The sequence below is a fragment of the Actinomadura montaniterrae genome (assembly GCF_008923365.1).
Taxonomy (GTDB): Bacteria; Actinomycetota; Actinomycetes; order Streptosporangiales; family Streptosporangiaceae; genus Spirillospora; species Spirillospora montaniterrae.
This window is the reverse complement of the sequence record NZ_WBMR01000027.1, coordinates 1-57448: the sequence shown is the minus strand read 5'-3', so window position 1 is coordinate 57448 and position 57448 is coordinate 1. Positions and strand designations below refer to the sequence as shown.

Below are 57448 nucleotides of genomic sequence, written 5' to 3'. Positions count from 1 at the left end.
CGAACTGACTAAAGCTCAAACCATCCAGCGTGGCCTCGATCTGGGAGTGGACTACTCCTGGACCCATAGTTGCTATGACCCAGTCGATGGTCGAGCCTGTGAGACCTGTGACTCGTGCCTACTCCGGGGGCGCGGCTTTGCTGAACTTGGTCTGGTGGATCCTTCCTTCTCCTCAGCAGACGCCTAACCGCGGAGATGTACAGAGTTAAGGAGATCTTTTACACCCTGCAAGGTGAAGGAAGTCATGCAGGGCGACCCTCTGTGTTCTGTCGGTTTACCAGTTGCAACTTGTGGACGGGACGAGAAAAGGACCGGCATCGCGCCATCTGTCAGTTCTGTGATACCGACTTCGTTGGGACGGACGGGCCGGGTGGCGGGCGGTTCAGGACTGCCGTCGACCTGGCGGCTGCGGTGGCCAAGACTTGGCAGGGACAGTCACATCCTCGTAGCCGGCCTTACGTAGTGTGCACGGGCGGAGAGCCATTGCTTCAACTGGATGCCGAGGCGCTCGACGCCCTGCATGCCGAGGGTTTCGAGGTCGCCATCGAGACCAACGGCACCCGTCCGGCTCCTGACGGCATCGACTGGATCTGCGTGAGTCCGAAGGCCGGCACGGAGTTGGTCCTGATATCTGGGAACGATCTAAAACTGGTCTACCCCCAGGTTGGAGCGGAACCAGAACGCTTTGAAGACCTTGACTTCACTCGGTTCATGCTGCAGCCGATGGACGGTCCTGACCTGGTGGCCAACACCCAGGCGGCGGTCGAGTACTGCCTAGAGCACCCCCAATGGCACTTGAGCGTCCAGACACACAAGACCCTGGGGATTCGGTGATGGAAATCTTCCGTGAGTTCACGTTCGAAGCCGCTCATCGGCTTCCGAATGTAGCGACCGGGCACAAGTGCGCGAGGCTCCATGGGCACAGTTACCGCGTAGAGGTCCACGTTAGTGGCGATGTCGATCCGGCCACCGGATGGCTCATGGACTTCGCCGAGATCAAGGTCGCATTCAAGCCGATCCAGGACCAGCTTGATCACTACTACCTCAATGAGGTCCCGGGGCTTGAGAACCCGACCAGCGAAGTTCTCGCCAGGTGGATCTGGGATCGCTTGACCCATCAGTTGCCGCTCTCCGCGATCGTGGTCCGTGAGACTTGCACCTCGGGATGCATCTACAGGGGGGACGCATGAGGCTCGAGGATGTGCAAGCGGCCCCAGACTCTCGCGGGATCCCGCTTGATGAGGTAGGTGTGGAAGGCCTTCGCTATCCGGTTCTTGTAGCCGATGGACAGGGGGCAAAGCGAGAAACTGTCGCCACGGTCGCGATGTCGGTGAGTCTCGGACCCGAGGTAAGGGGCGCGCACCTGAGCCGCTTCATCGAAGTGCTCCACGGCGCCCGGGACCAGTTGAGCCCCCAAAACGTAACCAGTATCGCGGACGATCTTCGTCAGCACATGGGCACTGCCTCCGCCTATGTTCAGATGTCGTTCCCGTACTTCCTGGAGCGCGAAGCCCCGGTCACCCGTGCTCGAGCATTCATCGAGTACACCTGCGCGGTGGCCGCCTCTAGCGGTCCTGAAGGTGCCTCGATGGTCCTGAGCGCTGATGTGCCGGTCACTAGCGTCTGCCCATGCAGCAAGGCGATCAGCGATCGTGGGGCCCATAACCAGCGTGGCCACATCACCATCGACGTCAAGCCTGCAGAACACCCGACGGATCTCTGGTTTGACGAGCTCATCGGGATCGCTGAAGCAGCGGCATCCTCGCCTGTCTACGCGTTGCTGAAGAGACCTGATGAACGCCACGTGACCATGGCGGGCTACGACAATCCTGTCTTCGTAGAGGACATGGTCCGCAACGTCGCCCAGGTACTGGCCGCCTCGGGGCGTATCCGCCTGTACCGCGTTCGCGCGGTCAACGACGAGAGCATCCACAACCATCAGGCCTACGCGGCGGTGTCCTGGACGGCCCCGACTGGGAGGGCCTAAGCATGGCGGACGGCACAGGCCGAGTTAAGCCGGACGTGCATGTAGTGGTCACCTGCGCGAACCGGAAGCGTCAAGCGGTTGCTGAACGGCTCCAGTTCCGCAACCTCGATGCCGCCGATTTCGAGGGGCGCTACACCGAATGGGTGAAGCGATTGTCGTTCGATTCCCCCCGTGTGCCAGCCAGCCAGATGTACGCGGGTGAGCATTGGCAAGTGGCTAAGACGTTGGCTGAGACTGCTGGCCCAGGTGCGTCCCTATGGGTCTGCTCAGCCGGCTACGGCCTGATTTCCGCCGAAGCCCCGATCGACGCGTACGCGGCGACGTTCGCCGTTGGTCAGGAAGATTCGGTCGCCGAGAACACCGAAGGAACCCGTCGATGGTGGTCCGGGCTGACGTCTTGGACGGGCCCTCAGCCTGGGCAGCCCCGCTCAATCACCGAACTCGCCGCACGTAATCCGAACTCGGTCATCGTCGCTGTCTTGTCCGAGGCCTACCTTCGTGCGTGCTCCGATGACCTTAGCCAGGCGGCTTCCCAGTTGAAAGACAGTGACAACCTCTCGATCATCGGGCCGAGCGGTCGTTGTCGGGAGATCGAGCGTCTCGTCGTCCCGGTCACTGCGGCCCTCAGGCCCGCCATCGGCGGAAGCCTCCTGTCCCTCAACGTCCGTGCGGCGACCCACGTGCTGGCTGCCTCCCGAGACAACGGAGTTCCCTTCCGCCGATCCCATCTGACCCGTCTTATGGCTGAAGCCACAGCCGCTGCCCCCAAGGAAGTTGGGCAACGACCACCGGGGACTAGACTCACCGACGACGAAGTACGCAGCTTCATCCGTAGTTCCCTCGACCTGGGCCCGACCTCAGCTACCCGCTTGCTGCGCCAGTTGCGTGCCTCCGGTCAATCATGCGAGCAGGCGCGCTTCAAAACGCTGTTCAACGACGTCGCTTCTTCCTTCGGGATCGTGGCCTGATGGCGGCCAGGAATAAGCCTCCGGAAACCGAGGTTCGTGCCCTCCGGATCGTTCAGGCGGAGGAGTACCCCCTTTATGTGTTCATGCTCCGCGCCCATGATGTCCTGCGGTTTGCCGATATCTCCCGTGTGAGCCGCGATGAGGCCGGAAAGCTGATCGGCTATCAGCGGCCGCAGGTGCGCAAGCACGTGCAGGAGATCGTGGACTACTTGGATAGCGATGCGCCAATCCTGCCCAACCCCATCATCATGGCGCTGTCCGAGCAGGTGCGTTTCAGGAGCACCCGTGGTGGCAATCGGCATGCCGACGATGGTGTCTGCGACACGGGAAGGCTCATCATCCCGCTGCCTCAGGAGGGTAAAATCAAGCCCGCCTGGATCGTCGATGGGCAGCAACGCGCCATCGCGCTCGCCAAGGCTCGGAGGCAGGACTTCCCGGTGGCGGTGATGGCGTTCGTCGCCGAGACGGTCCGGTTGCAGCGCGACCAGTTCGTCCGGATCAACAACACCAGGCCGCTTCCTCGCGGACTGGTTACTGAACTGCTTCCCGAGGTCGACAGCCCGCTTCCGCCTCGCTTGCAGATACAGAAGGCCCCATCCAGCCTGTGTGACGTCCTGAACGCCGATGAGAACTCGCCGTTCTTCGAGATGATCAAGCGGCCTTCAACGGTAGGGCGCAAGCAGCCGAAGGCGGTCATCACCGACACGGGCGTCGTGGACATGATCAAAGAAAGTTTGATGTCGTCCGCCGGATGCTTGTTCCCGTATCGGGATCTAGGCCGTAACGAGACCGATTTCGACGGGATCATCCAGGCCCTGTTCATCTACTGGTCGGCTGTGCGGGACACCTTTCCCGACGCGTGGGGCAAGCCGCCGGAGAAGAGCCGGCTCATGCATGGTGCCGGGATCAAAGCCATGGGGCGACTCATGGACCGGATCCTAGGGACAGTCGACCCATTGCGGCCGGACGCGCCCGAGCAGGTCCGGCGGCACCTTGCTCTGGTCGCCCCCCACTGCCGGTGGACAGCTGGCTCGTGGGAGGATCTGGGGCACCGCTGGAACGAGATCGAGAACACGCGCAGGCAAGTGACAGAGCTCTCCAATCACCTCATCCGCGTCTACCAGAACGCCCGCAGGGAGCTCTCGTGAGGTTCTACTTCCCCGACAGCCAAGACCAGGTCAGCCCGACCTACGATTTCCTCAACGAGGAGTACTCCCCCTACCGGGTTCGGCAGAGAGACGATAGGTACGCGCACGAGGTTCTAAACCCTCAGCCTTATGACGGAGTCCTCGTAAGTAAGGCGATCGTCGACGGTTCGGTCAAGGGTTCCGGGAAGTACTCGATGCCGCAGCGAGAACGGCTCTATCGGTTCGGCGTTTCCAAATTTTTTCGGCTGCCGGACAATGTTTCCACCCTGGGGGATTGTGGCGCATTTAACTATGCGGATGAGGAGGTCCCCCCCTACAGCGTTGATGAAGTTCTCGACTTCTACGAGGGTTGTGGATTCGACTCCGGGATTAGCATTGACCATGTCATCTTCGGCTACGACCCCGACGTTTCGGACGCGGAAGTAAACCCCGCCTGGGTGAAGCGTCGGCAGATCTCACTCCGATACGCGGAAGATTTTCTGGCTGGCGTGCAAGCGAGGGGATGCAAGATCGAAGCGGTCGGGGCCGCCCAGGGGTGGAGTCCGGCGAGTTACGCCGACAGTGTCATGCGCCTTCAGGAAATCGGATACCAGAGGATTGCTCTAGGTGGCATGGTCCCGCTGAAGACCGATGACATTCTCGCTTGCCTCAAGGAGATCGACACGGTGCGGCGGCCGGAGACCCAGTTGCATCTTCTCGGTATTACACGAGTCGGCTCGATCGAGGAGTTCGCGCAGTCTGGAGTGACCAGTTTTGACAGCACAGCGCCGTTCCGGCAGTCGTTCATGGACGATCGCAACAACTATCACACCCCCACCGAGACATTCACGGCCATCCGGGTGCCGCAGGTGGATGGCAATCCCGCCCTCAAACGACGGATCCTGTCAGGGGTGGTGTCTCAGTCCCTGGTGAAGGCCGCAGAGCGCGAATGTCTCAAACGGCTTCGCGGCTACGACCGGGATCCCGGACTCCTGGACAAGGTCATTGATATCCTCGGCGAGTACGAGCAACTCGTCGTCCCGGAGAAAAAAAGCCGCCTTGCCGCTTACCAACGGACCTTGGAAGCAGCGCCATGGAAGACTTGTAAATGCACCCTCTGTCGCAAGTGCGGAATTGAGATTATCATCTTCCGGGGAACTGAGCGAAACAAGAGTCGAGGGTTCCATAATCTGGCCATCTTTAATCGCAAGGTCCGGAATATTGTCCAGTCATCTGCACCGGAGAACTAACTAATGGCCGATAGCTACACTCTTCGACTCCCTGCGCTGGAGATCAAGCAAGGTTCGCGGAGCATTTACTGTTTCGCGGTGGATGGTAAGCGGCTGCACGAATTCGCGGCGGTCTCCCGTATCAGCCGCGATGACCAGGAGCAGTTGCACGGCTATCAGCGGCCAGAGGTCGCTAGCCACATTCGTACGATCCGCCGGTATCTGGAGTCGGGGGACGCTATGCTGCCGAACTCTATCGTCCTCGCATTCGACGGCCGGGTCAGGTTCGAACCCAGCACGGCCGAGCGACCGGGGCAGGATGCCAGTCCGGCCTACTCCACTCCTGGTGATCTGATCGTGCCGGTGGATGAGACGCTGACCGACGAAGAGAAGCCGGCGTGGATCGTGGATGGCCAGCAACGCAGCGCCGCTATTAGAGAGGCTGATATCGGGGAGTTTCCGGTCGCCGCCGTGGCCTTCATTGCCGAGGACGAGACCGAACAGCGCGCTCAGTTCATCCTCGTCAACAACACCAAGCCGCTGCCCAAAGGCCTCATTCACGAACTATTGCCCGACACCAAGGGACATCTGCCGCCCTCCTACGCCCGTCGGCAACTTCCCGCGGTATTGATGACGCGCCTTAACGGCACGTTTAACGGTCCTTTCTACCGCGCCATCGCGACGCCCACCTCGGCTGGCGGTTATATCAAGGACAACAGCATCCTGAAGATGATCGAGCATAGCCTTTATGAAGGCGCTCTCTACCAGTACCGGGACCCTCGCGATGGCTCGGGCGACGTAGAGCAGATGCTGCTGCATCTCAACTCCTACTGGGCGATCGTTCGGGAGATGTTCCCAGAGGCATGGGAACTGCCTCCCAAGGAATCGCGACTGACCCACGGGGCCGGGATCCAGGCCATGGGGTTTGTCATGGACCACCTTACGGAACAACTGCCTGCCTACAACGTCGGCACACACGTGGTCCGCAACGCGCTGGCGCGCATCAAGCGGGCCGCTGCCTGGACCTCGGGCAGTTGGGACTTCGGGGACGGTGAAGAGCGCAAGTGGAACAGCCTCCAGAACACTCCCAGCGACGTCCGCTATCTCACCAACGGCCTGATCCGCGTCGTCGACCAGCAGATCCTCTTCTGATACCGAGGGTCCCTCGTCGGAGGACGGTTTCATGCATGTGGTGGCTACACCCGCTGCTTTAGCGCCTTGAGGCCGTTCGTCGCTGCGCGTAGAAGCGATGCCGATCCGCTTCCGTCCGCGTAGGTGATTTCGGCAGCCTTGGCGTGTGTGGTGATGAATCCCGTTGCGGCGTGAGTGGCGCATCTTGTGGCGAGAGCAATGACATTGGCGCGCCGTGCCTTCTCCCTGAGTGATGGATTGCCCACTTTGTCGAAGGAAAGGGCGATCTTGAGGTCTGGGGCCTGCTCTTGCAATGCTCTTGAGACACGATCCAGAACCGCCTCGTCGAGGGAGTACAGCAGCAGGGAGCACCCGGCCAGGTCGCCGAGACTGTCGTCTTCCTCGGCAGGTTCCTCCTGTGGCCAGTCGAGAGGGAGGTCCAGTTCATCGGAAAGTTGCCGGGCGAAGGGCAGGATGGCGCTGTCTAGGCGGCCACGATAGCGGTGTAGCGGGGTGAGTAATTCGACTGCGAGACCCAGTCGAGCGTTGTTATCGGGGCAGGCGGCAAGTACCAGCCGGTCGGCCAGATCCAGGGCCGGGTCGGCTTTCTCCGGAGAGACCCATTGAGGGCAACTGTCTCGCAACTCCTCGAGCAGCGAACGGTAGGCGTTTGCGGCCGGACGGGCGCGCAGGAAGATCTCGGTGAGTGCCTGGAGCGTGACCAGGTCGGCGGCCGAGAACTTGTTGAAAGTAAGCGCGTAGGTGATGAACTCGCGGACCGTGCAGGGGGCAGTGTCGGCGCTGCCGATCACTTCGATGATTGCCCCGACGGCAGCCCATGCCCGGTTCCAGGCGGTGTCGTCGAAGGCCGCGAGTACTTGCGGGAGTTCTTCGTCGGAATCCGGGAGAGGAGGCCAGTCCCTCCATACCTCGTCACGGAGGGCGTCGAGTGCGGCCCGATGTGAGGGGCCGGGAACGGCGAGACGCTCGAAGAGTTCGCCCCAGGACTCCACCTGGGAGGGCTCGCCAAAATCTGGGGTCGATTCCGGAGCGGTAATCGGCGGCGTTGCGCCGGGCTCTGCCTCCTGGGGAAGGGGCGGGTGAGGGCTCTGGGGTTGCACCAGGGCGGTGGCCTTTTGCCACACAATGTCGGGCACCGAGTCCTGGCGGTCGTCCTGGCGCAACGCCGTGACCAGGCGGGCAAGCTGTGTGAGATCACCTCGTCCCACTGCCGTCGTGAGCATGACGGTGACGGCTTCGTCGCTGTAGAAGCCGACATCGGCCTTGATGGGCAGAGGGAGGTTGATTTCGCGAAGCCGGTCGCAAGCACCGGGGACGTCGCCCTGGCTCAACGGCCCGCTCAACGCCGTGCTGTGCACGGCGTTGAGGACCGCTTCGGTGACGGGTCGCGGCGGATCTTGGCGCATGACTTCGGCAAGGCCGTTCAATGCCAGCAGGTCCCGCCCCAGGCCCAGCCGGTCGAACCGCTTGATACGTAGATGCGCAAGGTTGGTGGCACTGATCCCGCCGCGGGCGATGACCTGTTCTAGGGCTGAATTCGAGGACGCCACGCCGCCGGCGGCCAGCGACGCATCGAACTCGGCGAGCAGTCGGCCGAGCGGTCTGATCACTGTCCAGGATCTGGCCGGCCGGCTGGCGGCTGTGCTCTGCATCAACTGCAGCGCCACGCGCAACTTCGGCCGGTAATGCTGGTGCGAGCTGGTCCGGATGACCAATGTGCTTTGCGGGCCGGCGAAGTCGATCACTGCGGCGTCGATAGGGTCCTCGGGGTCGAGAGCCGCCGGAATCGTGTCGCCGCCGGTGCTGTAGGTGGGGCCCACGAATGCCCTGACCAACTCTCGTGCCTGGACGAGTTCGGTGGGAGACCGGGTGATGACGTACATTGCGAAATCGCGGGTGTCCGCGTGGAAGCGGGGCAACACGATCGGGGCGTCCGCTGAACTGCGCAGCGTGTCGACGAACGGCCCGATTAACTTGCCCCATTGAGCGGCGTCATTGCCGGCCCCGAAGAAGCGTTCGAGCAGGACCTCAACGCGGGCGCTCTCGTTGTCCGGCGTGGTCGGAAGAGGGTTCTGGCCGGTCACACCTGGTCCTTCCATCGTGCGGCGAAATCCAGCCGTGCCTGGGCGACGGCCGGATCACCGACGCGGTAGGTCACTGATTCCTCGTTGTCGCCGAGCCCGCTTATGGTGAAGTTCATGGATCCGCTGAGCATCCAATCGCGACCGCACAGAGTTTTCTCGTGGACCTTGGGATCGAGCGTCAGCCGCAGCCGCTGGCTGCGGACGGTGGCGCGGAGCCGGTCGATGAACGTCTGGTTATGCGGGGTGGGCCTGGTCACGACGTGAACGTCTGCCCCCGCCGAGCCGATCAAGCCCAGTATCTGCGACAGTCTGCACGTGGTGGGCGGGTCGTCACCCAACAGTGCGTCAAACGCGCCATGCCCGTTGTCGAGCACATCGACATCGGTGATCCAGCTTGACACCAGCCAGAGCACCGGCCCGGGGTGAACGAGTTCCGACAGCAGGGCCGTGCCGAGAATGGAATCTGCCCGCAGCCCCATCCGGCTGCCGGTACGCAGGGTGCGTTCCCGATCCGTCACAGCTCTGCCTCCCGCAGGACCACTCGTGCGATGTACTGGTTCCCGGCTCGGGTGACATGCTCGAGTTCACCGTGGACCCGAAGCACGTCACGGTCCACCCGGATCGCCGGGACCTTGGCCAGAGCATCACTCAGGGCGCGGCGGTCACCCGCAGGGCACAACAGGTCGGCGGCCCCGGATTCGGCCATGACCTTCTTGTACTGCTGTTCCCAGCCGGGCTCGGTCACCTCGATTTGTGGTAGCCGTTCGTCATGGGCGGCCTCCACCAGCAGCCGGTCGAGGAATGCTCTGGTGCCGGAGTACGGCTGGTAGTGCTGCAGATGGTGGCTGCGTGCCTGCGCACCGCGCGGCCACATCATGCTGAACGCCTGGTCGGCCTTCAGAGAGCCGGCACTCACCTGAAGGCGCCCGGAGCCGACCGCGTAGGCGATCACGCGGGCATCGATCTCGATGCCGAGCCGACTTTCCAGCGCGGCCCAGGAGTCCAGGATCCGCAGGGCACTCTCGTCGGTTTCCTTGTTGCTTCCAGGGCGCAACAGTCGGGTCGAGACGGTGGCGACCGCGCCGTGACGCGGCGTTCCGTCGAGTTCAGCCCAGGCGGCCCGCAGGTCACCCAGGGCGTGGTCGGCTTCGGCGGCCGAGGGCGAGTTGCGTATCCGCTCGACGGCTGCGGCCGCGATACCGGCGGGTTCGTCGGTCACGATGTGCCGCAAGAGCCGGGTGACGGTCGCGTCGATGTACTCGTAATCGTTTGGCCGCAGGGCACCGGCGACCAGTGACCAGAAACGTGTTGGGGCCGCGGCGTAGGAACGGACTAGGTGTTCGATCACCCCGAGCCCGCCGATCGAGGTCTCCGACAGCCAGATCGTGTCGGCCGAACCGGGGCCGGTCCCCGGGACGATGTCGACGATCAGGTCCCTTTCCTGCGCGTCGGGGCAGACCCGTAGCGCGGCGGCGAGCGCAGCGGCTGCGAAGGTTTCGCGGTAGGCGCGGCGGGCCTGCTCTTGGGTGCGATCGGCCACGTCCGGGGCGGTGAGGAGTTGCCCTGCCCGGTCGAGTGCGCTGATCACCCGGTCGTCGTGGCTGAGTTCGGTCAGGTCGGCGACAAGGCGGGCGGTGGCCTGACTTTCGGTGGCCTCGTCCTCCCGGTAAAGCACGCCAAGGATCGTCGCGAGATCGTCGCGCCAGGAACCACCAGACAGCGCTATTCGGATCTGCTCAGGGACGGTGGAGCCGTCCAGTCCGGCGAGGGCGAAGGCGGTGAGATAGACCAGGGCAAGCCAGTCGCGCTTGAAGATGTTGGCCGCCTCGGCGAGAGTCTCGTCCTCGGCCACCGCATGGAAGAACGCCTGGGACCGCCATTGGGGGGAGGCCAAATATTCCCTAATACGGGGAGTGGTCACGTCGAGTGGGCCCAGCCCGATACGGACCGCGTCGACCCGCAGGCTGAATCCCAGGGCGGCGGGCCGACCCTCGAGGGTGTAGCGGACGCGCCTGCGGTCCCTAGAACGCCCGCGTACCACCTCGCAGTCGGCCCCGTGGGTCATCCGGCGGATCTCGATCGGGTTGCCGGTGGCGTGCGTGGCGAAGCCGATGCGCAGGTTCCGCTGCCACGGGGCGACGCCGGTGACCTCTTGATCATCTGGTGTGGCCTCGTCGGGCACGACGATCTGTGTACCCCATCGGGGGGTGCCTTGAGAGTGGCTCGCCACCTCCCTGGGGGGTTGCTGAAGCCGCACCCGGAAGGGGCGCAGGACCAGCAGGCCCGCGGGATCGGCGCCGAGCGGGTGCCAGGTCCCCTCTTCCTGGGATAGGGGAATGAGTGCCTGGTCGAGTTCGAGTTGGTCGCCGCCCTCGGGAGCGGGCATCCAGGTGCGGTGCTCGTCGCGCCGGTAGCCGTAGCGTTTACTCACCCGGCCCGGGACGGCTTCATTGAGCGCTCTGGCGACGGGCAGCCGTTCGTCGTCGTTTCCGGTCTCGAACGGCAGGTCGAACTCGACCTCAGGAAGGTTGAGCGCCGCGAACAGCGAACGCGTCACGAACTCGGGGAGCAGTTCCCCGGCTACGGCTCCCGGATCGTCGCGCAGCGGCTTCCATTCGCTGCGCAGCCTGCGCAGCGCGGTGGGAACCACGGCGAGTAGCAGCGAACGAGGCTGGTCCCACAGCAGAGCCTGGGCCTCGTCCGAACTGACCTGCAGTGCCGCCTGAAGATGGCGGGCCAGCGTGTCCTGTAGGGCGCTGTCGGACAGGAGCCGCTCCAGCCGGTTAGCGAGCCAGTGACCGGCCTGCACTTGCACGGCCGTCAGTTGACCCCTGGGGGCGGTGAGCAGCACGCGGGGATCCTGTCGGGGATGCACGCGCCGTAGGTCACGGCCGAGCCAGTCCATCAGCGACTGGGTCGCCTGAATTTTCAGGACGTACCTGTTGTGAATCGGGAGGCTTCGCGCGGTGAGTTCGGGCGCGAAGAGCGTCTCGTAGCCCTGGTAGCTCAGGCGGTCGCGGCCGAAGTCCGACAGCGTGACGATGGTGAGCGGGCGGGTGCCGCGGCTGCGGCCCGCCCGGCCTCTGCGCTGGATGAAGGAGGCCGGGTTGTGGGGTGCCTTGTGCTGGAGCACCAGGCCGACGCGAGGGTCGTTAAACCCCACCTCCACGGCGGAGGTCACGACGGTCAACTGGGCGTTCGGGTCGACGCCGGTGTCCTGGGAGGAGGTACGGCCGATCTGCAAAGCCCCGGTTACCAGGTCCGGATCGAGGTGATGCCCGATTCTCTCAGCGAGGTCCCAGGATTGCCCGTCGTCATAGCGTGCCGACTGCTGGGGCAGGTCTGGGGAGCGCAGTCCCGCCAGCACCTTCCCGCGTCGCGAGCCTGGCCGGATTCCGCCACGTGACTGACCGCCTTCGGCGTCGCGCAGGTCGTCATAGAAGCGGTTGGTGACATCCAGGTCGTCGGTGAACAAGAAACCGGTTGAACCGAACAGGGATGGCTGACGTTGCGGATCCAGCATCCGGCCGAAGAGCATCGCGGTCTGGATTGACGTGGACAGCAGGCTCGCGCCCGAGACCGGATCCCCGCGCAGCGCGATCGCGTACTCCCGGCCCTCCTCCTCCAGGTCGGAAGGGGCCGGTTCGATATATTCGATCGCGTTGCCGGGCAGTCCGGTGAGCTGGGCGAAGAACGGGCCGGCGTCCTTGAGCGTGGCACTCAGGCCGACGAAGGTGACGGGCTTGCGTACCGCATGCCGCCATCGTCGCAGGAGCAGGGCAACCTGGGCGCCCTGCGGACCGGCGTAGGTATGCACCTCGTCGAGCAGGACCAGCGACGGGGAGTGCGATCCCGACCAGCCCAGCAGACGACCCAGCCCCGGGCTCGAGCCGTTCCGGTTGAGCATCTCGGTCGTGGTGAACAGCAGATCCGGCGGATTGTCTTGAAGTGATCGGCGGGTCAGTGCGAGGCGGCCCGGCGGAACGACCTTTCTGCAGCCCAGGCAGACCAGCCGCTCTAAACCGGCCTCCCGGTCGGCCGTGTTCCAGAGCAGTTCACCGTCGGAGCATTGCGGGCAGGTCAGAAACGGGCAGATCACCCCGCCGCTGCGCCGATGCCACCGCCGCGCCGATCCGGTGCGCCTGGTGTTCGAATCGTCGAGTTCATGCGGGGTCCACGGGGTGTCGGCGTAAAGGACGCCGATGCGCAGGGGGCGTCGGTCGTTCCGCTGCAGGGCGTGCTCGATCGCCTGGATGCTGGACAGGGCCTCGCGTAGTTGGTCGCGCAGCAACTCTGTTCGCGGATACAGGGCAAGCGTGTGAACGCGGGAGTGCCCAGGGCGGGCCTGCTCGGCCATGACGGCCATGGCGGGCAGGTAGAACGCGAGCGTCTTGCCGCTGCCAGTGCCCGCACCGACGATCACGCCCGCCGACCGCCCGCGGTTGAGGGAGCCGAGCACCGCCTGTGTTGCCGCGACCTGGAACCGGGCGAGGCTCCGATCGCCGATCTGTGCGGCGGCCGTGTGTTCGTGAACCGGGCCCCATTGCGGGATTTGCCGGAACGCTGCCAGCGCGTCAGCCGCGCAGATGTCCCGGCGTGGGTACCGGCGCGCGGCGGTGTGCAGTCGATAGTCGGCGACGAGGCGCTGCCCGCGTGTCCACCAGCGGGTCGAAGTACCGTCGGCGTCGAGATGCCAGGAAAAGAGTTGTCGCAGTTGGGTGGTGAGCCGCAGCGCCTCGGCAAGGCGGGTCCGATACCGCGAAGGCGACGAATCCGGGACGGGGTGCAGAAGCGCCATGTCGATCAGCCTGCCCAGGACGTCTTCTGGGCTGGCGTCCTGCGGGGCGTCCGGGTGGTCGAGAAGAGATTCGAAGATCACCTCCAGAACCTCGTCCTTGGACAGGGCGCCGGCAGTGACTCCCCACGCCAGCAGCGGAAGCTCGAGGTCTTCCAGCCGATCCAGCAGGTGACTGGCCAAGCGCGGGTGCAGGCGTGGTGTCACAAGTTCCTCCTGCGCAATTCGATCTCAACGTCCATCGAGTAGCGGCGCAGCAACGCGATCTGTTCGTCGCTCACCTCCCGCAGCGTCAAGGGGGCGGTGTTCAGACGGTTTAGCAGGTCGAGCAGGGCCGGGGGCGCGTCATGGGCCTGCTCCAGTTGAGCTTCCAGGCCCTCGTATTGCGTGACGAACATGACGATGTCGGTGCCGGTGAGGTCGGCGGAGCGAGCGCAACTCCTGAGGTTGCTGAGGGTAGAACGCGCCGCCTTCTGCAGGGCCCCATCGAGCATCGCGATCCTGCCCACGGGGAGGCGCTCCAGCCGCTGCGCAGTCCAACTCCGCCAGACGTCCAGGACCTCGGCCCGGAGCCCGTCGCTCGACTCTTTAATCTTCTGGCGGGCGGCGTTAAAGGCGTTGTTGCTCGGGAGCCCGCCCGCGGCCTTGCGCGCGAGTTCCCGGTGTCCGTTGCTCAGCCTCGACAGGTCGATGTCGACACCGGTCCGCTGAGAGAGGGTACGGGCCAAGTCGGCTCTACCGCGCAGTTCGCCTAGCGCGGCGCGAAGTGTGTGGACGCGTTCGGTGATGCGTGCGGCTTGCTGAACGTCCTTGCGTCCAAGATCCAGTCGGCGGGCCTCGCCCTGCAATTGCAGGGCCTTGTCGAGTACGGAATCTCCGTCAGCCATCGTCGGTCTTCCCCTCGCTCAACGCGGCCCATTCATCAAGAACCGTCTGCACGTCCCTGGCGGCGGCGTCACCGGCAAGGTCGCTTCGGGCGCCGGCGTCGCTCAGCGCGGTGGTCAGCCACTGGTCCGCTTCGGTGAGAAACGCCTCAATGACGTCAAGCGACGCACCGCGGTCCCGGACGGCCGCATGGATCCGCGCCACCGTTGCATGGTCGGCATCGGCTGAGGAGATCTTGTTCAGGTCCCGCTCGAGGGCCGAAACGACCTGCCAGTCGGCCTTGGCAGCTTCGGCGGTAAGCGCGTCCAGACGGTGCCTTTGCTGGGCTCCGGTGGGAGACAGGCCGACCTTGTCCGCTTCCTTCAGCGCCACTTGAACGGCTTCGACGCTATCCCGCCCGCTGGTTTCACTTGGCAGGTGCCGGCGGATCCTGCCGAGCGTGGCGGCCAACGCGGTGTTCTGCTCGTCGACGCGGGCCTCCCAGGTTGCAAAGCCCATGACCGCTCCCTTCACCCATGCGGGAACCTGTTCCTGTGAGCGCCAGGTCCAGTCGGAGGCCACCTGCCGCAGCAACGGGAGGGCCCGTGCGGCGTCGATCATCTGTACGGCCCCGATCCCCTGCGACAGGCCCAAACCAGCGCGGAGCCCGTCCACGAGGGTCTTGCGCTGGCTCAGATGATGGTTCAGCAGTTGGCGCCATTGATCGGTACGAATGGTGTGGTCGCTACGCGTCCAGTCGCGGCCGTCATGCAGTGCGGCGCTGAGGAGGTCGGCGTCGTCCATGCCGGGCCAGGCCTTCCCTGCGAGCGCCGCACCGATCAGTGCGGCCCGAAACCCTGTGGTGAGGTCGGCGTCAGAGAGTTCAAAGTTCTGCTGGAGCCTGGCGGCCAAATCCGTGGCTTTAGTGTCGGCGAAGCGAGCCAGCCGCCGGATGTCCTCGGATCTGGGGGTGCCCGAGCCGTCCCGGGCGAGCAGCAGGCTCTGGAAGAACTGGCTGTTGAGGGTGTTGCGCTTGAACTTGATAGGGGCGGCGGCCGTCCCAGGCAGTCCTTCGCCGCCCGCTCCCTCGATGGAGACCACGATGGAAGTGTTGGGCCAGGCACGCGCGGAATCTGTCTTGCCCATCTCCTTCATGAGCGGCTGCGACCAGTTGTAGCGGCGGAACACCGTCTCGCTAATGAGAACTCGAAGTTCATTTGCGGTGGTCTGCTGGAGCGGGAGATCGCGGGTGGCCCAGTTCTCGATGGCCTCGAGTTTGCGTCGCAGGGCCGGAGAGGGCGTGTTCTCTGCCGCTGGGGATTTGCCCTTAACCGACGGGGCGGGCTCCGGATCCGTCGGACGATGCTGGCTGGCTTCCTCGGGCAGGGGAGGCAGTCCGAACGCCTCGAGGATGCCCGGATTCAACTCAGCCGGGTCGGCCGGAGCACCACCCCAGTATTCCAGCACCCTGTTGCGGCGCAGAGGATCGATCAGATCGTAGCTGTTAACCAATTCTGACACTGCGGAGGTCAAGGGGGGATCGTCAGGTCCGAGCGGGAAACGCCCCTTGAAGCCGGCATCAGGGAAGGTACATGCGCTGATCTCGGCGGCGTCATCTACCAGGACTCGGCGGACGATGTTGCTGAGCACCGTACGGGGGACGAATGCCCAGGGTTTGTCGGCCGGAGCCACCGAGTGGACCATCCGCAGCAGCGCGTGCCGGTTGAAGGGGTAGAGGCCATGGCCCTCCGGACTTTGACCGAAGGAGTCGTGGCACGGGGTTCTGACCGGACATGACTCGCAGATGTTGGGCACCCGGTGCCCGCCGGACCGCTGGAGTTCTTCCTGGCCGATCCGTGCCGCGTTTAGGTAACGGCCCACGAACGAGGCGATCTGGTCGGCGCCGTTGTCCTGCTGGCTAAAGATCAGGTCGAGGTCGTAGAGGTATCCGGTGGTGGCCGCGGACACCCGACTCATCACCGTCTCGGGTAGATCGGTGAAGTAGCCGGTGGTCACCGCCATCATCGTACGCATGTGTGCGTACCTGGTGGCGCCTTCACGTACGGCGGGCTCGGTCAGCGCGTCGAGCAACTCGCGCTGCACGCCCTGGACCAAGGCGAAGTCCTCGACCAGCAGGATGATCTCCTTGCCCCGGCGCGCATATTCCTGCCGCACCTGGAGCATCGCTTGTTGCAACCGCCCAGAGCCCAAACTGGAGACGCTCTGGATCGCCGTCTCGATGTGCTGGTTGAGCAGGTCGACGGCCGCGGTACGCAGGTCCGGCTTGGAAAGCAGTTTGGAGAGCAGCGCTTTGGAGACCTCAGCGGCCTTGTCGATCTCCCTCACCTGCAGCGGCAGGTCGTCCACGGTGAAACCGGCGGGACGCTCGGGGGAGGCGGCGTCACGGTCGTGTAGCAGCTGAGCCGCCAGCAGCGGGACATATTTGCCGGGCCCCAACAGATACTGCTGAATATGCGGGTCCTGGAGGAGCACGGCGAGCCCGCGGGGTCCTGCCAGAATCCGGTTCGCACCCGACAAGTCCCGGGGTGAGGTGGCCGCCAAGGCCTCGTTCAGCGCGTTGATCACCCGCCGGGCCAGCGCGACCTCGTCCAGCCCGCTGCTGAAGGAGTCGATGTCAGCCCTCAGTTTGCTCAGTGATTCGCTGTCCACTCCTTCGAGAAGCGCATTCACGACCGCCTTGAGGCTGGTCTGCGTTTTCTCCAGGTAGATGACCTGGCGATCGCTGGACGCGGGGATGTTCTCCCTTACCCACCGGACGAGATGGGACTTTCCCGAGCCGGTGTCGCCGACCACCGGCATCAGCAGTGCTCCGGTGCTTGATCGCCGTTCCAGAAAGTCGGTCAGGACGGCGTGCTCGTCGGCGGTGCCGTCCATGGGGATCAGAGAGCGGCCCTGGATACGGGCCCGGCGGATGCGCAACGGCGTGTGCGTGGCTAGGAACACCGCCGGGGACGGATTGACCGCCTCGGTGTTGATGGTCGCGGAGGCGGTTTCAGGTGCCCAGCATAGGTGGCCGCGGAGGTCAGCCATGAAGATCCTCGAAGATCGTGATGGAGCTGAAGGAATGCGGGGAGGACGGTCGGTCGGGATCGTGGATGCTGAGGAAGCGCATGGCGTCGGCGTCGCGTTTCAGACTCCACCAGCCCTCGTCGGCCCCCCGTAGCAGGGCGAAGGAGAGCGCGGGCCCAGCCACGGTGTCGCCGGGGGACGTCACTCCGACCGCGGTCGAATAGGCACCGCCGGGCAGCACAGGCAAGGCGGCCCGCAGCCTGTCAAGTACCTCCACGGCGCTCACCGTCTCCGCAGCTCCCCAGGACGCTTGCGCCACTTGCTTGACGGCCTGTGTGCAGTCGGGCACCAGGTGGCTCGCGTCACCGCTGACCGGTAGCGCCGCCGCCCCCAACCCGAGCGCGGGGGCCCATACCTTGAAGTAGTTCCAGCGGTTGTTGTTCTCAATGGCCTTCCCAACCACTGGGCTGAGAACGTTCAGTTGGAGCCGGGGATAGTTGCCGAGGCCGACGCTTTCCCCTGTGGGGTCCAGTGACAGGAACCAGCACAAGGCTCGGGTCAGGTCGCGGGCTCCAACCTGGCTATCGTCGTCTCCCAACCCGGAGTTGAGTTCAGGGGCGAGCACCGCGTCACGTAGCACGCCGGTGAACGCTCCGTAATCGGCCACACCCAGATGGGCGGCGGGGCCGGTGAGCCGCAGGTACCCCTCTGGCGTCTCTTCCGCCAACCGGAGTCTCTTCAGCGTGTCGACAGCCCACTCGAACATCTTGTGGTCGTCCCCGACCAGCCCGGGAGGGGTCAGGAGATTCTTGGCGCGTTCGACGGCGACAGGCCGCTTCTCGGCGGCCAGGAATCGCACCACCGCCCACATCGGAGCAGGCCGCGACGCCGGATCGTTGATCAATGCCATTACAGAGACCTCAAGGCGGTTCGGACGGAAATGCTGCTGCCGTGCACGTCGGAGAGGCGGGCGCCAACCTTGTCGGGGTGCTGGAGATGGCGAGCGTGCACAAAGTAGGTGATGTCGGTGCTCCAGAAACGTTCAGCCTCGGCGGTACTCATCTGCCGGCCGCTCAGCACCTGGATGAGGGGGCCGGGGAAGCCCGCAAGGAGGTCTTCCTCGGCGTCGAAGATGAGGGGATGCGGCGCGGCGTTCTGTTGAATACGGGCGAGGAAGCCCGCGTCCAGATCAGCGCCACCGACGATGGACATCCCCCTGCGACACAGACGAGTCACCAGATCACCGACGAGATCTCGGTACTCGTCCTCGTCGGTCCAATAGATGCTGAGACTGGTCTGGCCCTGCCCTCGGAAGGAATTCAGTGGGTCACTGGGCACGCCGGACCAGGCCACGAGGTCGGGGTCGGGCTGCCACGGTTCGGTGTAGAGATGGCCCTTCTCAGGCGGTTCACGGGTGGTGCGGCAATAGGGACACCCGCGGCAGGCGGCAGAGGTCGGCAGTGATCCTGCCGAGCGCTGCAGGACGTAATAATCAGCGAGAACGTCCGCGACACATCGGCTGCCCTTCACCGCTTCGCGCAGCCGCTGCAAAGCGGCGCGCTGGGCGTCCAGGATGCCCGTCCTGGCCGCGGCGATCTTGTCGATGAAGTACCGGTGATCATTCGTGCCGCCATCCAATAGCCGAGCATCGACCCTGACTGGCAGCGCCTCGAAATAGTCCTGCATCCGGACACGCCAGGCATCGGGTGGTTCCCCGTCAGCCGGTGCAGGGGGTTCGGGCGATCTCAATTCGATCAGCTTTGCCCTGACCATGAGGTTGAGCGTATGGATGTTCCACTTGCGGTTGGTCTCGTATCCCGTCGCGAGGCTGGCTCGCAGCGACTCGAGATTCAGCTGGTAAATGCCACCGGAATCGGGGCGCAGACGTTGATGGAACATGGCGCTCCACCGCTCCCACGCCGTCTCCGGCCGGAGGATCGCCTGGGCGTTGAGGTCACTCGCCAAGCGGAAATCCCGTGGGGCAGTGGCCATGTAGGCCACCGACGGGTTTCCGTCGCGTCCGCCGCGCCCGACCTCTTGGTAGTAACGGTCCACGGTCTCGGGCAGGCATGCGTGCACTACGGTGCGGACATCCGCGAGGTCGATTCCCAGACCGAAAGCAGATGTACCGATCACGATGTCATAGTAAGTAGGCGCCGGTCCCTGTGCGCCGCGACCAGCCCAGCCTTCCATGGCGCTCTGCCGCTCGTCGTCGGTGGACCCGCCGGTGACAGCGGTCACCCGCCGCATCCCGAGGCCCCGCAGGTGTGCGGCCCATTCTCGGGCGTCCTCGACCCTGGTCACATACAGGATCGACGGTCTAGGCAGAAGAGTCAGCGCCCGCACCACATCCTCCCGCCGGGTCTGCTCATCGCCGAACGAGCCGATGTAGTAACTCGGCTCGCTACGTAGCTGCGAGGCCCAGACGACCTCCGCTCCTAAGGGGCCACCGAACAGGAACTTTAGGGTTTCGACTTGCGCACTGGTGAGGGTGGCGCTCATAGCAACCGCGCGCGGCTCCCGGCCTTCGGGTGCCCGCCGCCGCCAGCCGCGCAGTTGGCCGGCCATTGTCTGGAACTCGGGCCGAAACTCGTTCCCCCACTGCTCGACCAGGTGTGCTTCGTCGATGATGAAGTGGCTAAGCAGGCCCGCCTCGGCGGCATCGTCCAGCGGCTTGCGCAGGCTTTTCGCCACCGCCTCCGGCGCGGTGAACACCACCGGCTGGCGCCCGGTACGAATATCGTCCACAAGTTGGCGCTTGACCTCCTGTGGAAGGTTGCCGGTATAGGCATAGCGGCCAGTGGGTGATTTCACGGCCTGCCTGTCGACAAGATCGCGGACGCGGCGTTCCATGTCGAGGGCGAGCACGACCGTCGGCACGACCACCACGGCAACACCGCGGCCCTGCCCGCCGAGCAGCACCGGAGCCAGCGCCACCGGGGTCTTGCCGTGCCCGGTGGGAAGACAGATGATCGTGGTGCTTCCCGCAGGTGCCAGCACCACCGAGCGTGCGGCCTGACGCTGGCCGACCGAGTAGTAACGCTCATAGCCCACCGCGGCGGACCAGAAAGGGTCCCCTGGAACACCCTCCAGCCGTAGACGCTGCCCGGAGTTGTTTCCGAGATAGACCTGCCGGAGATCTGCTTCAGCAGCCTTGGCTGCCGGGCCCTCGGGCACGTCGGGATGCCAGGGGCGCGCTGACACGGTGATCGTGCCGGTTGTCAATTGCCGTGCCTGGCATCCGGCCAGCCACCACTGCTCGATCGTCGGCAGTGCAGGGTCGGCGGGTACCGTCAACGGCGACTCGTTGCCGCGAGCATGAGCCTCCAGCAGCACCTGCCTAGTCAGCGTTGCGATGTCTCGCCAGCCGGCGCGGCCGTCCTGAACCTGCGCAAGCGCGTCGGACAAACGGCGCAGTGTGCCGCTGGCATCGTCGGAGTGCTGACGGTCGGGCCAATGCGCGAAGAGATGCTTGGCCTTGACCCAGTCACTGGCCGACACGTCGTACCACCTCACGCCCGGTGCGGATGATGCACGTGGCGGCGATCACCTTTACCGCCGGCTGGGACAACCCCTCCACCAGCGCGTCAGTCACCGCCGCGTCGGTCAGCAGGCTTTCGGTGTCACCGACCAAATGACCAGCGTCTTGTCGGGCCTGTGCCTGGGCGAGCGTGACCGCGACTCGCTGCCGAGAGCGCTCCTGGGCGCGGGCGCACCTGCGAGCCAAATCGGTCACATCAACCAGATGGACGCGCGCGAGGCGTTCCGCGTCGACGGCGGCGGAGCGGTAACCGGCCCAGCCTCCGAACACCTCCAGCAAGTGCGACATCCGTTCTGCGTTGTAGTTGTGGTCGCGTCTGTTGTCGTAGGGCCGCTCAAGCCAGCCCTTCACCGACGCGCTTGTGACGGGCGACTGCGTGCCCGCCTCGATCCAAGTCCTGAGCGTGAACGGTGGCAGCAACTGGTCGGCCTGCCGCCGCAGCGCCAGGCTTGCTCCGTCCTGATCAGCGACCAGGCTGAGCGCCCCAGACAGATCTGCCTCGATCAAGTAGTCGAAGCCGAAGAACGCGATCGCCGGCCCGTCATAGGCGGGATCGATCCTGCGGAACGCCGAGGCCTGCCCGCGATCGTCGTGATAGATGGCTGCGGCGAGCATGTCGACCAGCGGATTCCCCGGGCGCAAGAGCCGGGTGCCTGGGGCCCGGAACGCTGCCGAGCGGTTGAAAGCACCCTGCGCCATCTCCTGGGAGACCCGCGACCGGGCATCGAACCAGCGACGCGGGTCGAGCAGCGGGTGAGACTGCCAAAGGTCGAAGATCTCCGTTTCGCAGCCCGCCACGGTCCGGTCGTGATGGCGCAGTTTGATGCCGCCCTTGTTCGCCACGTAGCCGAACATAGCCGTGCGCATTTCGCGCCAGGCCGCCTCCACCTCAAGCAACGCCCCGGTGAGTTCCTTGGCCTCCGCAGCGGTCTCGTGGACGGCCTCGAGCATGTCCAACTTGTCTATCTCATCGCGTGCCGCTCCGAGATTGCTCTTCACCGGCTCAGCCATCGCAAGCAGCCCCTCAGGCCCCTGCTCGAGCGCAGCGGTCCACACCTCGACGAGCCCCTCCGAGATCGCGTCCTGGAGAGTGGAGACCGAGTCGATGAAGATCTTGTATCCGTCCGTCTGCAGAACGGACCAGGCCTGCATGAAGGAACTCTCCGCGTCAGGGTCTCCGATCAGGTACTGGTGCGCGGGTCCCACAGGGCCGCTACCCGGAGCCTGATAACGATCGACGCGTCCGAGCCGCTGTTCCAGTTGGTTGGGGGACCACGGCAGCCGTACGTGTACGGCGGCATCGGCCGCCTGAAGGTTCAGCCCGTCCTCGGCCGAGTCATCGGTGACCAGTACCGTGCTGCCGGGGTGCTTGCTTAAGGGTGCCGACCAGGCGGAAATCGCTTCCTCGGCCGCGTCGGCATCCACCTGGCGGGAGTGTTCGTACACGGCCAGTTTCCCGAAGCGCTGCCGCATGCGCTCAGTCAGAGCTCCGGCAAGACGGCCCGGCCCGCAGAAGATGACCGCTCGGCGCCTCGACTTGATGGCCGGCAGCATCGTGTCGATCAGATCATCGAGATGCTGTTTCCCAAGGCGGAACCCGCCGGGCAACTCGCGCAATCCCGCCAACGCCGCTCGGTCGGCCTCCAGCACAGCCGGTTCGCGCAGCAGTCTTCGCTCACGTGCGTCCAGCCCGGCCCAGGCCGCCGCCCTCTGGTCACCTTCGATCCGCCAGGCCAGGGCCGCCGCGAGATCCTCCGGCGATACACAGGCGCGCGAGACAAGGACTGCCAGCGCCATCGCGTACTTGGGCGCCTGGCCTTCCAACCCCGCGTTGAGGAGGGCGTCCCACACTTGGGACCGCCACCGCGACAGCGCATCTCCCGTCGCGGCGTGGCCGGCACCGTCGAGCAACAGGGTCTGGGGCTCTTGGCGGCCACGCACCTCGAACAGCGGGAACTGCGGGCCTGGGTCTTCGCGTGCGACGGTGTGGCGCCGATGACGGATGACCCGCCGGTGGAGCCGATAGGCCTCACTGATGTGGGCCCGGAGTGCCTCGGTGCGGATCTTGAGTTCCGCCGGGTCGGTATCGAGTCGCAACTCGTCGTTCTCGTCCAGGAGTTCGAGGACCTTGCTACTCAGTTCGGTGAACCGGCGGTCGCTCGCGGGCAGCAGCGCACCAATGTCCTCGATCGCTGACGGCAGGAGATAGGTGAAGTCGCTGTCGAGGGCGTGAACCTCTCTGGCCAGTTGTGACCGCAGCCGGTACTTGCGCTCGAACGCCTTACTGTCGCTCCACCGGTACAACTCGGGGTCTAGTAGGTGAAGCAGCCCGAGTTGGGTCGTGTGGTGCGACATAATCGGGGTCGCTGACAGCAGCAGCAACCGGGGTGAGGAGTGCACCAGACCCGCCAGCGCGCGATAGGTGGGATCCTCGGGCCCGCTCGCCTGCACCAGCCGGTGCGCCTCGTCGACCACCACCAGATCACTCTTGTGGTAGGCAGCCCAGCGCGCCGGTGTCTCATGTGCCACGACCTTCACCGTGGCCGACGGGAAGTCGCCGATGAAGAACTTGTCGTGCAACTCCCGGGCCCATTGCCGCCGGAGAACCTCCGGGACAACGACACAAACCGATGCCTCGGGATGATCAAGTAGCGTCTGCCGGATGACGAAGCCTGCTTGGACGCTCTTGCCAAGCCCGACCTCGTCCGCGAGTAGATACCGCTGTACCGGGTCGGACAGGACTGTCAGTGCGGCATGAACCTGATGGGAGAAGAACTCCACCGCGGAAGAGGACAGGGCCGAGATGTTTGCGCTGGCCGCACGTTGCGCCACCAGGTCACGGAGAAACGGCATCCGGGCCTCATGAAAGTAAGCAGACTCGTTCCCGCCCGCCGTCAGTACCGTGACAGGGTCGGCGATCGGCCGATCCCACCGCACTCGAAGTTCGTTCGCTGGGACAGGACGGTCATAGACAGCGTTGGGAAACCGGACGAAACAACGATCATCAACCATGGCGGTGACCCGTCCGGCGAGCCAGTCACCAGTGTCCGGATTCTTCCAGTAGACTCGCGTCTCAGCTGCGAGAACGACGGCCCGGCAATCGACGAGGGCCACCTGCTCGGAATGGGCAACAGGCGCGGCTACCGACTCGAAGAACTCGACCCGCGCATGTCGGCCCTCGACCGTACCGATCCTTCCGACTCCAGGTGATCCCGGGTACTGGACCAGTTTGCCCACGGTGAACCGATCAGGCACCGCTCGAGTCCCCCTTCTGCTCAACCTCGGAGACCCGCACTGAAGCGTTCGCACTCCACTAGTTGATGTCCAGTAAGGCAGTTGAAATCTCACATAGATGACTACCGGTCTCGGGCCCTGCGTGGCAAGCCCCCCGCAGACACTCAGATGCCGAGCCTCCCCCGGCCGCTGGCGAGCCAGATTCCATATATACATCGCGATGCCGACGGAATCGGTGCAAACGGGTTGTCTCGCGGGCGTACTACAGTTGATCAACTTCGCGAGCCGCGCTCGCAGTGGTTGCGTCCACGGATGTGGTGTATGAGTTCGGCCTGTTCAGAGGCGTGGTGTCGTGACGAGAGACGGTCATCGCGACGCGGACCGCACGCCCGTGACCCACGTCCTTTGCTGGCCATCCTGGCCGGCTTGTTGTGCGGCCGGTGACCGTCCCCCGGTTTCATCGGCCGCATGACCCGATCCTGGTGGTGACCTAGCGACTCTTCTAGAGCCCCTCGCCCAAGCCGGTCGAGTGCCCTAGGGACTATCCGCCGAGTGGCCTGACGGTCTGGCTGCGGAGGCCGATCTTGATCTGGCCGTCGCCTGGCTGCAGCGACGGTATCCAGGTCTGTGCTGTTGGTGGGGCGAGTACACCGGCTGTATCTGGCGCTGCTGCCAGGTCAGTTGGTCGAGGCGAAGAACGCCCTCGATCACGCCCGCCGTATCGACGCGATATCCGAGCGCTCGACTCTCCGGGACGCCATGGACTGTCTTGTGCAGCAGGAGAAGTCACTCCCGTGCACTGCCCGCGGGGCATGGGAAGGTGCAGATCGGCAACCAACTCTTGCGACCGGCCGGGCTCTGCCCCGCTGACGTAGCGACGCGCCTCCGACATCATGGCCGTCTCAGCCGCTACTCACCGGTTGTCGCCGCATCCTGCTGAGAGAAGCACGGCTGGGAACAGGTAGGTGCTGAGGCGGTACCGATCTCCGTCGAGTGCTCAACCGAGACTCTCGCAGCAGGACCGGCGGGGGCCTGACGCCGCTATCAGCTATACAAAGCGCTACCGAAGTGGACGGCGAGCGCTTTCGACCACGCTCGTCCGCCGTCCGCCGGATGAGCGGATTCGCGGCGCGCGACACACAAACTCGGCGGTCGTTGACAACCTGGAGGGCTCGCGTCCCCGTCAAGAGCCGCGGAAACTTCCGCTTGCGGCTCAACACCATCAACAGATGCCCTGTCCAGACGCCCTGGTCCGAGTCGGCCGTCACCGAATCATCGCGCGGCCAGGGCTCCCGTTTCGTTGAGTGGGAGCGACGCAGGTGCTGCCGCCGACGGCGAAGGGCTTGGTCCGCGCTTGTCCGCCGGCCGTCCCAACTTGTCCACGGCCTGTCCGCGCTTGTCCGCCGTTTGTCCGCGCGGACGGACTGTCCACCGCCTGCCGTCCGCCGGGCGAACGGCGGACGGCAGGCGGACGGCGGCGGACGAGTTGCGGACGGACCGTTCGCGCAGCGGACGAAGCCGGGACGGGGCGCGGCGGTCGTTGGTGCAGCAGCGACGCCTTCCACGCAAGAGTTGCCTGGTGCGGCTCATCATCGGGGCATCTTGTACGTGAGCCACCCTTGCACCCAATCGCCGTCGCGAGACCGGCATCTGTTCGCCGCTCGAACCTGCTGTGATCGACCGGTCGACCGCCAAAGAAATCTCGAAGGTGGTAAGTGTCGCGGAGACTCTTTGTGCGCGAAGTTCTATAGCGTGGCTCCTGTCAATTGAAGATCTGGACTGCCTGGTACTCAACGACACTGTTCGACCCGGATAAATGCTCTGCGACTGAACGTGGCATCCGTCGACAGAATCGTCGACGACCCTACTTAGAGGCTGCAAGGTAGGACCGTGTCGCGACACGTAATGGACCGCGGCGGTCCATTACGTGCAAACCCGGTTGAGTCGACCGGGCGCAGTCGTGATCGATGTGATCGGAGGCAGAGCCACGGAAGACAAGCAGGTCAGCAGGTCGCGCAGGCTGCAGCGACGCTCGCAGCTCGGCGCGGGGCGCCGGCGGGACCGGGAGATGAGGTTCCGAGTCAGCGACGAGGAATACAAGGAGATCTGCGAGGCGGCGCATCGAGCGGGAGCTGCCTACGGGACATTCGTAGTTCACACTGTACAAGCAGTCAATCGCCAACACAGAGTTGGACACGAACTGACGTCGGATATCTGCGAGGAACTACGCGGCATCGCGCGACAGCTGAACCGGATCGGCGTGAATCTCAATCAGCTGGCCCGCATCGCGAACACGACGGGACAGGTACCCCACGAACTGCCCGCTGCGTTGGCGTACCTGCAGAACGTTCTTCGAAGAGTGGACGCCTCGTCCGTCGAACTCGGCCGGCTCCAGCGTTGATCGGCAAAGTGACCCGGGGCGAGAGCGTCGCCCGGTTGCTGTCCTATCTCTACGGCCCCGGTCGGCGCAACGAACACGTCAATCCTCACCTCGTCGCAGGCTTCCGACTCCCCATGGCCCTGGAACCCGGACTGGACGTCAGAGGTGATCGGGACTTCCGGCATCTGGTCGGAGTTCTGACCTCCCCGCTCGACACTCTCCGACACAGCCCGCTGGCGTCTCCAATCTGGCAGTGCTCAGTCCGCGCCGCCCCTGCGGACCGGCGCCTGTCGGACGACGAATGGGCCAACATCGCCGAGGAGGTGATGCACCAGACCGGGTTCGCGCCGCGAGGTGACGACGAGGCATGCCGCTGGATCGCAGTGCGACATGCCGACGACCACATCCACCTCGTCGCGGTCTTGGCGCGCGAGGACGGACGCAACCCCAACGTCCACCGCGACCTACCTCAAAAGGTCGCCGACGCCTGCCACATCGTCGAGAAGCGTTACGAACTCACCCCGACCGCGTCCGCAGACCGGACAGCAGCCCCACGACCAACCCGAGCCGAGACAGAACTTGCCCACCGCAAGAACTGGCCTGAGCCGCCCCGCGCCACCCTCCGTCGGCACGTAGCCACCGCAGCAGCCGGAGCTGAGAACGAGGGTGACTTCTTCACCGCCCTCGAACATGCCGGAGTGCTGGTCAAGATCCGCCACAGCGCCCGCACACCCGAGCAGATCACCGGTTACGCCGTTGCGCTCCCACATCACAACAACAAGGAAGGCCGACCAGTCTGGTTCTCCGGCAAGAAGCTCGCACCCAACCTGACGCTCCCCAAACTTCGCGAGCGCTGGTCGGCTCCGCACGAAGGCAACCGCTTCGACCGTCGTCCCTTCGGTGGGGTGGAGCTGACCCACGAGGAGCGATCCGCCGCTTACCAGCAGGCCGCCCGAGCCACCGCGACGGCCACCTGGCAGATGCGCCATATCCAGGACCCGGCCGTCCTCGCTGACGTAGCAGCGGCAACCTCCGACGTCTTACACGTGACCGCGGCCCTCACAGGCAACCGGGAACTCGCCCGTGCCGCCGACTTCTACGACCGCGCAGCTCGCGAACCCTACGGACGCCAACAACCCCTGACTCCCTACGGCACGAACCTTCGCAGGGCTGCCAGAGCACTGGCTCTAGCCGGTATCCGGGGACAACGCGGTAACCGTCCAAGCCTCGCCGGCGTCCTAGCCCACCTGGTCGTGCAACTTGTCGCCCTCATCGAGGCGATCGCGGAGTACCGGCAGCTCCAGCAACGGGCTGCCCAGGCAGCTGCCGCCCGCAAGGCCGCCGCCCAGCTCAGCAGACTCAGCCGACCAACTCCGCGGCCACCTTCCCCCACGCTGCCACGGACACCGCCGAACTACACGGCGGAGCAGAACGCGGCGCGCCTCGCTGCCACAGCCTTCCCCGTACCCCTGAGCGACCAGCTCGCAGACGGTCCATACCGATCCAGCACGCCCACACCGACGCACCCCAGCCCTCACCGCCGCCGGGGCCCAGCACGGTAATCCGACCACGCAACCCCGGCGCCACGCCGTCCTGGTCCTGGCACAAAGATCAGCGCCTCTGCATACTACGGAGCGTAAACAGCGCCAACAATGTGCAAGCAGTGCACCGCCACCGCATCCGCGCCGGCAGAGTGGCACTACCTCACGACCACCACGCAAGAGAGGCGAGGCAATGACCGATCACAGCCCCCAGGTGGGCCCCGAATCTACAAGGACACATTCACATGACCGATCACAGGCAGGCTCCGGCTACCGCTCGTAACGACGACCAAACGGCGGACCTCGCGAGCGACCTCTACGAACACGTCCGCCAGCTCAACCACGCCACGGCCGGCCCTCCAAGCCTCACCCTCCCCGGCACCGCCTACACCGTCCTCGGCAACCTCAGCGCAGCCACCTACGGCCTCGATCAGGTCCTCGACCAGATCAACCGCTTCTTCCTCCGGGAACTGCAAGCCGGCCGTCTCGGCCACGACCAGGCCGAAGACGTCGCCGATGTCCTGAGCCGCCACGGTCAAGCTCTAGCCGAAGCCAGACAGCACGCCCGAGCCCTCTGCACGGCCCTCAGCGACGCCCAAGCGACCATCAACGCAGTCCACTCCCGCACTACCCACAGCCCCGAAGCGTCCCCAACCACCGACGGAAGAACGCGCGTGGACGACGTCGGCGTAGCAGCGGCGGCCAACGACTTCCCCAGACCGATCACCGATCCGACGCTCCTCGCACCACCTCTCACCAGCGAACGAAGCCGCTTCATCCGCACTCGCCGCCCGAACTCCCCGGAGGCCTGAGCATGGAGCCGATGACCCACGAGGAACTCGCTGCCCTGCCCACCACAACAACCATCGAGACCGCTGCCCGAGCCCTCGGCCTCGGCCGAACCCGCGCCTACCAAACTGGCCCGCGAGAACCGCTTCCCCTGCAAGGTCATCCGCATAGGCACCACCTACCGAGTAATTACCACCGACCTCCAACGCCTCATGTCCAGCAACGGCAGTGCGTAGCCCGGACACGGAGCCTCAGCGGCTGAGTCCAACGTTGAGCGGGACATGTGCAAGGACTGCATCGGCCAAGGCGTCGTAACCCGCTGCGCTATCGCCGTCGAGCAGGGTCGCCGCGTGATGCGGTTTGGGAGCGAACCATGCCCGTCCTGCGAGGGTCTCGGGGTTCCTTCGCGAGACCGAGAGGGCGGAGTTGGTCCAGGACGACGACGAGCAGGGCAGACCGGACGAGGGGTGAACGTGCCCGGAGCGCGGACTTCGCAGCCCCAGCCTGCCGCGTCCCGAAGCGCCGATTTGCGCGAAAGGACGGTCACACCGTCGCGCCGTTCGCGCAAATAGGCACTTCGGTTTGTCGCTGACCTGTGCGATCGAGCACAACGAAGAGCCGACAAGGTAGGTCAGCCGCGCTCAGGGAGGCCCCGCGCGGCCACGTGCCGGAGCCGAGGAGGACGGAGCGTAGCCGGGCGGAGGAGACGGGAAGTTCGGAGGCGTCGCAGACGACCAAGGGCCCTGGAAGGTCAGGCTCGAATCAGTTATCTCTTGACAACGGCGCAGTACCAGCCGATGACAGTGAGCAAAAAAGTCATCGTTCCGCCGAATGTAGCAGCCCCCCAAATTATTGCCATTCGGGCGGTAGTGGTGGATGTTTTAAAGATCCACGTACCGGCCATTGCGACGATCAAGCTGATCATGGTGACGAAGATTAGTGCGACCAGCGCACTATTTCTCTCCACCGCTCCCCTTTCTTCGGGTCAGGTTGAGGTGCAGGTGTGCTTCAGGCCGACCAGTCCCAGTTTCATGTGTGAATGAGCGATCCCAGCCGCTCGAATGTCGGATCGGCAGCAGCATTTCCCGTCCCTATAACGCAGTCATGCCGAACCAGCGTCGCCGTCTCCGGCGCTGCTATTGCATCCACCGATCCGCTCCACCTCCCTCCACCAGAGAACGCATCCACGGCCGGGACTCGATGCCCATTTCACACGTTAGCGACGCGGATAAGCGGTCGCAAGGAGAGGTGGAGGGCCGTTCGGGACCAGAACAATTTGGTGGGGCTTTGGGAATGACCGAAAACGACTACTCTCGGTTATGGATGTGGGCACCTGGACTGGTGAGGTGAAGGTCAATCAAAACGGTCATCAACCTTGTTTGTGGAACTTGCTGGGACATCTTGCCGGCACGTGGCTTGCTGGCCGGAGTTGACCGGATGGTGGAGCAATGCTAGATTCGCCTCATATTCACAATAGGGATAGTTGTCGATAAATTCAGCTGAGAAAATAAATGGCGATTGCGGGGCGTTTTGGCCCCTGTCTTTATTGTCGCCATAAGAGACGATTGGCTGGCCGCTTGTGGCTAACCGAAGCGCTGACGCCCCAGGCCTCCGGTGGGCCGGGGCACTCATCTGCGTGGGGAGTTTCTGAGGGAGAGTCTTGCCGCTCATGCGGACGAGCACTCCGGGCGTGGAGCACGCGTGCGGTGGGCGTCGAGGTCAACTTGGTATATGGGCGAGCGTGCGGCGATCACGCGGGACGAATACACCGCTGTAAGCGGAACGGTTGTACCTGACTGTCGCGGGTGATCTTCCAGCCTGTAGGCGGAGCGGAGAATCCAAGGGCTATAACTCGTTGCTGCCTGTCTACCTTCAATGCTTCAGTTCAAGCGTTCTACGCACGGTGCGCTTGCGTGATTAGGGTGCCAATGTGGTCCGGGATGGGAGCCGGCTCGACGTGAGAGCGGCTTCTAACGAAGCCGTGTGTCTGGAGGATGGTCGTCCAGGTTTCTGGTTCGTAGGACCAGCGGTAGAGCCAGACTTGGGGGCCGGTGAAGCCGGCGCCGTAGATACCTTGGACGCCGTAGGCACCGGGGACGGCGGGGGCGTGGGAGAAAACCAGCTTGCCGCCGGGGTTCAAGCGGTCGTGGATGAGGGGTAGCAGGTCGTCTGGGTTGGTGAACCAGACCGCGCCCCAGACGGAGTAGATGGCGTCCCAGCGTTGGTCGGTGGCGGTGAGGTAGTCGATCACGTCGCCGTGTTCGAAGCGGGCTGAGGGGAGGTGGCCCCAGCGGCTTCGGGCGTGCTGGCACTGGGTCGGGGAGATGTCGAGGCCGGTGGCAGTGATGCCCTTCGTTGCGAGGGCTGCTACGGCGTCGCCTCGGCCTGAGCCGAGTTCCAGGGCTGTGAGCGGGTCGCCGAGCAGCTCGTCACCGGGACCGTGGCCGGGGTACTGCGTCCAGCCAAACGCGTTCTTGAGAGCCTCCTCGGGGGGCTCGTCGGTGACCCCTTCGGCGTAGTGGTCCCAGTAGGTAGCGCGGTCATTGACGCTGGTCGGCATGTGTGCGGGGCCCTTGGTAGGTGGCTGGTGGGACCCGTGTCACGGTAGCCGTGGAGGTTGATGAGCACTGCCGGTTCAGCTCAGACATGTCGAAGGGCCAACGCCTCGTTGGCGCCGGCCCCTCGAGTGGGTGCGGATCAGTGGCAGCTGCTGCCGGGGTAGCAGGGGGTGCACTTGGCGAAGTCGGCTTCCCACAGCGGCCAGTCGACCGCGAAGCCGTTGGCTTCGATGACGTGGGCGGTCCGCTCGACGGAGCCGTCGTACTTGAAGTCGACGGCCGGGATGTGCTCCAGGAAGCGGCCGAAGTGCCGGTCGCAGAACTCGCGGTAGTTGCGGGTGTCGAGGATGAATCCGTGGACGGCGATGTCGACCAGGGGGCCGCAGCCGATCTCGAGCTTGTCGTCCCACTTCTCCATGGCGGTGATGAGGTATGCGACGGCCTGGCCGAAGAGCTGTCCGGCCATCACGGTGTCGAAGGGGTGGTCGCGGACGAGGAGGGCGATCTGCCGGTCCCACACCTGCGGGTCGACGAAGGACCTGGGGTCCCTGGTCGTGCTGTCCGACGGACAGACCTCCAGGACGGTAATGCTGGACATGACGGCCTCCTTCAGCCGATTGACCTTGGCCGTCTCGTGCGGCCTTAACTCCAAGGTCGGTCGATCGGTGCGGTTTGAGGAGACGTGTGTGCAGGCTCCGGACATGGCGTGCGTCTCTTGCACATGTTCTGGTGTGCGCTGGCTGTGCGGCTTACGTTGGATGGTTGGGTGTTAGCGGATGCCGCAGCGGGCTGCCAGGCCGCGTAGGTCTGGGGACGTCCGGCCTGAGGTCAGGAGGCCGGTGACGAGGTCACGGACGGCTGGGCGGGAGTGTGTCTCTTGCGGTGCGGCGCGCTCGGCGTGCAGGAGCGCCTCCAGGCATTGATCGCGGCGGCCCCACATCCCGTATGCGCGAGCGATGTCTGTGAAGTAGCGGGCCCGGCGCTCCACGGTCGGGAGCGCGCGGGGAGGGATCTTGCGGGCTGCGGCTATGGCCGCGGCTGGGTCGCCGGCGACGTACTCGGCCGAGATCCGGTGAAGCTGTACCGCTGTTCGGCTAAAGCCGCCGCCGTGGTTGCGGAGGAGAACTCTACCGCCGAGGTGATTGGCGAGCCTTGCGGCCTGGTCGGTTAGCTCGCGCATCCCAGAGCGGTCGGCGGCATGGGCTGCCGTGTAAGCGGCCGACATGACGAGAAGGCCGCGCTCGGCCGTCCGAGCGGGGTCGCGGCCTTGGAGCATGTCGCCCTCGGCCATGCCTATCGCGATCTGTCCCGCCTCGGAGTGCCAGCCGGCCCGGCGTGCCAGGACGGCTAGGTTGCGGGCCGCTTCGCCGGCTACGAGGGGGTCGCCGTTCGCTGCAGCGAGAAAGCGGGCCCGGTCTGCTGCGATCCACCCGAGCTGGTCGTCCAGCTTGATCATGAGGCGTGTGACCAAGGTGTAGGTCTCAGCCAGGACGGTGTCCGTGGTGCTGTCAGTGGAGTGGGCGTTGGTAATCAGCTGTGGGAGGACAGTGGCGAGCTTGGCGTACTCGCAGTTGTCGTAGGCGCGGATCGCGGAGGCAAGCGTGGCACGGAGCTCGGCGAGAGGGCCTGGGGCGGCCACAGAGCCTGTGGTCAGCATGGCGCTGCGGACTCGGGCAACGAGGAGATCCGTGGGTCTTGCTTGTGCGTCCGCGGCTGCGGATGCGATGGCACGGGCTGGAGGGCTGGCGGCAGCAGCGGTTACGGCGAGGTTGGTCAAGAGCTGGCGGCGCCGCACATCGTCCTCCGTGGGTGGCTGAACCGTCACCGTAGCGGTGATCCCCAGCGCCGTCGGGGAGATCTCTAGGACTTCGGCGAGGCGGCGGAGTGTGGCGACGTCGTCCAAGGGCTGTGCGCCGGTCTCCAGGCGCGAGACGGTCGAGCGGGAGCAGTGAAGGTGGTCGGCGAGGTCGCGTTGCGTCCAGCCGTGGGCGACGCGGGCAGATCGAACGAGCGTGCCGAGGTTCTTGCTCATGGCGGCCCCGTAGTCCGAGGAACGACCCCGTGGGAGTTATGCCCAAGCCGAGTGTTGAGCACTGTCCTGGGCAGCGGCCACGTTGGGTCCGTTGGGGGCGGCGGAGCTATGTCCGTTTGGGCTGCTTGGACGGGGGCGGACGGGGGCGAGGATCTGAACGCGGGGGCCGGGAGAGCAAATCCGCTCAGTGCTGGTCCGGGACGGACGGTGCCCGTGGATGACGGCTGGGGTCGCGGACGGATCGCGGACAAAAGATCTTGAGGCCGGTCTCCTTGAGGGAGAACCGGCCTCTGATCTGGCGTTTTCTGTCGGGGTGGCGGGATTTGAACCCACGACCTCTTCGTCCCGAACGAAGCGCGCTGCCAAGCTGCGCTACACCCCGGTGGTGGCTGCCCGGGAGTCGTACGTGCTCCCGGCGCCTAGACCACTTTAGCGGATGTTCGGGAGTGCTGCGTCCCTGATTTACGGGCTGTGAAGCCGGTCACGGCGCCGGACGGGGTGAGGGTGATGTCGGTCAGGCCGGCGGCGGTGAGCCAGGCGCGGAGATCGGCGGTGGTGCCGGAGGGGCCGAAGAGGCCGAGGCGGCGCATGAGGGCGTAGAGGGCGTCGTGGCGGGGGGCGGTGCCGCGGACGAGGGTGGTGCCCCGGAGGGTGCCGCCTGGGCGGAGGACGCGGGCCAGCTCGCGGACGGCGGCAGCGGGGTCGGGGAGGCAGTGGAGGCCGTTGTGGGTGAGGCAGGTGTCGAAGGTGGACGAGGGGAAGGGGAGGTGGGTTATGTCGGCCTGGACGAGGGTGTGGGCGCCTCGGCGGCGGGCTCGGTGGAGCATGGACGCGGAGAGGTCGGCGGAGACCTGGTGGGCGGTGGAGGGCGCCAGGCCGCCGCCGCAGGGGATGTCGAGGGTGAGGCCGGGCGGGCGGTCGCCGAGGCTGCGCCAGAGGTGCGTTATGTCGTAGCCCCAGAGGACGCGGGCGGCCAGGCGGGAGACCGTGGGGTTGTGGACGCCCGCGTCGTAGAGGGCGGCTTGGAGGTGGGAGGTCTTCCAGTTCACCGGGGGACGAGGGTGAGGAGGGACGCCTCCGGGGGGCAGCAGAAGCGCATGGGGGCCTTCGGGGACGTGCCGAGGCCGGCGGAGACGTGCAGCCAGGAGCCGCGGTGCCGGTGCAGGCCCTTGACGCGGGGGCGGTCGATGCCGCAGTTGGTGGCGAGGGCGCCGTAGAAGGGGACGCAGACCTGGCCGCCGTGGGTGTGGCCGGCGAGGAGGAGGTCGTAGCCGTCGGCGGCGAAGCGGTCGAGGTTGCGGGGCTCGGGGGAGTGCATGACGCCGAGGTGGACGTCGGCCTGCGGGTCGACGGGGCCGGCGACCTTGTCGTAGCGGTCGCGGTTGATGTGCGAGTCGTCGATGCCGCCGAACTCGACGTCGAGCTCGCCGACCTTGAGGCGTCCGATGCGGTTGTTGAGGTCGAGCCAGCCGGCGGCCTGCAGGGACGAGCCGAGCTCGCGGTAGGGCAGGTCGGGTTCGCGGCGGTGCCGCTTGTAGTCGGACTTGCTGGTGCGCCAGATGTAGCGCAGGGGGTTCTTGAAGATCGGGGAGTACAGGTCGTTGGACCCGTAGACGAAGACGCCCGGACGGTCCAGGAGGGGCCCGAGGGCGTCCAGGAAGGGGCCGATGGCGTCCCGGTGGGAGAGGGTGTCGCCGGTGTTGACGACGAGGTCCGGCTCCAGGGCGTCCAGGGACCGGACCCAGTGGATGAGGCGCGAGCGTCCGGGCGTCAGGTGCGCGTCGGAGATGTGCAGGATCTTGACCGGGGGACGGCCGGGCGGCAGCACCGGCACGTCGAACCGGCGGAGCCGGAACCAGTTCCGCTCGATCACCGAGGCGTACCCGAAGGTCGCGGCGCCCGCGCCCAGGAGGCCGAGGGACGCGGCGTAGATCTTTCGCACGGTTCTCCCTTCTCTGGCGTCCATGGTTCCAGAGATGGGCACCTCGCGGTAATCCTGATGAGGCGGCCGGGTTCGTGCGGGCATGATGTGACCATGAGTGCCCTGAAGGAGAAGCTCGAGACCGACCTGTCGGCGGCGATGAAGGCGCGCGACGACGTCCGCACGCGGACGCTGCGGATGGCGCTGACGGCCGTCAAGAACGAGGAGGTCGCCGGCAAGCGGTCGCGCGAGCTGTCCGACGACGACGTGGTGAAGGTGCTGACCCGGGAGGCGAAGAAGCGCCGGGAGGCCGCGACGGCGTTCGGGGACGCGGGCCGTGCCGAGCAGGCGCAGGCCGAGCGGGACGAGGGCGCGGTGCTGGAGGAGTACCTGCCGGCGCAGCTGTCCGACACGGAGTTGAAGGCGCTGGTCGCGGACGCGATCGCGGAGACGGGCGCGGCGGGCCCGCGGGCGATGGGGCAGGTCATGAAGGTCGTGAACCCGAAGGTCGCGGGGCGCGCCGAGGGCGGGCGGGTCGCCGCGGAGGTCAAGCGGCAGCTCGCGGAATGAGCGAAGGGCCCGGCGCGCGCGCCGGGCCCTCTTGTGGGCCTGGCGAACCGCCAGGCCCTTCTCGACGGCCCGGCGGACCGCCGGGCCTTTCGCCTGTCAGTGGCCGGGCGGCGGCCAGCCGGGGAAGCCCTGGTCGCCCCCGTCCCCGTTGCCGTTCCCGTTCCCGCCGTCGTTCTTCTTCTTGCCGCTGCTGACGTAGAGGATGACGGTGGTGCCGGGCGGGACCTCGGTGCCCGCGTCCGGCGAGGTGGACACGACCGTGCCCTTCGGCTGGTCGGAGTCCACGGACCCGGACGCGACCTGCACCTGGAGGTCGGCGCCCAGGAGCTTGGCCCGGGCCGCGGCGACCTTCATGCCCTTCACCTTCGGGACGCTCGTGGTGTCGCCGAAGTCGCGGGACGGGGTGTTGAAGTCGGGGGCGGGCTTGCCGGCCAGCGCGGACTGCATGCTCTGCTGCCACATGGCGCCGGGGGTGTCCGCGCCGTAGACGCCGTACACCTTGTACTGCCAGGGGCCGCGGTAGTCCCAGTAGGCGGTGGCGGCGGCCATGTTCGGGGTGAAGCCGGCGAACACCGCGCAGGTGAACTCCTCACAGGTCCCGGTCTTGCCGGCGGCGGGACGGCCGATGCCGCGCCCGGCGGCGGTGCCCTTGGTGAGGACGCCCTTGAGGATCGAGTTGACCTTGTCGGCGACGGCCTGGTCGACGGCCTGGTGGCAGTCCTGCTTGGGCAGCTTCAGCTGCTTGCCGTCGGAGTCGATGACCTGCGTGACCGACAGCGGCGTGCAGTACTTGCCGCGGGCGGCGAAGCCGGCGTACGCGGCGGCGAGGTGGACCATGTCGATGTCGTTGCTGCCGAGGACCTGCGACGGGACCGGCGCGATGTCCTCCCCGTTGCCCCGCTTCATGCCGAACGCCTTGGCCATGGCGACGGCGTCGCAGACGCCGACGCGCTTCTCCAGTTGGGCGTAGAAGGTGTTGACCGAGTGCCAGGTCGCGGTCTTGAGGTCGAAGTTGCCGGCCTCGCTGTCACCGGCGTTGTGGAGCGTCCACGTGCCGCCGCCCGCCATCTGGTTCTTGTACTTCACCCCGTTGATGGTCCCGGTGTACTTGCAGGGCTGGAAGCCGCTGACGGTCGTCGTCTGCGGCGAGTTGATGGTGGTGCTGACCGGGATGCCCTCGTCCAGCGCCGCGGCGAGCGTGAAGGTCTTGAACGTCGACCCGGCGGACACGCCCGTGCCGCCGCCGTGGTGGGAGTCGGCGGGCAGGTTGATGGTGGTGCGGCCCTTGCCGGCGCCGAACCGCTTGCTCAGCCCGATCGCCTTGATCCGGCCGGTGCCGGGCTCGACCATCGCCTCGGCGCCGACGCGGTTGCCGGCCGGCGCGACGTGGCTGCGCAGCGCCTGGTCGACGGCGTTCTGCGCCTTCATGTCGAGGGTGGTGCGGATGGTGTAGCCGCCGCGGTTCAGCTTGTTGACGACGTTCTGCTGCTCCTTCGGCGTCATCGACCAGTACTTGCCGTTGGAGAGGATGTCGAGCATGTCGTACTTGACGTACTCGCAGAAGTACGGCGCCTTGCTGGACTCGCAGCCGCCGACCGGGTCGGTGCGGTTCAGCAGGATCGGCTTGGCGGCCTCCGCGTCCGCCTGCGCCTTGGAGATGTGCCCGAGCTGCGCCATCCGGTAGAGGACGATGTCGCGCCGCTTGCGGGCCTCCTTCGGGTTGCGGATCGGGTCGTACAGGGTGGGGTTCTGCGTGATGCCGGCCAGCAGCGCGGCCTGCCCGAGGTTCAGCTTGTTCGCGGGGACGCTGAAGTAGCGCTTGGCGGCGGCCTGGATGCCGTAGGCGCCGGCGCTGAAGTACGCGACGTTCAGGTAGCCCTCGAGGATCTGGTCCTTGGTCATGTGCTGCTCGATGTCGAGCGCGTAGCGCAGCTCGCGCAGCTTGCGGCCCACGGTCGGGGCCGTGACCTCCTTGTACTCCTCCTGGGTCGTCGCCTGGTCGACGAGCAGGTTCTTCACGTACTGCTGGGTGAGGGTGGACCCGCCCTGCGTCTGCTCGGACTCGACGTTGGAGGCCAGCGCGCGGATCGTGCCCTTGAGGTCGAGCGCGCCGTGCTTGTAGAAGCGCGAGTCCTCGATGTCGACCATCGCCTGCCGCATGATGGGGGCGACCTGGTCGAGCCGGACGGACTCGCGGTACTTGTCGAAGAACGTGGCGATCTGCTTGCCGTTCGCGTCGTACATCACCGTCTTCTCGGACGGTGGTGTCGTCTTGAGCGCGCTGTCCATGTTCTCGAAGTTGTTCGCGGCGTCGCGCGCGGTCAGTCCCGCGCTGCCGACGCCGGGAAGCGCGATGAACGCGACCAGGACGCCCGCGACGACACCCGCTCCGAGCAGCCTGAACAGCGTGGAGACGGCCTTACCCCGATCTAGCTTCGCATCGCGCACGGGGTCTAGGGTACGCGGGACGACCAGTGCATTCGGGACAGGTCCCCCGGGCCCGGGCGGAGCGGGCCGGCCGGCGCCGGACGTTCGTCCGGTATGTGCCCCTCGTGACAACCTGCGCCATGTCTGGCGCGTCAACTACAGGTAACTAGTCCGTTCCGGCGGTATGGCCCCGGTGGGCTATATCGAGAATGGGCCCATCGGGGTCTGTTGAATCGTCCCTCGCTTCCGTAAGTTCTTCCCCACGGCTTTCGTTTGGCGGCCTGACGTCCGCGCCCGTCCGGCCAAGGAGCGCAAATCGACACAGACCCTAGGGGAGTGGGGCCAAGATGTGGATCACGGATTGGACCGCCCGCGCCGCCTGCCGTAACGCGGATCCGGACGCCCTGTTCGTGCAGGGAGCGGCGCAGAACCGGGCCAAGCTCATCTGCCGCGGCTGCCCGGTGCGCACGGAGTGTCTCGCCGACGCCCTCGACAACAGGATCGAGTTCGGCGTCTGGGGCGGGATGACCGAGCGGGAGCGCCGCGCGCTCCTCCGCCGGCGGCCGGACGTGCGATCGTGGCGCGACCTGCTGGAGACCGCCAAGGAGGAGTACGAGCGGTCGGTCGAGGCGGACGAGGAAGAGCTCGTCGCGAGCTGAGCCTCGGCTCGGCGCCGGTTGGGACGACGCCCGCGGCCCGTCCGATGGGCGGGCAGGGCACGGACGGCCTGATGGGGCTCGTCCGGAAGACGGCAGGTGACCGGAAGGTCCACCTCAGTGCGGCTGCGGGCCCGTACCGATGCGGTACGGGCCTGCCGCCGCGCCTGCCCACGCTCACGCCGCGCGACGGCGTGAGCGCGCTGGGCTCGAAGGTCATGCCTCCAGGGGCTGCACGGTGAACTGGTAGTCGTAGCGGATGAGGTCGTCCTCGCCGAGGACGAGGAACACCCGCGCGGCCCACGCGACCTCACCGCCGCCCGCCACGAGGCGGACGGTGAACGTGACCGCGTTGTGGTGGCCGAACACGTCGCCCGCCGACACCACCGCGAACTCGCGGCGGACCACGAACTCGTCGTACGCCTCGGCGATCCGCGCCTCCAGTTCGTCATGGCCGCGGAACCGCGCGGTCTCGACGAGCTCCACGCCGTCCTCCGCCCACAGCGCGGCGATGGCGGCGCGGCGCCGTCCGGCGTCGGACTCGCTCCACACCGCGACGTAGCGGCGGGCGATGTCCTCGATCGTGGCGGGCCGCAGCTCGTAGTCGGTCGCCTGCGTCATCGTCGGTCTCCTTCCGTCCGGCCCGGCGGGCCGTCGGGACCGACGCTCGCGGCTGCCGCACGGGCAGGGTCAAGCCGGACGAACGGCGCAGACCCTCCCCCAAGGGGAGACCCCAGAATGGGCGGCATGACGTACCTGTCCATCGGGGACTTCTCGCGCGCCACCCACATGAGCGTGAAGACGCTGCGGCACTACCACCGCGTCGGGCTGCTCGAACCCGCCCACGTGGACCCGGCCACCGGCTACCGCCGCTACACCGCGGAGCAGATCCCGACCGCGCAGGTCATCCGCCGCTTCCGCGACCTCGGCATGCCGCTCGACGACATCGACGCGGTGCTCGCGGCGCCGGACGTACACGCCCGCAACGAGCGGATCGTCGCGCACCTGCACCGGCTGGAGGACGACCTCGGCCGCACGCGCCGCGCCCTCGCCTCGCTGCGCGACCTCCTCGCGCCTCCCCCGGCGGACGCGTCCGCCAACGTCGCGCTGCGCAGCGTGCCGCCGGTCCCGGCCGCGTCCATCACCGAGGTCGTCGACGTCGCCGACATGGCCGCCTGGTTCCAGGGCGCGCTCGGCGAGCTGTACGGGACGCTCGCCGCGCAGGACGTCTCCGAGACCGGACACGCGGGCGGCGTCTTCGCCGACGAGCTGTACACCCGGCATCGCGGCGAGGCGACCATCTTCGTGCCGTGCGCGGGGACCGTCCGGCCGATGGGCCGCGTCGTCGCGCGGGAGGTGCCGGCGGCGGAGCTCGCCGTCATCACGCACCACGGCCCGCCCGACGAGGTGGATCGTTCCTACGGCACGCTCGCCGCCTACGTGTCGCGGCACGCGCTCGCCGTGGACGGCCCCATGCGCGAGTACTACCTCGTCGGCCGCCGCGACACCCCCGACGCGTCCCGCTGGCGCACCGAGATCGGCTGGCCCGTCTTCCAGACCGCCCCGGCCCGTTAAGCGGACGCGTTGGCCCGGCGCGTTGGCCCGGCCCGTTTGGCGGGCGCGTTGGCCCGGCGCGTTAGGCGGGCGCGTGGCCTGGCTCGTTGGCGCGGTGCGTTTGGTGGGCGTGGTGGCCCGCTCGCATTAGGCGGGTTCGTTACGGGGGCGCGTTAGGGCGGGGGTCAGGCGGGGCGCTTGGTGCGGCTTTCGGGGAGCGCCGAGAGGTCCTCGCCGACCTGGCGGAGGCCTTCGAGGTCGTGGACGTCCTCGGCCTGCGCGGGGACGGCGGTGACCGGGACCGTCGGGTGCGTCGACGCGAAGTGGTCGCGGAGGCGCTCCTCGCGGGCGGCGAGCTGCATGCGGTCGGTGTGCAGGCGCAGCAGCGCGGCGGTCAGCGTGTGCTCGCCGCGCTCCTCCAGCGTCTCGGCCGCGGCCTGGCTGCGCGCCGCGGACAGCCCGTCCGCGGCGGACTCGTGGACCCGGTTGACGACGAGCCCGGCGAGCGGCATCCGCTCCTCGGCGAGCCGTTCCACGAAGTAGGACGCCTCGCGCAGCGCGTCCGGCTCGGGCGCGGCGACGACGAGGAACGCGGTCCCGGGGGTCTGCAGCAGCTTGAACGTCTTCTCGGCGCGCTCGCGGAACCCGCCGAACATCGTGTCGAACGCGGCCACGAACGTCTGCACGTCGCGGAGCAGCTGGACGCCGAGGACCTTGTTGATCGCGCCGGTGAACATGCCGAACCCGGCGCTGATCACCTTGACGCCGAACCGGCCGCCGGTCTTGGCGGGGGCGGCGAGGATCTTCATGAAGCGGCCGTCGAGGAAGCGGCCCATCCGCTCGGGGGCGTCCAGGAAGTCGAGGGCGTTGCGGGACGGCGGGGTGTCGACGATGATCAGGTCCCAGGCGCCGGAGCGGTGCAGCTGCCCGAGCTTCTCCATCGCCATGTACTCCTGCGTGCCGGACAGCGACGAGGAGAGCGACTGGTAGAAGGGGTTGGCGAGGATCTGCTTGGCCCGGTCGGGGTCGGCGTGCGCCTCGACGATCTCGTCGAAGGTCCGCTTCATGTCGAGCATCATGGCGTGCAGCTCGCCGTCGCCGTCGATCTCGATCTTGCGCGGGTTGTTGTCCAGCTCGGACAGCCCCATGGACTGGGCGAGGCGGCGCGCCGGGTCGACGGTGAGGACGACGACGTCGCGGCCGCGCTCGGCGGCCCGCACGCCGAGGGCCGCGGCGGTGGTGGTCTTGCCCACGCCGCCGGACCCGCAGCACACGATGATCTTGGTGCGCGGGTCGTCGAGCAGCGCGTCGACGTCCAGCGCGGGCGGGTTCTTGCCGGTCACGAGCCTCTCCCCCATCAAGCGGCACCTTGCGCGCGCAGCGCGGCGGCCAGGTCGTACAGGCCGGCGAGGTCCATGCCGTCGGACAGCATCGGCAGCGTGTAGCGGGGCCGGTCGACGGACTCCAGCCGCTCCTTCTCGCGGCGCTGCAGCGCGGTGCGGCGGGCGTGCTCGCCGGCCTCGGCGGCCAGGACCGCGGCGATGGACTCGGCGTCGTGCTCCAGCCCGGCGGCCTTCACGCCGCGCAGGATCTCGTCGGTGTCGAGGGCGCCGGCGGCGGCCGCGGCGAGGTCGTCCTCGGACAGCACCGGCTGGTGCTCCATGTTGACGATGACGCCGCCGACGGGCAGCCCCACCTCGGTGAGCTCGCGGATGCCGTCCATCGTCTCCTGGACGGGCATCTCCTCCAGCAGCGTGACGAAGTGGACGGCGGTCTCGGGGCTGCGCACGACCTTCATCACCGTGTCGGCGTGGTTGCGGACCGGGCCGACCTTCGCGAGCCCGGAGACCTCGTCGTTGACGTTGAGGAACTTGGTGATCCGGCCGGTGGGCGGGGCGTCCATGACGACGGCGTCGTAGATGAACGAGCCGTCCTTCTTCCTGCGCCGCACGGACTCGGAGGTCTTGCCGGTGAGGATCACGTCGCGCAGGCCGGGGGCGATGGTGGTGACGAAGTCGACGATGCCGAGCTTGGTCATCGCCTTCCCGGCGCGCTTGAGGTTGTAGAACATCTCGAGGTACTCGATGAGCGCCTCTTCGGTGTCGACGGCGAGCGCGTAGACGTCCCCGCCGTCCGGGGCGACGGCGACGCGGCGCTCCTCGTAGGGCAGCGGCGGGCAGTCGAAGAGCTGGGCGATGCCCTGCCGGCCCTCCACCTCGACGAGCAGGACCTTGCGGCCGCCGGCGGCCAGGGCCAGGGCGAGTGCGGCAGCGACGGTCGTCTTGCCCGTGCCGCCCTTGCCGGTGACGACATGGAGGCGTACGCCGTCCCAGTCGGTGTCTCTCGCGCTCACCCGATCGACCATATCGTTCACTCGGCAAGGACTTGAGAGGGCGCCCTCCCTGATGCAAGTGATCCCTGACACGGTGCCGTACCCGTGGGTAGATCGCTCGCCGGGGCCGTTGTGCCGGGCGTGCCCGCGAGGTTAGCTGGGAAACGTGAGACCGGTCCTCGGGCCGGTACGTCCGGACCCGGGCGGGTCCGGACCGTCCACGTCGGAAAGGTGGCCCGTGATGGCAGCGGTGGCCCTGATCATTGTGCTGATCGTCGTGGTGGGCGGTTTGATCACGCTCGCCTCGTCGCTGCGGGTCGTGCAGCAGTTCGAGCACGGCATCGTGTTCCGGTTCGGCCAGGTGCAGCGCGGCGGGCAGCTGCGGCCCGGCGCCGTCCGCCGGCCCGGTCTGACGGCGATCATCCCGTACATCGAGCGGATGCAGAAGGTGAACCAGCAGACGGTCACGATGGGGGTGCCGGCGCAGGACGGCATCACCCAGGACAACGTGAGCGTCCGGGTCGACGCGGTCGTCTACTTCCGGGTGGTGGACCCGGTGAAGGCGATCGTGAACGTGCAGAACTACGGCTACGCGATCTCGCAGGTGGCGCAGACGTCGCTGCGGTCGGCGATCGGCCAGGCGGACATGCAGGAGCTGCTCGGCGAGCGGGAGAAGATCAACGTCCGGCTGCGCTCGATCATCGACGAGATCACCCAGGACCCGTGGGGGATCCTGATCGAGCGGGTGGAGATCAAGGACGTCTCGCTGCCGGAGGGCATGAAGCGGTCGATGGCCCGGCAGGCGGAGGCGGAGCGGGAGCGGCGCGCCCGCATCATCACGGCGGACGGCGAGTTCCAGGCGTCCAAGCGGCTGGCCGCGGCGGCGGAGATCATGTCGCAGGACCCGGCGGCGCTGCAGCTGCGGCTGCTGCAGACGGTCGTGGAGGTGTCGGCGGAGAAGAACAGCACGCTGGTGATGCCGCTGCCGGTGGAGATCCTGCGGTTCTTCGACAAGATGAGCGGCGGCGAGGACGGCGGGTCCCAGTCCGCGGCGAACCGCCTCGACCTGCGGGAGCGGCTCGCGAAGGCGGAGGAGGACCTGGCGAAGGCGGCCGAGCAGCCGTCGACGCTGGAGTCGGCGGAGGACGTTCCGCCGGTCATCGGGCTGGACGACCCGCGTCCGCACCACGGGCTGGCCCGCGGCGAGCGGTCCGACGAGGTGCAGGGTCCCCGCGAGGGCGAGCGGCGCGGCATCGCGGGCGGCGACCGCCCGGCCGGCGGGGGCGCCCCCGAGGAGGAGCCCCCCACCGACTTCTGACCCTCCGCCGTCCGCCGTCCCCGCGCGTGCTTCAGAGAGCCGCGGGGACGGGGTCGGGTTCGGGTTCGGGCTCGGGGGCCTTCGGCATGGTCAGGGCGCGGACGCCGGGGACCGCGGCCGTCCCCAGGCAGCTCCCGCCGACCAGCACCGCGCTGATCATCAGGGGGACGGACGTGCCCCACGCGGACGCGGCCAGCGGGGCGAGCGCGTAGCCGAGCGGCGCGGCCCCCAGCGAGAGCAGCCAGTCGTAGGAGGTGACGCGCGCCAGCGACCGCCGCGGGACGGTCAGCTGGACGACGGTCTCCCAGGTCGGGTTGAGCACGCCGAGCCCGGTGAGCGCGAGCCCGTACGCCGCGATGACCAGCGGCGCGGGCGCCGCGACGGCCAGCAGCGCGAGCGGCAGCGCGAACACGGCGAGGCCGAGGTTGGCGACGAGCACGGGCCGGTGCGGCCGGACGCGGGCGGCCAGCAGCGCGCCGGCGACCAGGCCGACGGCGCCGACCTGCACGGTCGCGACCCAGGCGCCCTCGCCGCCGAGCCGGTCGACGGCGATGGCGGGGCCGAGGGTGAGCAGCACGGCGGACGCGCCGTTCCAGATCGCGTGCGCGATCAGGCTCGTCCAGTACCAGTCGCGGGAGCGCACCTCGGTCCAGCCTTCGGCGAGATCGCGGAGCATGCCGCGGCCGGGCTCGCCGCCCGGGCTGTCCGGGCTGTCCGAGCTGTCCGGGGCGGGGGCGCGGCGGACGCGGGCGAGGGCGAGCAGCGCGGCGCTGGCGGCGAACGAGGCGGAGTCGAGCAGGAACGTCCAGCCCGGCCCGGCGGTGAGGACGAGCGTGCCGGCGATGGCGGGCCCGGCGAGCCGGGTGGCGCCGTTGGCGGTGCCGATCAGCGCGTTGGCCCGGTGCAGGGCGCCCGCCTCGACCGTGCCGGTGATCATCGGGGAGATCGTCGGGGTCTGGAACGCGGACGCGGCGCCGCCGACCGCCTGCGCGACGGCGAGGTGCCAGAGCCGGGGGTGGCCGCCGAGCAGTTCGAGCGCGGCGAACAGCTGCGCGCCGCAGCCGGCGAGGTCGGTGGCGACGGCGACGGTGCGGGCGTTGAGCCGGTCGGCGAGGACGCCGCCGAGGGGCAGCAGGAGCAGGCGCGGCACCATCGCGCAGCCGAGCACGAGGGCGAGCGCGGAGGTGGAGCCGGTGGCGCGCAGCACGGCGAGGGCGAGCGCCGCGGGCACGGCGGCGTCGCCGGTGAGGGACAGCACGCGGGCGGAGAACAGCAGCCGGAAGTCCCGGCCGCGCAGGGGATGGGCCATGCCCCGGAATGTAATTCGACAGCGAACTATTCGTCAAAGAATTATTCGCCACGGAAGTGATGGGGGTCGTACGATCCGTGCATGGGCGGCAGCAGGAGCGGCGGGCCGGAACCGCGCGACCGGGGGGCCGGCGCGGACCCGCGTGACCAGGCAGGCGGCGCCGAACCGCGCGACCGGACCGACGAGCACATCGTGCGGTGGACGCGGATCCTGCCCGACCTCGATCCGGACATCGAGGGCTCCGTCACCCGGATGGTCCGCTTCGTGGAGCACATCAGGCGGGTGAAGGACCGCTCGCTCGTCGAGTACGACCTGCACCGGCACGAGTACGACACCCTGCAGGCGCTCGGCGGCAGGCACGGCACCGCCGCCCCCTCCGAGCTCGCCGCCGACCTCGGCATGCCGCCGAACTCGGTCACCGGCCGGCTGGACGCGCTGGAGCGGCGCGGGTTCGTCCGCCGGACGCCGTCCGCGACGGACCGGCGGCGCGTCCAGGTCGAGCTGACCGACGAGGGCCGCGCCGCGTGGCTCGGCGCGATGGGCGGCGTCGGGCACGAGGAGTACCGGCTGCTCGGCGGCCTGACCGCGGACGAGCGCCGCACCCTGGCGGACCTCCTGCGGCGCGTGATGGTCCGCGCCGAGCAGGAGGCCCGGGAGAGCTGACGGCCGAGCCGCGAGCGCCCAGCCCGCGGCCGAGCCGGGCGGCCGAGCCGGGCGGAGCCGCGCCGACGGCCGGGCCGCGAGGGCCCGCCGCCAGGGTCCGGCCGGGGGAGGCGGCGGTCATGCCGCGTGGACCGGCTCCGGGTAGTCCTTCAGCTTGATCGACGTGGCGGCCTGCGTGGCCAGCTTGTCGAGGACCCTCGTGAGCGGCCCCCGGGTCAGCAGCTTGTACACGGTGGCGCGGCGGCGCAGCGCGCCCGCGCTCTTCGGGGCGAAGAACCCGCCGACGCCGCCCGCGACCCGCTGGCACGCCGTGGTGAACTTCTTGATCTCCTTCTCGTAGGCGGCGAACGCGGCGCGGTGGTCGCCGCCGGCGGCCGCCAGCTCGCCGGCCAGCACGTACGCGCAGACGACGGCCAGCCCGGTGCCCATCCCGCCGCAGGTCGCGCCGTACCCGGCGTCGCCGAGCAGCGCGACGCGGCCCTTCGTCCAGGAGTCCATCCGGACGATGCTGATCGAGTCGCAGTAGAAGTACGGCGCGTTCCACATGTCCTGCAGCAGGGTGCCGGTGTGCCAGCCCATGCCCTGGAACCGGTCGGCCAGCGCGCGCTTCTGCCCGTCCACGTCGCGGTGGTGCGGGCGGAGGCGGTCGTCGGTGAACACGCACATCACGTTCGCGCCGGCGCCGCCGCGCGTCGGGTAGGCCGACACACCGCGCCCGACCTCGCTGTACAGCTTGCCGGTGTCGAGGCCGAGCCGGTTCGGCGCCTCGAAGATCGCGACGTGGTGGCCGGAGTCCTTCACGAACCGCGACTCGTCCCCGAAGGCGAGCCGCCGGACGTTGGAGTGCAGCCCGTCCGCGCCGATGACCAGGTCGAACACGCGGGGTGCGGCGCGCTCGAAGGTGACGTGCACGCCGTCCCCGGTGTCGGCCATCGCCGCGATCGAGTCGCCGAAGACGTACTCGACGCGGTCGCGGGTCAGCGTGTAGAGGATCTCGGCGAGGTCGCCGCGGTGGATCTCCACCTCGCCGCCGGTGAAGGAGTCCGGCAGGCTGACCTGGACGCGCCCGTCCGCGTCGATCAGGTCGAGCGCCCCGCCGTGCGTCTGCCGCCGCCGGATCTCGTCCAGGATGCCCATCTTCTCCAGCACGCTCAGGTGGACCGCGCCGCGGAAGTCGACGGCCTGCCCGCCGGGCCGGATCGCCGGGGCCTTCTCCACGACCGTCACCCGGTGGCCGTGCCGGCTCAGCCAGTAGGCCAGGGACGGGCCCGCGATGCTCCCACCCGAGATCAGCACGTTCATGGTCATCGTCGTCTCCGTTCGTCGTCGCCGTCGACACAGAGACTCGGCGGGCGCGCTGACCGCCGGCGCACCGCTCGCTGACCGCGGTGCGTCCGGCGGGGTCAGCCGGCGTCAGCCCAGGTCAGGCGGGGCCAGTCCAGGTCGGGCGGGCCCAGCCCACGTCAGGCGGGCTCATTCGGTCGTGAGGACGAGCCGTCCGCGCAGGCCGCCCGCCTCCAGCCGCTCGTGCGCCTTCGCGGCCTCTTCCAGCGGATACGTGCCCGCGACGCGGAGCGTGAGCCGGCCCGCGTCGACGAGCGCGGACAGCTGCTCCAGCCGCGCGCCGTCCGCCCTTATCCACACGTTGTGGACGGTGATGCCGCGCAACGGCACCGGAGCGGCCGGCCCGCCGCTGACGGCGACGAACACGCCGCCGCCGCGCACCGCGTCGAGCGCCGCGATCGACAGGAGCGCCGCGTCCAGCGCACCGTCCACCCCGCCCGGGACGAGCGCGCGCACCGCGTCGCCGAGGTGGGGGCCGCGCGGCACGAACCACTCCGCGCCCAGCCCGCGGACCAGCGCCTCGTCCGCCTCCGACGCCGCCGCGACGACCCGCAGCCCGCGCAGGGCGGCGAGCTCCACCGCGAACCCGCCGAGCGCGCCCGCCGCGCCCGTGACGAGGAGCGTGCTCCCGGCCGGGAGGTCCAGCAGGTCAAGGGCCTGCGACGCGGTGAGCCCGTTCAGCGGGAGCGTCGCGGCCTCGGCGAACGACGCGGAGCGCGGCGCGCGCGCGACGGCCGACGCGTCCAGGACGATCGCGTCCGCGTAGGCGCCGAGCGGGACATCCAGCCGGTCCCGCAGGCCGACGACCCGGTCGCCGGGCGCGAACCGGACGACGTCCGGGCCGGCCGCGTCGACGGTCCCGGCGACGTCCCAGCCGATGCCGATCGGGCCGCGCGAGCCGAACGGCGGCATCAGCCCGGCGTCGGCGAGCAGCCCGGCGCGGGTCGCCGCGTCCACCGGGTTCACGCCGGCCGCCGCCGTCCGGATCCGCACCTGCCCGGGTCCCGGGCTCGGCTCCCGGGCCTCGACGATCTCCAGCGCGCCCGTTCCGCCGGGCTTCTCCACGATGATCGCGCGCATGCCGAAACTCCGTTCCTGACGTGGGAGGGAGCGGGGATGACCCCCGCGGATGAGCACACTGTCACCCGGAACATCGCGGCGCCGGAAGAGGTTACTTACGAGTGCGATCGGCACCCGGAGGTGAGCCCGCAGCATGACGACGATGACCGCGGCCGAGCGGCGCCAGGAGGCGAAGGCCGCGTTCGACTCCTACATGGACGCCTGCCCGACCCATGACGTCCTCGGCGTGATCGGCAACAAGTGGACCTCGGTGGTCCTGTTCCAGCTGACGCAGGGGCCGCGCCGGTACGCCGACCTCGCGCGCGCCCTGCCGGGCGTCAGCGCCAAGATGCTCACGCAGACGCTCCGCTCCCTCGAGCGGGACGGGTTCGTGGCGCGCAGCGTGACCCCGTCCGTGCCGGTCCAGGTCGAGTACGCGCTGACGCTGCTGGGCGAGCGCCTCGTCCCGCTGCTCGCGTCCGTCCGGCATTTCGCCGAGCACAACATCGCCGAGATCCGCGCCTCCCGCGAACACTACGACGCCGCCGCGGACTGACCCCGGCCACCCGACGACGCAGCACGTTCCTGAAAGCGCCCGCGCGGCGCGGCAGGCCATGATCCCCGGGTGAGCGCATTCGGCGAGCGACCCGGAGGTCGAGCATGCCCACCGCAATGATCGCGGTCGTCGCGGTCCTCTTCCTCGGGATGGGGGTCTACGGCCTCGTCGCCCCGGCCGCGCTGGTGGCGGCGCTCTGAAGCCGGGTTCGGGCGGGCCGGCCAGGTGTTGATCGCTAGGCTGAAACCCATGAAGAAGTGGGAGTACGCGACCGTTCCGCTGCTGGTACACGCGACCAAGCAGATCCTCGACAACTGGGGCCAGGACGGGTGGGAGCTCGTCACCGTCCTGCCGGGCCCGAACCCGGAGAACCTGGTGGCCTACTTCAAGCGCGAGATCCAGTCGTAGCCGCCCGGATAATTGATCAGCAGGCACCCGATGAGGCCTCAACGAGGAGGAACGCCATGAGCACGCCCGAAGAGCGCATCACCGAGCTGGGGCTGGAGCTGCCGGAGGTCGTCACGCCGCTGGCGTCGTACGTCCCGACCGCGCGGACGGGCTCGCTCGTCTACACCGCCGGGCAGGTCCCGCTGGTGAAGGGCGAGATCAAGGTGACCGGCAAGGTCGGCGCGGAGGTCTCCGCCGAGGTGGCCGCCGAGCAGGCCCGGATCTGCGCGCTGAACTGCGTCGCGGCGCTGAAGGCCGAGCTCGGCGAGCTGTCGCGGGTGGTGCGGATCGTCAAGGTCGTCGGGTTCGTCGCGTCCGCCCCGGACTTCTACGGCCAGCCGCAAGTGATCAACGGCGCCAGCGACCTGCTGGGCGAGGTGTTCGGGGACGCGGGCAAGCACGCGCGCAGCGCCGTGGGCGTCGCCGTGCTGCCGCGCAACGTGCCCGTCGAGGTCGAGCTGATCGCCGAGGTCTCCTGACCCGCGGCGGGACCGCCGCCCGCCCGTGGCCGGGCCCCTGGTCCGGGGCCTGGCGGACGGGACGCCGGGGTTGACGGAATGCCATTCGGTATGTCCGAATGAACCGCCATGAGTGCGACGAGTTGGGCGGGGCGATGGTGAACGGGCTGAAGCTGCCGGAGACGATGCGGGACCAGATCGACGACATCCTGTCCGGCAGGGTGCGGCCCGCCCCCGCCCGGCACGCCGCCACCGTCGTCGTCCTGCGCGACCACGACCGGTACGGCCTGCAGGCGTTCATGCTGCGCCGGGTGCGGTCCATGGCGTTCGCGCCCGGCGCCTACGTCTTCCCCGGCGGCTCGGTCGACCCGCGCGACGGCGAGGCCGACCTCGCCTGGTCCGGGCCGTCCCCGGCGGAGTGGGGCGCGGCGTTCAAGGCCGACGAGAAGACCGCCCGCGAGCTGGTGTGCGCGGCGGTCCGGGAGACGTTCGAGGAGACGCTCGTCCTGCTGGCCGGCCCGACCGGCGACACGGTCGTGGACGACACTCGCGGCGACGACTGGGAGGCCGACCGGCAGGCACTGCTGGACCGGTCCCAGTCGTTCGGCGGGTTCCTGGACCGGCGCGGCCTCGTGCTGCGCTCGGACCTGCTGCGCCCGTGGGCGCACTGGATCACCCCGAAGATCGAGCCGAAGCGCTACGACACCCGGTTCTTCGTCGCCGCGATGCCCGAGGGGCAGCGCGCGCGCGACGTCAGCACCGAGGCAGACCAGGTCGCGTGGGTGCGCCCGGCGGAGGCCGTGGAACGCGCGCAGGCCGGTGAATGGTTCATGCTGCCGCCGACCCTGGCGACGCTGAGCGAGCTGGCCGCGTTCGGCACGGTCGCGGACGCGCTCGCCGCGCCCCGCGAGATCATCGTGCACGAGCCCACCGCCGAGATCATCGACGGCGAGGCGTGGCTGGTGCTGCCCGAGAAGGCCGCCGAGTACTACCCGAAGGGCTAGGAGCCCGACATGACGCCGGGTCCAGAGCGCGAGTCCGGGGGCGGGCCGTGACGCCGGGGGGCGGGGCGTGACGCGGCGGGTGCCGTGGTCGCGGGCCGTGATGTGGCGGCTGGCCGGCACGTCCGTGCTGCGGCACCTGGAGACGCTGGGCTGGAACCCGGTCCGCCACCCCGATCGGGCCTCGGGCAGGATGGGCGATATGAGCGAGATCGATGGGATGGGTACGGAGCGGGCGACCTGCGTGCTCGCGCCGAACCCGTCCGCGATGACCCTGGACGGCACCAACACCTGGATCATCGGCGAGCCCGGCGCCGAGGAGGTCGTCGTCGTCGACCCCGGCCCCAAGGACGGCAAGCACCTGCGCCGCGTCGCGGACCTGGTCGCCGGCCAGGGCCGGCGGGTCGGCCTCGTCCTGCTCACCCACGGCCACCCCGACCACTCGGCGGGCGCCGCGAAGTTCGCCGAGCTCGCGGGGGGCGGCAAGGGGGGCGGCGTCAAGGTGCGGGCCCTCGACCCGGCGCACCGGCTCGGCGACGAGGGGCTCGGCGAGGGCGACGTCGTCACCACCGGCGGCCTCGAACTGCGGATCATGGAGACCCCGGGCCACAGCGACGACTCGCTCACGTTCTGGCTGCCGGCGGACCGCGCCGTCCTCACCGGCGACACCGTCCTCGGCTACGGGACCACCGTGCTGGAGGGCAAGCTCGGCGACTACCTGAGCTCGCTGGACCGGCTGCGCGCGTTCTCCGCCGACCAGGACGCGGCCGTGATCCTCCCCGGGCACGGCCCGAAACTGGACGACCCGCTCGCCGCCCTCGACCACTACATCGACCACCGGCGCGAAAGGCTCGCGCAGGTCGAGGCCGCCGTCGCGGCGGGCGCGCGCACGGCCCGCGAGGTCGTCGAGGTCGTCTACGCGGACGTAGACAAGTCGCTCTGGCCGGCGGCCGAGTGGTCCGTCCAGTCGCAGCTGGACTACCTGAACGAGCGCCCCTGACGCTCCGCGCGCCGCTGGGCGGAGGCCGGGACGGCCGCCGGCGCCGGCCTCGCCGGGCGGGCGGCCCCTACTTGGAGCGCTTGCGCAGCCGCTCGATGTCGAGGATCACCACGGCGCGCGCCTCGATCCGCAGCCAGTTGCGCTGCGCGAAGTCCGCGAGGGCCTTGTTGACCGTCTCCCGGGACGCGCCGACGAGCTGCGCCAGCTCCTCCTGCGTGAGGTCGTGATGCACGTGCAGGCCCGCCTCGGACGGCTGCCCGAACCGCTCGGCGAGGTCCAGCAGCGCCTTCGCGACCCGGCCCGGCACGTCGGTGAAGACCAGGTCGGCCATCACGTCGTTGGTCTTGCGGAGCCGCTGCGCGAGCGCGCGCAGCAGCTGCACGGCGACCTCGGGGTGCCCGGTCAGCCACGGCCGCAGGTCGTCGTGGCCGAGCCCGGCCAGCCGGCACTCGGTCACCGCGATCGCGCTGGCGGTGCGGGGCCGCGGGTCGAACAGCGACAGCTCGCCGAACATCTCGCTCGGGCCGAGCACGCTCAGCAGGTTCTCCCGGCCGTCCGGCGCCGTCCGGGTCAGCTTGATCTTGCCTTCCAGGACGACGTACAGCCGGTCGCCCGTCTCCCCCTCGTTGAAGAGCGTCTGGCCGCGGGCCAGGCGCACCTCCGTCACGTTGGCGCGCAGCGCCTTGGCACCCTGCTCGTCGAGGGCCTCGAAGAGCGGGGCTCTGCTCAGAACGTCCACGTCGCGGTCGGTCACGCTTCTCCTCCTCGAAACACCTACATGCATAGTGTGACGTACGTCCCACCGCGTACGTGAAGGTAGGGTCACGGCGCGCCGAAACGCAGGACCGCCTCCACGATCCCGTTCGCCCAGTGTACGGACCATCCGGTGAATGCCATCACACCGGTCTCATCCCCGTTTTCCGGACGGGCCGGCGCCGCGGGCGGGTGCTCTATCGTGATCGGGTGCCGCAGTCCTCGCCCTCCCGGCTCCCGCGGGGCCGCCACGCGCTGTCCCGTGCGGAGGTCGACCGCGTCCACCGCGGGCGCCTGCTGTCCGCCATGGCCGAGGCGATGACCGAGAAGGGGTACGCCGGCACCTCCGTGGAGGACGTGCTGAAGCGGGCCCGGGTGTCCCGGCAGAGCTTCTACCGGCTGTTCTCGTCCAAGCTCGACTGCTTCATGGCGGCGTTCGACCAGGCCGGGCAGCTGGTGCGGGACCGGCTCGCGGAGGCGGCGCAGGGCGGCGCCGACCCGGCCGACCGGTTCGAGCGGGCGATCACCGTGTACCTGGACGTCCTCGCGTCCGAGCCGGGCTACGCGCGGGTGTTCCTGGTGGAGGTGTTCGCCGCCGGCCCGGAGGCCGTCGCGCGCCGCTCCGCCGTCCAGCGCGACCTGGCGGCGGCGCTCGCCGACCTGATGGGCGCGACCGGGGAGCGGGCGCGGTTCGCCTGCCAGGTCGTCGTCGCGGCGGTCGGGACGATGGTGACCCCGGCGGTCGCGTCCGGCGACATGGCCGCCCTCCGCGCCGTCGGCCCGCCGATCGTCGAGCACGTTCGCGCCCTCGCCCGCTCCGGCGTCCTCGACGGCTGACCTCAGCGGGAGGGTGCGGCGGTGATCTCGGCTCGGATGGTCGGGGCCGGCGGGAGGGTGAAGGTCAGGCGGCCGGACGCGGTGGCCTTCGTGGTGATGCGGCGGGTTCCGGTCGTGACGGTATAGCGGGCGCCCGGGCGGTAGGACGCGGGCGTGGTGACGGTCGCGGTGCCGCTCGACCTCAGGGTGAAACCGGTGGACGTGGCGCCGCTGAGCTCGCTGAACTCCCGGGGTGCGCGCCGGTCGAGGGAGACCGTCCAGCCCCACTGCGTCCAGGACCGGTCGATCGAGGTGTAGGAGACGCTCGCGGGCGGACGGGCCGGGTGGGCGAACGCGCGCATCAGCGGGCCGATCTCCTGGCGCAGGTCCCGCGCCCAGTAGGGGAACGTGTGCGTGCCGAAGGTGTAGTCGTCGAACCGGCTCGGGATGCCCAGCCGCTGGATCCGGCGGTGGAAGGTCAGCGTCGACTGGTGGGTGAGGGCCTCGATCCCGACCGCCGCCGGGTCGGGGATCCCCTGGTCGAGGGGCCCGGGGAGGCCGGTGGCGGTGTAGAGCGACAGGCGGGTCGCGCGCAGGTTGGCGGCGAGGGTGGCGGGGTCGTGGCCGCGCCAGTTGATCGCGTCGGCGAACCGCGAGCCGAAGATCGCGTCGGGCGGGACGCCGTCGTCCACGGCGGCGACGTAGGAGATCACGCCGTACGCGCCGGCGGCGGTGACCGGGTCGTAGGCGATGTCGGGGGCGCCGGAGAACGACGTCGCGGACCCGAACATGTCGGGATGCCGGGCGGCGTAGCTCATCGCGCCGAACCCGCCCTGCGACAGGCCCGCGACGGCCCTGCCGCGCCGGTCGGCGACCGTCCGCAGGTTGCGGTCGATCCAGGGGACGAGCTGCCCGACGTGGAACGTCTCCCATCGGGACGGGCCGAGCTTGGTCTTCGGGTCGGCCCAGTCCGTGAACCAGCCGCCGCCGTCGCCATCGAACCCGGCGTCCGGCATGACGGTGATCAGCGGCTTCCCGGCGGTGGTGGCCTCGGCGTCACCCTTCTGGACCCAGTCGTACGCGCGCCCGCCCGTCCCGTGGAACAGGTACAGGACGGGATACCGGGTGGTCTTCCGCGCGTCGTAGCCCGCCGGGAGCAGGATGCGGACGTCCACGGCCCGCCCCAGGGCGGCGGTGCCGACCCGGACCGCGTACTGCCGGTCGTCGATCCGCTGGACGCGCTCCACATGGATGCCGGCGGCGTCGGCGAACCGCACGGACGCGGCGGCCCGCGCGGCAGTGGGCTGGGCCGCGGCGGCGGGCTGCCATGCTCCGGCGGCGATCGCCAGGCCAGGGGTTCCCGCGAGCAGCAGCGTCGTGGTGATGAACCGTCGTGTGCGCATTCGGGACCTCCCGGGGGCTGGGGTCAGCGTCGCGGACGGGGCTGGTCGGGACGCACGCGCAGCGCGGTGATCACGGTCGCGAGCATCTCGTAGTGGCCGGCGAGCATGCACAGCTCGACGCATTCGGGTTCGGAGAGCCGGGCCCGCAGGCGCGCCCAGGTCTCGTCGGAGAGGTCCTGCCGGTGGTGCAGCTCGTCCGCGGCGGCGAGGACGGCCTGCTCGCGGGGCCTCCAGCCGTCGGCGTCCGGGCCTTCCTTGACGCGTTCGACGTCCGCCGCGCGGACTCCGGCGCGGCGCGCGAGCCGCACGTGGTGGTCGAACTCGTAGCGGCATTCGCGCAGGTGGGCGACGCGGAGGATCACCAGCTCGGTCTCGCGGCGCTTCAGCTTGCCGCCCGGCATGAGGCGCCCGCCGAACCAGAGCCAGCCGCGGAACAGGCCGCGCTGCCGCGCGAGGGTCAGGAACAGGTTGGGCGGGCCGGTTCCGGCGACCCGTCCGGAGACCGCGCAGATCAGCCAGTTGAGCGGCCCGACGTCGCGGCGGCCGCCGGGCGCGACGCGCGGCGCGTCCGGTTCGGCGCTCACAGCGCGCGGTCCGCTTGCGGGGTGGTCAGGGCGGCGTGCTCCTCGCGCGCGATCTCCAGCGCGCGGCGCAGGCTCGGCTGGACGGTCCGGTCCAGCAGGGGCTGGATCGCCGCGCGCGCGGGCAGCGCCCCGGCCACCCACCAGGGCGCGACGATCCGGCGGGACCGGCGGGCGATGCCGCGCTCCAGCGCGTCGATCCCGGCCTTGAGGGGCGCGACCCGCGACACCATCGCCCCGCGCGCGCCCTGGGAGAGCGTCGCGGCGGCCTCGGTGCCGAACCCGCGGCTGGTCATGTCGGTGTCGAGCTCGCCGAAGTAGGCGACGCCCGCCTTGGCGCCCCAGGGCCGCAGTTCGATGCGCAGCGTGTCGCCGAGCGCCTCGACCGCCGCCTTGGACGCGCTGTAGGCGCCGAGCAGCGGGAGGTGGAGGGCGGCGGCGAGCGACGCGACGCTCAGGGCGTAGCCGCGCCGGTGGCTGATGTGGGGGCCCGCGGCCGACAGCGTGTTGTGGACGCCGAGCACGTTGACCCGCAGGCTCTGCTCCAGCACCGCCGGGTCGCCGCCGATCACCGGCATCTGTGCGGCGACGCCCGCGTTCGCTACGACGACGTCCAGGCCGCCGAGCGCGCGCGCCGCTTCGTCTACGACGGTATGGACCCGGTCGCGGTCGGTCACGTCGCAGGTCCACCAGGGGGCGTCGCCGCAGGCGGCGGCGACGGGGCCGAGCAGGTCCGGTTCGAGGCCGGCCAGGGCGACCCGCGCGCCGCGCTCGTGCAGCCGGGCCGCGAGCGCCGCGCCGATGCCGCGCGCCGCCCCGGTGATCAGCACGCGCCGGCCCGCGAGGGTGGCCGCCCAGCGTGCGGAGTCGTAGATCATGCCGGGACGGTAGCATAAAAAAACAGACCCGTCTTTTTAAGCCGGGCACAGGTGCGCGTCCTGATGCTCAGGAAACTTCCGGAAACTTCGTAATCAAGTGAGTGTTCGGGCGTCTTACGGGGCGGCGGATGGCGACCTACGAGGGTTGTGATCAGATGCGTGCTCTGGGTTGGATGTCGTCGTGGTGACAGGCGCGGGGACCGCGGGGACCGCGGGGACGGAGCCGGACGCCGATCTGGCGGCAGCCGCGGGCGCGGGCGACGAGCGGGCCTCGGACGAGCTGTACCGGCGGCACCATGCGGCGGTCCTCGGCTACGCCCGCGGGCTCGTCCGCGACCAGTACCTCGCCGAGGACCTCGCCAGCGAGGCGTTCACCCGGACGCTGGCGGCGCTGCGGCAGGGCCGCGGCCCCCGCGAGGCGTGCCGCCCCTACCTCTACACGGTCGTGCGGAACGCCGCCGTGGACTGGGCCCGCACCGACCGCCGCACCGTCGTCACCGACCAGGTCGCCGAATGGGCCGACGGCCCGCCCGAGGAGCTGCCCGACGTCGACGAGATGGACGCCCTCGTCCGCGCGTTCCGGTCGCTGCCCGAGCGCTGGCAGACCGTCCTGTGGCACACCGTCATCGAGGACGAGCCCGTCCAGCGCGTCGCGGAGATCCTCGGGATGGAGGCGGGCGCCGTCGCCCAGCTGTCCTTCCGGGCCCGCGAGGGGCTCCGGCAGGCGTACCTCGCCGCGAGCTGCGAAGGGCACCCGGACTGCGCCGAGTACACCGCGCAGCTCGCCGCGTCCGTCCGCCGGCCGGGCCGCCGCCGCAGCCGCGCGCTCCGCCGTCACCTGGAGTCCTGCGAGCGGTGCCGCCGTACCGCGGAGGAGATGGCCGACCTGAACGGGCGGCTGCGGCGGGCGCTCCCGATCGGCGCCGTGCTGCTGGCCGCCCCGACCGCCCCGTTCGGGGGCCTCGCCCCGGCCGCGTCGTTCCCCGCCTGGGCCGTCCCCGCGGGCGTCGCGGCGGCCGCGGCGGCGGGCGTCCTGGCCGTCCTGTTCGCCACGGGCGGTGGCGGCGACGACCCGCCCGGCACGCCCCGGG

Annotated in this window: 48 protein-coding genes and 1 tRNA gene (1 of these 49 cut by a window edge); 24 read left to right on the top strand and 25 right to left on the bottom strand. The window is 68.4% G+C overall.

Annotated features, from left to right (window positions below):
• The 8 genes in view from queC to dbpB (F9B16_RS12840) are tightly spaced (at most 8 nt apart) and all read left to right on the top strand, a layout consistent with a single transcriptional unit that may run on beyond the window.
• Positions 1-187, top strand: partial view of a 7-cyano-7-deazaguanine synthase QueC gene (queC, locus tag F9B16_RS12875; protein WP_151540268.1) — the 3' end only. It extends 521 nt beyond the left edge of the window; only the last 187 of its 708 coding nucleotides appear in the window; its start codon lies off the left edge, out of view; the stop codon is at positions 185-187.
• Between the two features lie 8 nt (positions 188-195).
• On the top strand, positions 196-834 hold the full coding sequence (gene queE, locus F9B16_RS12870; protein WP_151540267.1) for a 7-carboxy-7-deazaguanine synthase: 639 nt from the start codon (positions 196-198) through the stop codon (positions 832-834).
• The gene (gene queD / locus F9B16_RS12865; RefSeq protein ID WP_449698591.1) at positions 789-1190 is read left to right on the top strand and encodes a 6-carboxytetrahydropterin synthase QueD; all 402 of its coding nucleotides are present in this window, start codon (positions 789-791) and stop codon (positions 1188-1190) included. The genes queE and queD overlap by 46 nt, the downstream gene beginning before the upstream one ends.
• Positions 1187-1987, top strand: a complete 801-nt coding sequence (folE2, locus tag F9B16_RS12860; protein ID WP_151540265.1) for a GTP cyclohydrolase FolE2 — start codon at positions 1187-1189, stop codon at positions 1985-1987. The genes queD and folE2 overlap by 4 nt, the downstream gene beginning before the upstream one ends.
• Positions 1988-1989: 2 nt before the next feature.
• Positions 1990-2955, top strand: a complete 966-nt coding sequence (locus F9B16_RS12855; protein ID WP_225991586.1) for a hypothetical protein — start codon at positions 1990-1992, stop codon at positions 2953-2955.
• Complete coding sequence (dbpB, locus tag F9B16_RS12850) at positions 2955-4103, top strand: DGQHR domain-containing protein DpdB (protein ID WP_151540264.1); 1149 nt, start codon at positions 2955-2957, stop codon at positions 4101-4103. Before F9B16_RS12855 ends, dbpB (F9B16_RS12850) begins: the two co-directional genes overlap by 1 nt.
• Complete coding sequence (gene dpdA / locus F9B16_RS12845; protein WP_151540263.1) at positions 4100-5332, top strand: tRNA-guanine transglycosylase DpdA; 1233 nt, start codon at positions 4100-4102, stop codon at positions 5330-5332. Before dbpB (F9B16_RS12850) ends, dpdA begins: the two co-directional genes overlap by 4 nt.
• 3 nt (positions 5333-5335) lie before the next feature.
• Positions 5336-6463 carry a DGQHR domain-containing protein DpdB gene (gene dbpB / locus F9B16_RS12840; protein WP_151540262.1) on the top strand — a complete coding sequence of 376 codons (1128 nt, stop codon included), beginning with the start codon at positions 5336-5338 and terminating at the stop codon, positions 6461-6463.
• 44 nt (positions 6464-6507) lie between these two features.
• On the opposite strand, the gene dpdD is transcribed toward dbpB (F9B16_RS12840), so the two are convergent.
• Genes dpdD through dpdE form a run of 8 tightly spaced genes read right to left on the bottom strand, consistent with a single transcriptional unit; the run spans position 6508 to position 24032 of the window.
• A complete protein-coding gene (gene dpdD, locus F9B16_RS12835) occupies positions 6508-8547 on the bottom strand; it encodes a protein DpdD (RefSeq protein ID WP_151540261.1) in 2040 nt (679 codons plus the stop codon).
• Entirely contained in the window at positions 8544-9065 is a 522-nt protein-coding gene (gene dpdK, locus F9B16_RS12830) for a phospholipase D-like domain-containing protein DpdK (protein WP_225991585.1), read from the bottom strand. The genes dpdD and dpdK overlap by 4 nt, the downstream gene beginning before the upstream one ends.
• Complete coding sequence (dpdJ, locus tag F9B16_RS12825) at positions 9062-13549, bottom strand: protein DpdJ (RefSeq protein ID WP_151540260.1); 4488 nt, start codon at positions 13547-13549, stop codon at positions 9062-9064. Before dpdJ ends, dpdK begins: the two co-directional genes overlap by 4 nt.
• Positions 13546-14229, bottom strand: a complete 684-nt coding sequence (locus tag F9B16_RS12820; protein WP_151540259.1) for a hypothetical protein — start codon at positions 14227-14229, stop codon at positions 13546-13548. The genes dpdJ and F9B16_RS12820 overlap by 4 nt, the downstream gene beginning before the upstream one ends.
• Positions 14222-17257 carry a protein DpdH gene (gene dpdH, locus F9B16_RS12815; RefSeq protein WP_151540258.1) on the bottom strand — a complete coding sequence of 1012 codons (3036 nt, stop codon included), beginning with the start codon at positions 17255-17257 and terminating at the stop codon, positions 14222-14224. The genes F9B16_RS12820 and dpdH overlap by 8 nt, the downstream gene beginning before the upstream one ends.
• A complete protein-coding gene (dpdG, locus tag F9B16_RS12810) occupies positions 17250-18146 on the bottom strand; it encodes a protein DpdG (RefSeq protein ID WP_151540257.1) in 897 nt (298 codons plus the stop codon). The genes dpdH and dpdG overlap by 8 nt, the downstream gene beginning before the upstream one ends.
• Positions 18146-20737, bottom strand: coding sequence for a protein DpdF (gene dpdF, locus F9B16_RS12805; protein WP_151540256.1), 2592 nt, complete (start codon positions 20735-20737; stop codon positions 18146-18148). The genes dpdG and dpdF overlap by 1 nt, the downstream gene beginning before the upstream one ends.
• A complete protein-coding gene (dpdE, locus tag F9B16_RS12800; RefSeq protein ID WP_225991584.1) occupies positions 20724-24032 on the bottom strand; it encodes a protein DpdE in 3309 nt (1102 codons plus the stop codon). The genes dpdF and dpdE overlap by 14 nt, the downstream gene beginning before the upstream one ends.
• A gap of 1939 nt (positions 24033-25971) precedes the next feature.
• Between dpdE and F9B16_RS12795 the strand changes: the two genes are divergently transcribed.
• The 4 genes from F9B16_RS12795 to F9B16_RS12775 all read left to right on the top strand — a co-directional run bounded on the left by F9B16_RS12795 (position 25972) and on the right by F9B16_RS12775 (position 29764).
• Complete coding sequence (locus F9B16_RS12795) at positions 25972-26412, top strand: MobC family plasmid mobilization relaxosome protein (protein ID WP_151540255.1); 441 nt, start codon at positions 25972-25974, stop codon at positions 26410-26412.
• Positions 26409-27953 (top strand): hypothetical protein, encoded by a 1545-nt coding sequence (locus F9B16_RS12790; protein ID WP_151540254.1) that lies wholly within the window; start codon positions 26409-26411, stop codon positions 27951-27953. The genes F9B16_RS12795 and F9B16_RS12790 overlap by 4 nt, the downstream gene beginning before the upstream one ends.
• Before the next feature lie 224 nt (positions 27954-28177).
• Positions 28178-28744: a hypothetical protein gene (locus F9B16_RS12785; protein ID WP_151540253.1), complete on the top strand. Its 567-nt coding sequence runs from the start codon at positions 28178-28180 to the stop codon at positions 28742-28744.
• Positions 28745-29494: 750 nt separating this feature from the next.
• Positions 29495-29764 carry a hypothetical protein gene (locus F9B16_RS12775; RefSeq protein WP_151540252.1) on the top strand — a complete coding sequence of 90 codons (270 nt, stop codon included), beginning with the start codon at positions 29495-29497 and terminating at the stop codon, positions 29762-29764.
• An 851-nt stretch (positions 29765-30615) separates the two neighbouring features.
• Here F9B16_RS12775 and F9B16_RS12770 read toward each other — a convergent pair.
• From F9B16_RS12770 to F9B16_RS12745, 6 genes are all read right to left on the bottom strand, one after another.
• Positions 30616-31281, bottom strand: a complete 666-nt coding sequence (locus F9B16_RS12770) for a class I SAM-dependent methyltransferase (RefSeq protein ID WP_151540251.1) — start codon at positions 31279-31281, stop codon at positions 30616-30618.
• 137 nt (positions 31282-31418) lie between these two features.
• On the bottom strand, positions 31419-31877 hold the full coding sequence (locus F9B16_RS12765; RefSeq protein ID WP_151540250.1) for a glycine-rich domain-containing protein: 459 nt from the start codon (positions 31875-31877) through the stop codon (positions 31419-31421).
• A 171-nt stretch (positions 31878-32048) separates the two neighbouring features.
• Positions 32049-33311 carry a helix-turn-helix transcriptional regulator gene (locus tag F9B16_RS12760; RefSeq protein WP_151540249.1) on the bottom strand — a complete coding sequence of 421 codons (1263 nt, stop codon included), beginning with the start codon at positions 33309-33311 and terminating at the stop codon, positions 32049-32051.
• Between the two features lie 308 nt (positions 33312-33619).
• A tRNA-Pro gene (locus F9B16_RS12755) sits at positions 33620-33693 on the bottom strand.
• A 37-nt stretch (positions 33694-33730) separates the two neighbouring features.
• Positions 33731-34360 carry a class I SAM-dependent methyltransferase gene (locus F9B16_RS12750; protein ID WP_151540248.1) on the bottom strand — a complete coding sequence of 210 codons (630 nt, stop codon included), beginning with the start codon at positions 34358-34360 and terminating at the stop codon, positions 33731-33733.
• Complete coding sequence (locus tag F9B16_RS12745; RefSeq protein ID WP_225991583.1) at positions 34357-35253, bottom strand: metallophosphoesterase; 897 nt, start codon at positions 35251-35253, stop codon at positions 34357-34359. Before F9B16_RS12745 ends, F9B16_RS12750 begins: the two co-directional genes overlap by 4 nt.
• 93 nt (positions 35254-35346) lie before the next feature.
• On the opposite strand from F9B16_RS12745, the gene F9B16_RS12740 reads away from it, so the two are divergent.
• Complete coding sequence (locus F9B16_RS12740) at positions 35347-35802, top strand: GatB/YqeY domain-containing protein (protein ID WP_151540246.1); 456 nt, start codon at positions 35347-35349, stop codon at positions 35800-35802.
• 96 nt (positions 35803-35898) lie between these two features.
• Here the strand turns inward: F9B16_RS12740 and F9B16_RS12735 are convergent, their stop codons facing one another.
• Positions 35899-38250, bottom strand: coding sequence for a penicillin-binding protein (locus F9B16_RS12735; RefSeq protein ID WP_151540245.1), 2352 nt, complete (start codon positions 38248-38250; stop codon positions 35899-35901).
• A gap of 326 nt (positions 38251-38576) precedes the next feature.
• Between F9B16_RS12735 and F9B16_RS12730 the strand changes: the two genes are divergently transcribed.
• A complete protein-coding gene (locus F9B16_RS12730; RefSeq protein ID WP_151540244.1) occupies positions 38577-38888 on the top strand; it encodes a WhiB family transcriptional regulator in 312 nt (103 codons plus the stop codon).
• A gap of 213 nt (positions 38889-39101) precedes the next feature.
• Here the strand turns inward: F9B16_RS12730 and F9B16_RS12725 are convergent, their stop codons facing one another.
• The gene (locus F9B16_RS12725) at positions 39102-39506 is read right to left on the bottom strand and encodes a hypothetical protein (protein ID WP_151540243.1); all 405 of its coding nucleotides are present in this window, start codon (positions 39504-39506) and stop codon (positions 39102-39104) included.
• Positions 39507-39632: 126 nt separating this feature from the next.
• Here F9B16_RS12725 and F9B16_RS12720 point away from each other — a divergent pair, with 126 nt between their 5' ends.
• Positions 39633-40460, top strand: coding sequence for a MerR family transcriptional regulator (locus F9B16_RS12720; protein WP_151540242.1), 828 nt, complete (start codon positions 39633-39635; stop codon positions 40458-40460).
• A 164-nt stretch (positions 40461-40624) separates the two neighbouring features.
• Here F9B16_RS12720 and F9B16_RS12715 read toward each other — a convergent pair whose 3' ends face one another.
• The gene (locus F9B16_RS12715) at positions 40625-41797 is read right to left on the bottom strand and encodes an ArsA family ATPase (protein WP_151540241.1); all 1173 of its coding nucleotides are present in this window, start codon (positions 41795-41797) and stop codon (positions 40625-40627) included.
• Positions 41797-42792: an ArsA-related P-loop ATPase gene (locus tag F9B16_RS12710; RefSeq protein WP_151540240.1), complete on the bottom strand. Its 996-nt coding sequence runs from the start codon at positions 42790-42792 to the stop codon at positions 41797-41799. The genes F9B16_RS12715 and F9B16_RS12710 overlap by 1 nt, the downstream gene beginning before the upstream one ends.
• A gap of 220 nt (positions 42793-43012) precedes the next feature.
• On the opposite strand from F9B16_RS12710, the gene F9B16_RS12705 reads away from it, so the two are divergent.
• Entirely contained in the window at positions 43013-44089 is a 1077-nt protein-coding gene (locus tag F9B16_RS12705; RefSeq protein ID WP_151540239.1) for a slipin family protein, read from the top strand.
• A 31-nt stretch (positions 44090-44120) separates the two neighbouring features.
• On the opposite strand, the gene F9B16_RS12700 is transcribed toward F9B16_RS12705, so the two are convergent.
• On the bottom strand, positions 44121-45398 hold the full coding sequence (locus F9B16_RS12700; RefSeq protein ID WP_151540238.1) for an MFS transporter: 1278 nt from the start codon (positions 45396-45398) through the stop codon (positions 44121-44123).
• Between the two features lie 81 nt (positions 45399-45479).
• On the opposite strand from F9B16_RS12700, the gene F9B16_RS12695 reads away from it, so the two are divergent.
• Positions 45480-46061 carry a MarR family winged helix-turn-helix transcriptional regulator gene (locus F9B16_RS12695; RefSeq protein WP_151540237.1) on the top strand — a complete coding sequence of 194 codons (582 nt, stop codon included), beginning with the start codon at positions 45480-45482 and terminating at the stop codon, positions 46059-46061.
• 117 nt (positions 46062-46178) lie between these two features.
• On the opposite strand, the gene F9B16_RS12690 is transcribed toward F9B16_RS12695, so the two are convergent.
• Both F9B16_RS12690 and F9B16_RS12685 read right to left on the bottom strand, forming a co-directional pair.
• On the bottom strand, positions 46179-47369 hold the full coding sequence (locus F9B16_RS12690; protein WP_151540236.1) for an FAD-dependent monooxygenase: 1191 nt from the start codon (positions 47367-47369) through the stop codon (positions 46179-46181).
• Positions 47370-47534: 165 nt separating this feature from the next.
• Positions 47535-48485 carry an NADP-dependent oxidoreductase gene (locus F9B16_RS12685; RefSeq protein WP_151540235.1) on the bottom strand — a complete coding sequence of 317 codons (951 nt, stop codon included), beginning with the start codon at positions 48483-48485 and terminating at the stop codon, positions 47535-47537.
• Between the two features lie 133 nt (positions 48486-48618).
• Here F9B16_RS12685 and F9B16_RS12680 point away from each other — a divergent pair, with 133 nt between their 5' ends.
• From F9B16_RS12680 to F9B16_RS12660, 5 genes are all read left to right on the top strand, one after another.
• Entirely contained in the window at positions 48619-49020 is a 402-nt protein-coding gene (locus tag F9B16_RS12680) for a winged helix-turn-helix transcriptional regulator (protein ID WP_151540234.1), read from the top strand.
• Between the two features lie 249 nt (positions 49021-49269).
• Entirely contained in the window at positions 49270-49428 is a 159-nt protein-coding gene (locus F9B16_RS12675; RefSeq protein WP_151540233.1) for a DUF4177 domain-containing protein, read from the top strand.
• Positions 49429-49484: 56 nt separating this feature from the next.
• Positions 49485-49946 (top strand): RidA family protein, encoded by a 462-nt coding sequence (locus tag F9B16_RS12670; protein ID WP_151540232.1) that lies wholly within the window; start codon positions 49485-49487, stop codon positions 49944-49946.
• Between the two features lie 164 nt (positions 49947-50110).
• A complete protein-coding gene (locus F9B16_RS12665) occupies positions 50111-50929 on the top strand; it encodes an NUDIX hydrolase (protein WP_151540274.1) in 819 nt (272 codons plus the stop codon).
• A gap of 67 nt (positions 50930-50996) precedes the next feature.
• A complete protein-coding gene (locus tag F9B16_RS12660; protein WP_225991582.1) occupies positions 50997-51926 on the top strand; it encodes an MBL fold metallo-hydrolase in 930 nt (309 codons plus the stop codon).
• A 67-nt stretch (positions 51927-51993) separates the two neighbouring features.
• Here the strand turns inward: F9B16_RS12660 and F9B16_RS12655 are convergent, their stop codons facing one another.
• Complete coding sequence (locus F9B16_RS12655) at positions 51994-52710, bottom strand: Crp/Fnr family transcriptional regulator (RefSeq protein WP_151540231.1); 717 nt, start codon at positions 52708-52710, stop codon at positions 51994-51996.
• 179 nt (positions 52711-52889) lie between these two features.
• Between F9B16_RS12655 and F9B16_RS12650 the strand changes: the two genes are divergently transcribed.
• Positions 52890-53516, top strand: a complete 627-nt coding sequence (locus F9B16_RS12650; RefSeq protein WP_151540230.1) for a TetR/AcrR family transcriptional regulator — start codon at positions 52890-52892, stop codon at positions 53514-53516.
• Positions 53517-53518: 2 nt separating this feature from the next.
• Here F9B16_RS12650 and F9B16_RS12645 read toward each other — a convergent pair whose 3' ends face one another.
• Genes F9B16_RS12645 through F9B16_RS12635 form a run of 3 tightly spaced genes read right to left on the bottom strand, consistent with a single transcriptional unit; the run spans position 53519 to position 56357 of the window.
• Positions 53519-54898: an alpha/beta hydrolase gene (locus F9B16_RS12645; protein WP_192808752.1), complete on the bottom strand. Its 1380-nt coding sequence runs from the start codon at positions 54896-54898 to the stop codon at positions 53519-53521.
• A 23-nt stretch (positions 54899-54921) separates the two neighbouring features.
• Positions 54922-55482, bottom strand: a complete 561-nt coding sequence (locus tag F9B16_RS12640; RefSeq protein ID WP_151540228.1) for a carboxymuconolactone decarboxylase family protein — start codon at positions 55480-55482, stop codon at positions 54922-54924.
• A complete protein-coding gene (locus F9B16_RS12635; protein ID WP_151540227.1) occupies positions 55479-56357 on the bottom strand; it encodes an SDR family NAD(P)-dependent oxidoreductase in 879 nt (292 codons plus the stop codon). The genes F9B16_RS12640 and F9B16_RS12635 overlap by 4 nt, the downstream gene beginning before the upstream one ends.
• 181 nt (positions 56358-56538) lie before the next feature.
• Between F9B16_RS12635 and F9B16_RS12630 the strand changes: the two genes are divergently transcribed.
• Positions 56539-57448, top strand: a 910-nt coding sequence (locus F9B16_RS12630; RefSeq protein WP_192808751.1) for an RNA polymerase sigma factor, incomplete at its 3' end; no start/stop codon positions are given.

What these genes read in the sequence shown, in the direction of transcription:
- F9B16_RS12690 (WP_151540236.1), bottom strand. Translation starts at nt 47,369, where the DNA reads ATGACCATGAACGTGCTGATCTCGGGTGGGAGCATCGCGGGCCCGTCC.
- queD (WP_449698591.1), top strand. Translation starts at nt 789, where the DNA reads ATGGCACTTGAGCGTCCAGACACACAAGACCCTGGGGATTCGGTGATG.
- dbpB (WP_151540264.1), top strand. Translation starts at nt 2,955, where the DNA reads ATGGCGGCCAGGAATAAGCCTCCGGAAACCGAGGTTCGTGCCCTCCGG.
- F9B16_RS12855 (WP_225991586.1), top strand. Translation starts at nt 1,990, where the DNA reads ATGGCGGACGGCACAGGCCGAGTTAAGCCGGACGTGCATGTAGTGGTC.
- F9B16_RS12705 (WP_151540239.1), top strand. Translation starts at nt 43,013, where the DNA reads ATGGCAGCGGTGGCCCTGATCATTGTGCTGATCGTCGTGGTGGGCGGT.
- F9B16_RS12765 (WP_151540250.1), bottom strand. Translation starts at nt 31,877, where the DNA reads ATGTCCAGCATTACCGTCCTGGAGGTCTGTCCGTCGGACAGCACGACC.
- folE2 (WP_151540265.1), top strand. Translation starts at nt 1,187, where the DNA reads ATGAGGCTCGAGGATGTGCAAGCGGCCCCAGACTCTCGCGGGATCCCG.
- queE (WP_151540267.1), top strand. Translation starts at nt 196, where the DNA reads ATGTACAGAGTTAAGGAGATCTTTTACACCCTGCAAGGTGAAGGAAGT.
- F9B16_RS12725 (WP_151540243.1), bottom strand. Translation starts at nt 39,506, where the DNA reads ATGACGCAGGCGACCGACTACGAGCTGCGGCCCGCCACGATCGAGGAC.
- dpdG (WP_151540257.1), bottom strand. Translation starts at nt 18,146, where the DNA reads ATGGCATTGATCAACGATCCGGCGTCGCGGCCTGCTCCGATGTGGGCG.
- F9B16_RS12680 (WP_151540234.1), top strand. Translation starts at nt 48,619, where the DNA reads ATGACGACGATGACCGCGGCCGAGCGGCGCCAGGAGGCGAAGGCCGCG.
- F9B16_RS12730 (WP_151540244.1), top strand. Translation starts at nt 38,577, where the DNA reads ATGTGGATCACGGATTGGACCGCCCGCGCCGCCTGCCGTAACGCGGAT.
- F9B16_RS12655 (WP_151540231.1), bottom strand. Translation starts at nt 52,710, where the DNA reads ATGCATGTAGGTGTTTCGAGGAGGAGAAGCGTGACCGACCGCGACGTG.
- F9B16_RS12645 (WP_192808752.1), bottom strand. Translation starts at nt 54,898, where the DNA reads ATGCGCACACGACGGTTCATCACCACGACGCTGCTGCTCGCGGGAACC.
- F9B16_RS12720 (WP_151540242.1), top strand. Translation starts at nt 39,633, where the DNA reads ATGACGTACCTGTCCATCGGGGACTTCTCGCGCGCCACCCACATGAGC.
- dpdH (WP_151540258.1), bottom strand. Translation starts at nt 17,257, where the DNA reads ATGGCTGACCTCCGCGGCCACCTATGCTGGGCACCTGAAACCGCCTCC.
- F9B16_RS12670 (WP_151540232.1), top strand. Translation starts at nt 49,485, where the DNA reads ATGAGCACGCCCGAAGAGCGCATCACCGAGCTGGGGCTGGAGCTGCCG.
- F9B16_RS12675 (WP_151540233.1), top strand. Translation starts at nt 49,270, where the DNA reads ATGAAGAAGTGGGAGTACGCGACCGTTCCGCTGCTGGTACACGCGACC.
- F9B16_RS12785 (WP_151540253.1), top strand. Translation starts at nt 28,178, where the DNA reads ATGACCGATCACAGGCAGGCTCCGGCTACCGCTCGTAACGACGACCAA.
- F9B16_RS12770 (WP_151540251.1), bottom strand. Translation starts at nt 31,281, where the DNA reads ATGCCGACCAGCGTCAATGACCGCGCTACCTACTGGGACCACTACGCC.
- F9B16_RS12740 (WP_151540246.1), top strand. Translation starts at nt 35,347, where the DNA reads ATGAGTGCCCTGAAGGAGAAGCTCGAGACCGACCTGTCGGCGGCGATG.
- F9B16_RS12715 (WP_151540241.1), bottom strand. Translation starts at nt 41,797, where the DNA reads ATGGGGGAGAGGCTCGTGACCGGCAAGAACCCGCCCGCGCTGGACGTC.
- F9B16_RS12695 (WP_151540237.1), top strand. Translation starts at nt 45,480, where the DNA reads ATGGGCGGCAGCAGGAGCGGCGGGCCGGAACCGCGCGACCGGGGGGCC.
- dbpB (WP_151540262.1), top strand. Translation starts at nt 5,336, where the DNA reads ATGGCCGATAGCTACACTCTTCGACTCCCTGCGCTGGAGATCAAGCAA.
- F9B16_RS12700 (WP_151540238.1), bottom strand. Translation starts at nt 45,398, where the DNA reads ATGGCCCATCCCCTGCGCGGCCGGGACTTCCGGCTGCTGTTCTCCGCC.
- F9B16_RS12665 (WP_151540274.1), top strand. Translation starts at nt 50,111, where the DNA reads ATGCGGGACCAGATCGACGACATCCTGTCCGGCAGGGTGCGGCCCGCC.
- F9B16_RS12635 (WP_151540227.1), bottom strand. Translation starts at nt 56,357, where the DNA reads ATGATCTACGACTCCGCACGCTGGGCGGCCACCCTCGCGGGCCGGCGC.
- F9B16_RS12685 (WP_151540235.1), bottom strand. Translation starts at nt 48,485, where the DNA reads ATGCGCGCGATCATCGTGGAGAAGCCCGGCGGAACGGGCGCGCTGGAG.
- F9B16_RS12820 (WP_151540259.1), bottom strand. Translation starts at nt 14,229, where the DNA reads ATGGCTGACGGAGATTCCGTACTCGACAAGGCCCTGCAATTGCAGGGC.
- F9B16_RS12760 (WP_151540249.1), bottom strand. Translation starts at nt 33,311, where the DNA reads ATGAGCAAGAACCTCGGCACGCTCGTTCGATCTGCCCGCGTCGCCCAC.